The organism is Microvirga arabica, from assembly GCF_016811235.1.
Taxonomy (GTDB): Bacteria; Pseudomonadota; Alphaproteobacteria; order Rhizobiales; family Beijerinckiaceae; genus Microvirga; species Microvirga arabica.
Genome location: NZ_JAFBID010000020.1, coordinates 1 through 55,870, shown reverse-complemented (window position 1 = coordinate 55,870; position 55,870 = coordinate 1). Strand labels below are relative to the sequence as shown.

Annotated in this window: 56 protein-coding genes, 1 tRNA gene and 1 pseudogene (1 of these 58 cut by a window edge); 36 read left to right on the top strand and 22 right to left on the bottom strand. The window is 62.9% G+C overall.

The window, feature by feature from the left end; all coding sequences use genetic code 11:
• Both JQC81_RS12675 and JQC81_RS12670 read right to left on the bottom strand, forming a co-directional pair.
• Nucleotides 1-7 carry the 5' portion of a bifunctional transcriptional activator/DNA repair enzyme AdaA gene (locus JQC81_RS12675; RefSeq protein WP_203272171.1) on the bottom strand. 1,055 nt of this gene lie to the left of the window's left edge, so only the first 7 of its 1,062 coding nucleotides appear in the window; it begins with the start codon at nt 5-7; its stop codon lies beyond the left edge, outside the window.
• A 70-nt stretch (nt 8-77) separates the two neighbouring features.
• On the bottom strand, nt 78-698 hold the full coding sequence (locus JQC81_RS12670) for a TIGR02466 family protein (protein ID WP_203272170.1): 621 nt from the start codon (nt 696-698) through the stop codon (nt 78-80).
• A 127-nt stretch (nt 699-825) separates the two neighbouring features.
• Here JQC81_RS12670 and JQC81_RS12665 point away from each other — a divergent pair, with 127 nt between their 5' ends.
• On the top strand, nt 826-2,046 hold the full coding sequence (locus JQC81_RS12665; RefSeq protein ID WP_203272169.1) for an adenylate/guanylate cyclase domain-containing protein: 1,221 nt from the start codon (nt 826-828) through the stop codon (nt 2,044-2,046).
• A gap of 71 nt (nt 2,047-2,117) precedes the next feature.
• Here JQC81_RS12665 and JQC81_RS12660 read toward each other — a convergent pair whose 3' ends face one another.
• From JQC81_RS12660 to JQC81_RS12645, 5 genes are all read right to left on the bottom strand, one after another.
• Nucleotides 2,118-2,786, bottom strand: a complete 669-nt coding sequence (locus tag JQC81_RS12660; RefSeq protein ID WP_203272168.1) for a PRC-barrel domain-containing protein — start codon at nt 2,784-2,786, stop codon at nt 2,118-2,120.
• Between the two features lie 141 nt (nt 2,787-2,927).
• Nucleotides 2,928-3,914, bottom strand: coding sequence for a glutathione S-transferase family protein (locus tag JQC81_RS12655; RefSeq protein ID WP_203272167.1), 987 nt, complete (start codon nt 3,912-3,914; stop codon nt 2,928-2,930).
• Nucleotides 3,915-4,097: 183 nt separating this feature from the next.
• The gene (locus JQC81_RS34330; RefSeq protein ID WP_376772401.1) at nt 4,098-4,298 is read right to left on the bottom strand and encodes a LuxR C-terminal-related transcriptional regulator; all 201 of its coding nucleotides are present in this window, start codon (nt 4,296-4,298) and stop codon (nt 4,098-4,100) included.
• A 446-nt stretch (nt 4,299-4,744) separates the two neighbouring features.
• Nucleotides 4,745-5,476, bottom strand: a complete 732-nt coding sequence (locus JQC81_RS12650; protein ID WP_203272166.1) for a Crp/Fnr family transcriptional regulator — start codon at nt 5,474-5,476, stop codon at nt 4,745-4,747.
• A 223-nt stretch (nt 5,477-5,699) separates the two neighbouring features.
• A tRNA-Ile gene (locus JQC81_RS12645) sits at nt 5,700-5,775 on the bottom strand.
• Nucleotides 5,776-6,028: 253 nt separating this feature from the next.
• Here JQC81_RS12645 and JQC81_RS12640 point away from each other — a divergent pair.
• Nucleotides 6,029-7,096: a patatin-like phospholipase family protein gene (locus tag JQC81_RS12640; protein WP_203272165.1), complete on the top strand. Its 1,068-nt coding sequence runs from the start codon at nt 6,029-6,031 to the stop codon at nt 7,094-7,096.
• A 107-nt stretch (nt 7,097-7,203) separates the two neighbouring features.
• Here JQC81_RS12640 and JQC81_RS12635 read toward each other — a convergent pair whose 3' ends face one another.
• From JQC81_RS12635 to JQC81_RS12605, 7 genes are all read right to left on the bottom strand, one after another.
• Complete coding sequence (locus JQC81_RS12635; RefSeq protein WP_246520389.1) at nt 7,204-8,907, bottom strand: ABC transporter substrate-binding protein; 1,704 nt, start codon at nt 8,905-8,907, stop codon at nt 7,204-7,206.
• Nucleotides 8,908-9,057: 150 nt separating this feature from the next.
• A complete protein-coding gene (locus tag JQC81_RS12630; protein ID WP_203272163.1) occupies nt 9,058-9,339 on the bottom strand; it encodes a DUF2160 domain-containing protein in 282 nt (93 codons plus the stop codon).
• Nucleotides 9,332-9,685 carry a hypothetical protein gene (locus tag JQC81_RS12625; RefSeq protein WP_203272162.1) on the bottom strand — a complete coding sequence of 118 codons (354 nt, stop codon included), beginning with the start codon at nt 9,683-9,685 and terminating at the stop codon, nt 9,332-9,334. Before JQC81_RS12625 ends, JQC81_RS12630 begins: the two co-directional genes overlap by 8 nt.
• Complete coding sequence (locus JQC81_RS12620; RefSeq protein ID WP_203272202.1) at nt 9,685-10,461, bottom strand: carbohydrate ABC transporter permease; 777 nt, start codon at nt 10,459-10,461, stop codon at nt 9,685-9,687. Before JQC81_RS12620 ends, JQC81_RS12625 begins: the two co-directional genes overlap by 1 nt.
• A gap of 104 nt (nt 10,462-10,565) precedes the next feature.
• Entirely contained in the window at nt 10,566-11,462 is an 897-nt protein-coding gene (locus JQC81_RS12615) for a carbohydrate ABC transporter permease (RefSeq protein ID WP_203272161.1), read from the bottom strand.
• Complete coding sequence (locus JQC81_RS12610; protein WP_203272160.1) at nt 11,459-12,559, bottom strand: ABC transporter ATP-binding protein; 1,101 nt, start codon at nt 12,557-12,559, stop codon at nt 11,459-11,461. The genes JQC81_RS12615 and JQC81_RS12610 overlap by 4 nt, the downstream gene beginning before the upstream one ends.
• A gap of 9 nt (nt 12,560-12,568) precedes the next feature.
• Nucleotides 12,569-13,657 carry an ABC transporter ATP-binding protein gene (locus JQC81_RS12605; RefSeq protein ID WP_203272159.1) on the bottom strand — a complete coding sequence of 363 codons (1,089 nt, stop codon included), beginning with the start codon at nt 13,655-13,657 and terminating at the stop codon, nt 12,569-12,571.
• A 484-nt stretch (nt 13,658-14,141) separates the two neighbouring features.
• On the opposite strand from JQC81_RS12605, the gene JQC81_RS12600 reads away from it, so the two are divergent.
• The gene (locus tag JQC81_RS12600) at nt 14,142-14,930 is read left to right on the top strand and encodes an SDR family NAD(P)-dependent oxidoreductase (RefSeq protein WP_203272158.1); all 789 of its coding nucleotides are present in this window, start codon (nt 14,142-14,144) and stop codon (nt 14,928-14,930) included.
• Between the two features lie 114 nt (nt 14,931-15,044).
• Complete coding sequence (locus JQC81_RS12595) at nt 15,045-16,433, top strand: FAD-binding oxidoreductase (protein WP_203272157.1); 1,389 nt, start codon at nt 15,045-15,047, stop codon at nt 16,431-16,433.
• Here the strand turns inward: JQC81_RS12595 and JQC81_RS12590 are convergent.
• Nucleotides 16,430-17,014, bottom strand: coding sequence for a peroxidase-related enzyme (locus JQC81_RS12590; protein ID WP_203272156.1), 585 nt, complete (start codon nt 17,012-17,014; stop codon nt 16,430-16,432). The genes JQC81_RS12595 and JQC81_RS12590 overlap by 4 nt on opposite strands.
• Nucleotides 17,015-17,131: 117 nt before the next feature.
• Between JQC81_RS12590 and JQC81_RS12585 the strand changes: the two genes are divergently transcribed.
• Nucleotides 17,132-17,932: an enoyl-CoA hydratase gene (locus tag JQC81_RS12585; RefSeq protein WP_203272155.1), complete on the top strand. Its 801-nt coding sequence runs from the start codon at nt 17,132-17,134 to the stop codon at nt 17,930-17,932.
• A 4-nt stretch (nt 17,933-17,936) separates the two neighbouring features.
• Here the strand turns inward: JQC81_RS12585 and JQC81_RS12580 are convergent, their stop codons facing one another.
• The 3 genes from JQC81_RS12580 to JQC81_RS12570 all read right to left on the bottom strand — a co-directional run bounded on the left by JQC81_RS12580 (nt 17,937) and on the right by JQC81_RS12570 (nt 21,247).
• Nucleotides 17,937-19,577 (bottom strand): acyl-CoA synthetase, encoded by a 1,641-nt coding sequence (locus tag JQC81_RS12580; RefSeq protein WP_203272154.1) that lies wholly within the window; start codon nt 19,575-19,577, stop codon nt 17,937-17,939.
• Between the two features lie 77 nt (nt 19,578-19,654).
• Entirely contained in the window at nt 19,655-20,320 is a 666-nt protein-coding gene (gene eda / locus JQC81_RS12575; RefSeq protein ID WP_203272153.1) for a bifunctional 4-hydroxy-2-oxoglutarate aldolase/2-dehydro-3-deoxy-phosphogluconate aldolase, read from the bottom strand.
• Between the two features lie 24 nt (nt 20,321-20,344).
• Nucleotides 20,345-21,247, bottom strand: coding sequence for a sugar kinase (locus JQC81_RS12570; RefSeq protein ID WP_203272152.1), 903 nt, complete (start codon nt 21,245-21,247; stop codon nt 20,345-20,347).
• Between the two features lie 379 nt (nt 21,248-21,626).
• Here JQC81_RS12570 and JQC81_RS12565 point away from each other — a divergent pair, with 379 nt between their 5' ends.
• On the top strand, nt 21,627-22,103 hold the full coding sequence (locus JQC81_RS12565; protein WP_203272151.1) for an HU family DNA-binding protein: 477 nt from the start codon (nt 21,627-21,629) through the stop codon (nt 22,101-22,103).
• Nucleotides 22,104-22,302: 199 nt separating this feature from the next.
• Nucleotides 22,303-23,052 carry an extensin-like domain-containing protein gene (locus JQC81_RS12560; protein ID WP_203272150.1) on the top strand — a complete coding sequence of 250 codons (750 nt, stop codon included), beginning with the start codon at nt 22,303-22,305 and terminating at the stop codon, nt 23,050-23,052.
• A gap of 30 nt (nt 23,053-23,082) precedes the next feature.
• On the opposite strand, the gene JQC81_RS12555 is transcribed toward JQC81_RS12560, so the two are convergent.
• Complete coding sequence (locus tag JQC81_RS12555) at nt 23,083-23,322, bottom strand: hypothetical protein (RefSeq protein WP_183447719.1); 240 nt, start codon at nt 23,320-23,322, stop codon at nt 23,083-23,085.
• A gap of 292 nt (nt 23,323-23,614) precedes the next feature.
• On the opposite strand from JQC81_RS12555, the gene JQC81_RS12550 reads away from it, so the two are divergent.
• Nucleotides 23,615-24,433 carry a DUF1194 domain-containing protein gene (locus JQC81_RS12550; RefSeq protein WP_203272149.1) on the top strand — a complete coding sequence of 273 codons (819 nt, stop codon included), beginning with the start codon at nt 23,615-23,617 and terminating at the stop codon, nt 24,431-24,433.
• A 196-nt stretch (nt 24,434-24,629) separates the two neighbouring features.
• On the opposite strand, the gene JQC81_RS12545 is transcribed toward JQC81_RS12550, so the two are convergent.
• Entirely contained in the window at nt 24,630-25,775 is a 1,146-nt protein-coding gene (locus tag JQC81_RS12545) for an extracellular catalytic domain type 1 short-chain-length polyhydroxyalkanoate depolymerase (RefSeq protein ID WP_246520384.1), read from the bottom strand.
• Nucleotides 25,776-26,052: 277 nt separating this feature from the next.
• Between JQC81_RS12545 and JQC81_RS12540 the strand changes: the two genes are divergently transcribed.
• From JQC81_RS12540 to JQC81_RS12530, 3 genes are read left to right on the top strand one after another with little or no spacing between them, the layout of a single operon-like run.
• Nucleotides 26,053-26,289, top strand: coding sequence for a hypothetical protein (locus JQC81_RS12540; RefSeq protein ID WP_203272147.1), 237 nt, complete (start codon nt 26,053-26,055; stop codon nt 26,287-26,289).
• 2 nt (nt 26,290-26,291) lie between these two features.
• Nucleotides 26,292-26,588, top strand: a complete 297-nt coding sequence (locus tag JQC81_RS12535) for a hypothetical protein (protein ID WP_203272146.1) — start codon at nt 26,292-26,294, stop codon at nt 26,586-26,588.
• Between the two features lie 4 nt (nt 26,589-26,592).
• Nucleotides 26,593-27,084 carry a phage holin family protein gene (locus JQC81_RS12530; RefSeq protein WP_203272145.1) on the top strand — a complete coding sequence of 164 codons (492 nt, stop codon included), beginning with the start codon at nt 26,593-26,595 and terminating at the stop codon, nt 27,082-27,084.
• A gap of 69 nt (nt 27,085-27,153) precedes the next feature.
• Here JQC81_RS12530 and JQC81_RS12525 read toward each other — a convergent pair whose 3' ends face one another.
• Together JQC81_RS12525 and JQC81_RS12520 are read right to left on the bottom strand one after the other, a co-directional pair.
• Nucleotides 27,154-29,013, bottom strand: a complete 1,860-nt coding sequence (locus tag JQC81_RS12525) for a DEAD/DEAH box helicase (RefSeq protein ID WP_203272201.1) — start codon at nt 29,011-29,013, stop codon at nt 27,154-27,156.
• Nucleotides 29,014-29,067: 54 nt separating this feature from the next.
• On the bottom strand, nt 29,068-29,385 hold the full coding sequence (locus JQC81_RS12520) for a hypothetical protein (RefSeq protein WP_196261955.1): 318 nt from the start codon (nt 29,383-29,385) through the stop codon (nt 29,068-29,070).
• A 163-nt stretch (nt 29,386-29,548) separates the two neighbouring features.
• On the opposite strand from JQC81_RS12520, the gene JQC81_RS12515 reads away from it, so the two are divergent.
• From JQC81_RS12515 to JQC81_RS12395, 25 genes and pseudogenes are all read left to right on the top strand, one after another.
• Nucleotides 29,549-30,424 (top strand): hypothetical protein, encoded by an 876-nt coding sequence (locus tag JQC81_RS12515; RefSeq protein WP_203272144.1) that lies wholly within the window; start codon nt 29,549-29,551, stop codon nt 30,422-30,424.
• A 77-nt stretch (nt 30,425-30,501) separates the two neighbouring features.
• On the top strand, nt 30,502-31,752 hold the full coding sequence (locus JQC81_RS12510; protein WP_203272143.1) for an extracellular solute-binding protein: 1,251 nt from the start codon (nt 30,502-30,504) through the stop codon (nt 31,750-31,752).
• A gap of 62 nt (nt 31,753-31,814) precedes the next feature.
• Nucleotides 31,815-32,747 (top strand): carbohydrate ABC transporter permease, encoded by a 933-nt coding sequence (locus JQC81_RS12505; protein ID WP_203272142.1) that lies wholly within the window; start codon nt 31,815-31,817, stop codon nt 32,745-32,747.
• On the top strand, nt 32,744-33,598 hold the full coding sequence (locus tag JQC81_RS12500) for a carbohydrate ABC transporter permease (protein ID WP_203272141.1): 855 nt from the start codon (nt 32,744-32,746) through the stop codon (nt 33,596-33,598). The genes JQC81_RS12505 and JQC81_RS12500 overlap by 4 nt, the downstream gene beginning before the upstream one ends.
• Nucleotide 33,599: 1 nt before the next feature.
• On the top strand, nt 33,600-34,268 hold the full coding sequence (locus JQC81_RS12495; protein ID WP_203272140.1) for an N-acetylmannosamine-6-phosphate 2-epimerase: 669 nt from the start codon (nt 33,600-33,602) through the stop codon (nt 34,266-34,268).
• A 94-nt stretch (nt 34,269-34,362) separates the two neighbouring features.
• Nucleotides 34,363-35,307 carry a protein-methionine-sulfoxide reductase catalytic subunit MsrP gene (gene msrP, locus JQC81_RS12490; protein WP_312887506.1) on the top strand — a complete coding sequence of 315 codons (945 nt, stop codon included), beginning with the start codon at nt 34,363-34,365 and terminating at the stop codon, nt 35,305-35,307.
• Nucleotides 35,307-35,948, top strand: a complete 642-nt coding sequence (gene msrQ / locus JQC81_RS12485; RefSeq protein WP_203272138.1) for a protein-methionine-sulfoxide reductase heme-binding subunit MsrQ — start codon at nt 35,307-35,309, stop codon at nt 35,946-35,948. Before msrP ends, msrQ begins: the two co-directional genes overlap by 1 nt.
• A gap of 51 nt (nt 35,949-35,999) precedes the next feature.
• Nucleotides 36,000-36,824 (top strand): molybdate ABC transporter substrate-binding protein, encoded by an 825-nt coding sequence (gene modA, locus JQC81_RS12480; protein ID WP_376772400.1) that lies wholly within the window; start codon nt 36,000-36,002, stop codon nt 36,822-36,824.
• The gene (gene modB, locus JQC81_RS12475; RefSeq protein ID WP_203272137.1) at nt 36,824-37,516 is read left to right on the top strand and encodes a molybdate ABC transporter permease subunit; all 693 of its coding nucleotides are present in this window, start codon (nt 36,824-36,826) and stop codon (nt 37,514-37,516) included. Before modA ends, modB begins: the two co-directional genes overlap by 1 nt.
• Nucleotides 37,516-38,637: a molybdenum ABC transporter ATP-binding protein gene (gene modC / locus JQC81_RS12470; protein ID WP_203272136.1), complete on the top strand. Its 1,122-nt coding sequence runs from the start codon at nt 37,516-37,518 to the stop codon at nt 38,635-38,637. Before modB ends, modC begins: the two co-directional genes overlap by 1 nt.
• A 67-nt stretch (nt 38,638-38,704) precedes the next feature.
• Nucleotides 38,705-39,970, top strand: a complete 1,266-nt coding sequence (locus tag JQC81_RS12465; RefSeq protein ID WP_203272135.1) for an aminopeptidase — start codon at nt 38,705-38,707, stop codon at nt 39,968-39,970.
• 168 nt (nt 39,971-40,138) lie between these two features.
• Nucleotides 40,139-42,013 (top strand): ABC transporter ATP-binding protein, encoded by a 1,875-nt coding sequence (locus tag JQC81_RS12460; RefSeq protein WP_203272134.1) that lies wholly within the window; start codon nt 40,139-40,141, stop codon nt 42,011-42,013.
• Nucleotides 42,014-42,041: 28 nt separating this feature from the next.
• Nucleotides 42,042-43,568, top strand: coding sequence for an ABC transporter substrate-binding protein (locus tag JQC81_RS12455; protein WP_203272133.1), 1,527 nt, complete (start codon nt 42,042-42,044; stop codon nt 43,566-43,568).
• A gap of 75 nt (nt 43,569-43,643) precedes the next feature.
• The gene (locus JQC81_RS12450; protein WP_203272132.1) at nt 43,644-44,567 is read left to right on the top strand and encodes an ABC transporter permease; all 924 of its coding nucleotides are present in this window, start codon (nt 43,644-43,646) and stop codon (nt 44,565-44,567) included.
• A 5-nt stretch (nt 44,568-44,572) separates the two neighbouring features.
• The gene (locus tag JQC81_RS12445; protein WP_203272131.1) at nt 44,573-45,430 is read left to right on the top strand and encodes an ABC transporter permease; all 858 of its coding nucleotides are present in this window, start codon (nt 44,573-44,575) and stop codon (nt 45,428-45,430) included.
• The gene (locus JQC81_RS12440) at nt 45,427-47,175 is read left to right on the top strand and encodes a M14 family zinc carboxypeptidase (RefSeq protein WP_203272130.1); all 1,749 of its coding nucleotides are present in this window, start codon (nt 45,427-45,429) and stop codon (nt 47,173-47,175) included. Before JQC81_RS12445 ends, JQC81_RS12440 begins: the two co-directional genes overlap by 4 nt.
• Before the next feature lie 237 nt (nt 47,176-47,412).
• A complete protein-coding gene (locus JQC81_RS12435) occupies nt 47,413-48,183 on the top strand; it encodes a glycoside hydrolase family 113 (protein ID WP_203272129.1) in 771 nt (256 codons plus the stop codon).
• Entirely contained in the window at nt 48,171-48,959 is a 789-nt protein-coding gene (locus JQC81_RS12430) for a glycoside hydrolase family 113 (protein WP_203272128.1), read from the top strand. The genes JQC81_RS12435 and JQC81_RS12430 overlap by 13 nt, the downstream gene beginning before the upstream one ends.
• Nucleotides 48,956-49,252, top strand: a complete 297-nt coding sequence (locus JQC81_RS34120; RefSeq protein ID WP_203272127.1) for a calcium-binding protein — start codon at nt 48,956-48,958, stop codon at nt 49,250-49,252. Before JQC81_RS12430 ends, JQC81_RS34120 begins: the two co-directional genes overlap by 4 nt.
• Nucleotides 49,253-49,264: 12 nt before the next feature.
• Nucleotides 49,265-49,474, top strand: a pseudogene (locus tag JQC81_RS34325) (calcium-binding protein); the annotation flags it as partial.
• A 12-nt stretch (nt 49,475-49,486) separates the two neighbouring features.
• Nucleotides 49,487-49,729, top strand: coding sequence for a hypothetical protein (locus JQC81_RS12415; RefSeq protein ID WP_203272126.1), 243 nt, complete (start codon nt 49,487-49,489; stop codon nt 49,727-49,729).
• A 161-nt stretch (nt 49,730-49,890) separates the two neighbouring features.
• The gene (locus tag JQC81_RS12410; RefSeq protein WP_203272125.1) at nt 49,891-51,234 is read left to right on the top strand and encodes an erythromycin esterase family protein; all 1,344 of its coding nucleotides are present in this window, start codon (nt 49,891-49,893) and stop codon (nt 51,232-51,234) included.
• A 985-nt stretch (nt 51,235-52,219) separates the two neighbouring features.
• Nucleotides 52,220-53,872, top strand: a complete 1,653-nt coding sequence (gene ettA / locus JQC81_RS12405) for an energy-dependent translational throttle protein EttA (RefSeq protein ID WP_203272124.1) — start codon at nt 52,220-52,222, stop codon at nt 53,870-53,872.
• Between the two features lie 48 nt (nt 53,873-53,920).
• Nucleotides 53,921-54,607: an SDR family oxidoreductase gene (locus JQC81_RS12400; RefSeq protein WP_203272123.1), complete on the top strand. Its 687-nt coding sequence runs from the start codon at nt 53,921-53,923 to the stop codon at nt 54,605-54,607.
• A 77-nt stretch (nt 54,608-54,684) separates the two neighbouring features.
• A partial coding sequence (locus JQC81_RS12395; RefSeq protein WP_203272122.1) for an AMP nucleosidase occupies nt 54,685-55,870 on the top strand: 1,186 nt, incomplete at its 3' end.

The window sequence follows — 55,870 nt, the reverse complement described above, 5'->3', positions numbered from 1 at the left end:
GTTGCATGACGATGTTTTAGCGCAGGAGCCGGACCCGTGTCGCCGGAAACGAGGCGTCTATTTCTCGACTGCCGACCTTATTGCCAGGCATAGTTGAAGCTGATGCTGATGCGCTCGGACTCCGCCTCATTGAGGGGTACCTCATGGCGCAGCCAGCTTTCCCACAGCAGCACCGTGCCTGGAACCGGCTTCATATAGGCGAACTGCCGATTCTCGGTCTTGGCCTTGGCCTTGCGCGGTGGGGCCGCCATCATGAAGCCGAGACGCGGGTCCTCGAGCTTGAGGGCGCTCGCTCCCTCGGGAATCGTCACGTAATAGGTGCCGCTGATCACCGAATGCGGGTGGATGTGCGAGGTGTGGATGCCGCCGGGGGGCAGGATGTTGATCCACAGGCTGTCCATGACGAGCTTGCGGCCCTGGAGGTCGTATTCAAGCTCCTTGGCGAAGGCCGCCACGTGCTTGTCGATCTCCTTCAGGAGGTCGCCGAAAACCGGGACCCGCCAGGGCAGGTCGTTGAGGGATGCATAGGACGTGTAGCCCGGATAGCCGTGCTTGGCGCACCAGCGCTGGCCGGCCTCGTCGTCCTCGGCAATGGACAGGGAGGCTGCCTCAAGCTCGGCGTTGCGCTGCTCGGCCTTGGAGCCGGTGAGCTCGGCGCGGTAGACTTTGGTGACGAAAAGCGTATCGATGCTGGCCATGGCTCGGCTCTATTACGGGGGCTGCCGTCTGTCAAAATGCTTGCCCGATTGAGGCGCATATCAGCTTTTCCCAGCGATTACCTCCCCGCGCCTTGAAGGTTCCGGGGGAACAACACACCTTGGCCTTATGACGCTTCCTCCCGCCACAGCCTTCTCGGACGATCTCCTGACTATGGCCAAGAGCCTCGACACGGAGAGCCTGTCGCGGGTCGTTGCTCTGCGCGACTGGCTCGTGACCGTCGCGGCCCGCATGGAAGATGCGAACGAGGTCCTCTCCGGCTTCCTCAACCGGCTGATCGATCTGGGCCTGCCGGTCGACCGGGCCGTCTCGGCCATCGAGGCGCTCCACACGGAATATGCCGGCATCGGCCGGTTCTGGACCCGGGAGGAGGGCACGGTCGTGCGATACCTGCCCCACGGGGATCGTCGCGAAGCCGTCTACCAGGCAAGCCCCTTCGCCTATGTGAACCGCACCGGCGAATGGCTCATCCTGGACTTGGACGAGACCGCCGACGATCTCTTCGCCGTCATTCCGGAGCTGAAGGAGGCGGGCTATCGGCAATATGTGACGGTCCCGGTCCTGTTCACCAACGGAGCCGAGAATGCGGTCTCGTTTGCCACCCGGACGCCGGGCGGGTTCGGTCCGCGAGAGCTGACGATCCTGCGCTTGGTCATGCCGTCCTTTGCTCTCGTCACCGAGCTGCGCGCAACCAGCAATCGCCTCGACCAGGTACTGCGCATCTATGTGGGCGACGATCCTCACAAGGCGATCCTCTCCGGCGCCATTCAGCGCGGGCAGGTCACGCGCATCCGCTCGGCCATTCTGTTCGCCGATATGCGAGACTACACACATATCTCGTCGACGCTGAGTCCCGAGAGCGCGGTCGAGCTGCTGAACACCTATTTCGACTGCCTCGTGCCGCCCATCGAAGACGAGGGCGGCGAGGTGCTGAAATATCTGGGCGATGGTGTGCTGGCGATCGTGCGCGACAAGGGTGACGACACGGGCGGCGCGGCGCAATCGGCGCTCACGGCCGCCACCAATGCCCTTCGCCGCATCGAGGCGGCGAACAGCGAGGGGCGCTTCCCCGTGCCGATCAGCGTGGGTTTCGCCCTCCATCACGGCGATGCAGCCTATGGCAATGTGGGCTCCGGCCAGCGCCTCGATTTCACGGTGATCGGACGCGACGTGAATCTCGCCAGCCGCATCGCCGAACTGAACAAGCGCCTGGGCGAGCCGCTGCTCATGTCGAAGCCGTTCGTGGAGCACCTGTGGGGCAATCCTGCGCCGCTCGGAGCCCATGCGGTGGAAGGCTTTGCAGAAGCCATCGAGGTCTACCGGCCGTAAGCGAGCCTCGCTCTCTTCCCGAAAACGAAGAAGGAGCCTCAAGGGCTCCTTCAACACGTCGGTAACAATCTTTACTGATTGGCGTAGCGGAATTCCGGAGCGTTCTCGAGCTGCTCCTTCGTGGCATTCGGCAGGATGGCCCGTTCCGGATAGTCGCGCATCCGATCGCCCGCGGTGACCTGATAGCCGGTGCCGACTGTGCCCGTCGTCTCGGGCTGCTGCATGGTGTTGCTGGTCATTGCGGTATTCGTGCCGGCCGTGTTGGCCGAGCCCGCCGCGCCCATCGTGGTGGAACCAGTCGTCCCGGCTGCGCCAGGCGTGCCTGTCGTTCCCGCGACGCGGTCTTGACTCTGCTGCTGCCACTGGATGACATTGTACGGCACAGCAACGCTGCGCTCGCCCATGCCGAGGAAGCCGCCGACGCCGATGACCACGGCTTCGACCTGTCCCTGGCGGTTTACGAGAACTTCGCTGATGTCGCCGATCCGCTCGTCGTTCTGGTTGTAGACGTTGACCCCTTCCAGCCGCGATGCACGCCACAGATCGGAGCGGTTCTGCGTGATGTACTGAACCTCGCTGCCCTGCATGGCAGTTCCAGCGCCCTGGTTCATGGGCGCTTGCATGGTGGTGCCGCTGGCAGGTGCCTGGCCTTGCGGCTGGGCCGGCGCTTGAGCCTGTGCGAAGGCCGGAGCGGCCAGGAGCGTGCTCGCAATCAGACCGAGACCGATACGGTTCATCATATTTTCTTTCCTCTCGATTAAAGCCCTGACGGGCCTGCTAGTCGAACGGAAGGGACGGCTCTAGGTTGCGCTCTGCTCCTCTTAACGTGATCCTGCTCTGCTGCACCGGAGAGCGCTCAGCATATCCGTCCGGGAAGCGCATCAGCTTCCGGACAGTTGCTCGCGGCCGTGCGGTGCATCGAGATCCAGGAACGGTCCGGCGGGCACGATGCCGGTGGGATTGATGGTCTTGTGGCTCTCGTAATAATGCCCTTTGATATGCGCCATGTTGACCATCTCGGCGATGCCGTCCGTCTGGTAGAGGTCACGCAGGTAGCCGGAGAGATGCGGATAGTCCGCAATCCGGCGCAGGTTGCATTTGAAATGCCCCACATAGACGGCATCGAAGCGCACCAGCGTGGTGAACAGCCGGATGTCGGCCTCGGTGAGCCTGTCGCCGCAGAGATAGCGGCGTGAGGACAGCCGCTCGTCGAGGTTATCGAGCGCCTCGAAGAGCGGGCGCACGGCCTCCTCATAGGCCTGCTGCGTCGTCGCGAAGCCAGCCTTGTAAACGCCGTTGTTGACGTGATCGTAGATGCGTGCGTTCAGCGCGTCGATCTCGGGTCGGAGATCTTCAGGATAGTAGTCGCCGGGTTTGGCTCCGATGCTGTCGAAGGCCGCGTTCATCATGCGGATGATCTCGGCGGATTCGTTGTTGACGATGGTGCCCTTCGCCCTGTCCCAGAGCACCGGCACCGTCACACGCCCTGAGTAGTCGGATTTGGCGGCCGTGTAGACCTGATGCAGGTAGCGGGCTCCATGGATGGGATCCGGAACGACGCCGGGACCCTCCTCGAACGTCCAGCCGTGTTCAAGCATGCGCCAATGCACGACAGAGACGCCGATCATTGCCTCCAGGCCTTTAAGCTTTCGAATGATCAGGGTGCGGTGCGCCCAGGGGCAGGCGAGCGATACATAGAGGTGATAGCGCCCGCTCTCGGCCGCGAAGCCGCCTTCGCCCGTTGGGCCGGGAGACCCGTCCGCCGTGACCCAGTTGCGGAAGACGGCATTCGTCCGCACGAAGCGGCCGCCCGTGCTCGTGGTGTCATACCACCGGTCCTGCCAGACCCCGTCGACAAGCAGCCCCATCTCTTCCTCCACCGCTCATGAGATCAGACAGATGGTCGGATTCCGGCTGGATCAAGAGCCTGCTGGCAACATACGGTAGACGGGTAGCTACCATTGGGCCAGGCACAAGCGTCTCAAAGTATCAGAGATGGTGGTGGGCCCGGCAGATAGGCCAACTAACTTGATCCGAAAGGATGATTGCGCTCAAAGATCGACGTTATCTATGGCGCTTAAGCCGGACTCTTGAGTACGGGCCTTCCTCAGAATGGATTTGATGTACTCCTTCACCATCGGTTCGGCTAGGCCGAGTTCCGATGCAATCGTGCCAGATTGCGCTCCTTCTTTCAGTCGCCAAAACACAGCGGTCTCAGTCGTGGAAAACCTGCAAGTGTCAGGAAGAGGCATTCTGATGATTTTTGCTGTCATGATGTGCGCTCAAGAAGGGCGGCGAGTTCTCGGACGTAGTTCTCCCGACGTTGATGGTGCCTAGATCTAAGCATGGCTAAGGCACGATCTTTGGCGCTCGTATTTGGCAAGGTAGCGACGAAGTTGTGTCGCTCCCGCTCATACTGATCGTCAATCTCCTTCAGAATAGACCGGAGTGACTTCACAAGAGGATGATCCTCTACAGTTGCAGCAAAGCCTCTAGCCTTGTCGCTCGAAGCTGCGCTATTTGCATTCTGAGAAGTCATTCCCCGCTCCCATGGAACGCCACTTTCATCATCTGATCCCATGAAGAACTTTCCTTATGGCGTCTGTCGGGAATGCGACAAAGCGAACATATTCGAAAGTGTTTGGCATTAAATGCCGCATGAAGCTGCTAAAACAGCCAAGTTCTGCCTTGTTAAACATCAGGCTGACGAGTTGGGATGAGGCAGCAAACGATTAAATACTTTTCTTATGCTCACGTGACACTCACACGCTGCTTCTTCGAGACCATGACGATCCAAGATCGCGATGGCCCCTCGGCGTTGGTTGATCAGGCCTTGGGCTTGGAGCCTGCCGAGAACCGCGCTCAATGTGGATCGCTGGACGGAAAGCAGTTCGGCCAAGAACTCGTGGGTGAGGGGAACAACCTCTTGGTTCACCCGATCCTGCATGTTCAGGATCCAGCCACAGCACCGCTCTTCGACACTATGGGCGGCATTGCACGAGAGAATCTGGAACGTTCGGGCAAGCAGCGCCTCGCCATATCGCATGATGATCTGACGAATGCCGGGTCGTGTATTCCGAATCTGGTTGATTTGCTCAAAGGGAATGCGTGATGCCGTTCCTGGCACATGCACGATGTAGCGCCCGAAGGACTCGCGGGTCACAAGCGCACTGAGTAAGCCGAACATGCCCTCACAGCCGAAGTTTGCCACTTCGACAGTGCGGCCATCCTCTAGAACATTGACCAGAGAGACGATGGCATCATGAGGGAAATAGGTGTGGCGGATGAAGTCGCCTGTTTCATAGATCACCGTCCCTCTTCGTAAGGCGACAATCTCCAAGTGAGGTTCGAGGTAGGCAAAGTCGTCTGGATCAAGTGCGGCCAGAAGCCGATTGGACCTGTGATTCTTCGCCTTCCGTGCCTGACTCATGTAAGAAGACCATAGCCGTCTACTGAACTCGGTCCATTAGTGAATAGGATTTCGAGCGCAAGCGGCAACTTACCTCCTACTTAAGAGATAACGTTCCGCCCTCACGAATCTGTGAGTGCAATCAGCCATGGTTCACAATGCCCGATCAAACGAGGTGCTAACTGTCGCTAATCAGTGTCGCTAATGACGCTAAACACTCACCTAAGTCATTGACTCTAATAGGTGGTGGGCCTGGCAGGACTCGAACCTGCAACCAGACCGTTATGAGCGGCCGGCTCTAACCATTGAGCTACAGGCCCTTCCGGAGAAGGAGGGTCGCCTTCTACCAGGAGGAAATGCTTCCTCCTTGGCCGGTGCCGGAGCATGCCCGGCACCCTCTCATGTTCCTGTAATACATCGCGCGCCCCGTCAAGCCGGTTCTGTCATGGCCATCCGGTCCTGGCTGTCGCACAGCCTGTCGCCTGCATTTAGATCCCTAGGGAGCGGCAGCGGTCCAGGATTGCCCTCTGGAATGCTCCTCGTGTTAGGTTTGCAGACGATTGGGAGCCTGCGATGACCGGACGAGCCGAAAAGACCAGCCACCTTGTCCGTGGGCTGCGGAGCCCCAATGCCGAAAAAACGGTTTCGCTGGCCCTGCAGGGCGGCGGGGCTCACGGCGCCTTTACCTGGGGCGTTCTCGACTATCTGCTGGAGGACGGTCGCCTCGCCATCGAGGCGATCACCGGCGCCAGCGCCGGGTCCATGAACGCGGTAGTCCTGTTCGAGGGCTGGATCGATGGCGGTCGGGACGGCGCCCGCGAGCAACTTCGTACGTTCTGGCAGCGCGTGAGCCTGGACGGCAGCCTGTCGCCGGCTCAGCGCTCGCTTTTCGATCGCATGCTGAGCTTCTGGAGCGTCGGCGGGGCCACGACCCATCTGTGGCTCGATGCCTGGTCGCGGGTGGCGAGTCCTTACGATCTGAACCCGCTCGACATCAATCCTTTGCGGGATGCTCTCAGCGAGCTGATCGATTTCGACCGGGTGCGCGCCTGCACGGATGCAAAGCTCTTCATCGCGGCGACCAATGTTTGGTCCGGAAAGATCCGGATTTTCACCGGTCCCGAACTGACCGTCGATCATGTTCTCGCCTCGGCCTGCCTGCCCATGATCTTCAAGGCCGTCGAGATCGACGGCGAGCCCTACTGGGATGGAGGCTATTCCGGCAATCCTGCGCTGTTTCCGCTTTACTACGAGACGCATTCTGACGATATCGTTCTCGTCCAGATCAACCCGATCGAACGCCGCTCGACGCCGCAGAGTGCCCGTGAAATCCAGAACCGTCTTACGGAGATCACGTTCAACGCCAATCTGCTGCAGCAATTGCGGGCCGTCGATTTCGTCACGCGTCTGATCGACGAGGGCAAGCTCTCGACACAGGACTACAAGCGGGTGCTGATGCACCGGATTCACGGCGGCGAGAAGCTTGATGAATTCACCGCAGCCTCGCGCCTGAGCGCCAAGTGGGAGTTCTTCGAGACGCTTAAGGATCTGGGTCGGGAAGCCGCTCGGAACTGGCTTGAGGAGAATTACCAGCACGTTGGTCGGAAAAGCACTCTCGATCTGCCTAGCGCTTATTCCTGATCGGGTGCGGATCGCGCCTGACGACAATCGGCGAGAGGGGGGCGAGAGCGCAGTCTGGCGCCCCACTCAGGAAAGGCTCCACCCTTGCGGGTGGAGCCTTCTGTTGATCAGCTGCGCTTCGGCGGGTTGGCCGGCCAGCTCTTGATGAGCGTGTCGTAATCCACCGTCTCGCCCTTCGGCTTCTCGTTCGCCAGCTTGCGCTGAGGCGCGATAGTGCCGGCGGCTTCGGCCTTCTTGAACCATTCCTCTGCTGAGGTTTTCGGGTTCATCTTCGGGCCGCACTCGCCCTGCACGTTGGCGCGCTCGAGACGGGTGAGCACGTCGTCCTGTGCGGCGGCGAGAGAGTCCATCGCCTGCTGCGGTGTCTTGGCCCCGGAGGCCGCATCGCCGATATTCTGCCACCAGAGCTGCGCGAGCTTCGGGTAGTCCGGGATGTTGTTGCCGGTGGGCGTCCACTGCACGCGGGCAGGCGAGCGGTAGAACTCCACGAGACCGCCGAGCTGTGGTGCGCGATCCGTCATCGACTGATGCCAGATGTCGCTCTCACGGATGAAGGTGAGACCCACATGGCTCTTCTTCAGCGAGACCGTCTTGGAGGTCACGAACTGCGCGTAGAGCCAGGCGGCCTTGCGGCGCTCGACAGGCGTGGACTTGAGCAGCGTCCACGATCCTGCGTCCTGGTAGCCGAGCTTCATGCCCTCTTTCCAGTATGCGCCCTTGGGTGAAGGAGCCATGCGCCATTTCGGCGTGTTGTCCGCGTTCACCACCGGAAGACCCGGCTTCACCATGTCGGCCGTGAAGGCCGTGTACCAGAACATCTGTTGGGCGATGTTGCCCTGCGCCGGCACCGGACCGGACTCGGAGAAGGTCATGCCCGCGGCCTGCGGAGGGGCATATTTCTTCAGCCAGTCGAGATACTTCGTGATCGAGTAGACGGCTGCAGGCCCGTTGGTGTCGCCGCCGCGCTCGATGGACGAGCCGACCGGGCGGCAGCCTTCCATGCGGATGCCCCATTCATCGACGGGCAGTCCGTTCGGAATGCCCTTGTCGCCGTTGCCGGCCATGGAGAGCCACGCATCGGTGAAGCGCCAGCCGAGCGAGGGGTCCTTCTTGCCGTAATCCATGTGGCCGTAGACCTTGACGCCGTCGACTTCCTTCACGTCGTTGGTGAAGAACTCCGCGATGTCCTCATAGGCCGACCAGTTCACCGGCACGCCGAGATCGTAGCCGTACTTGGCCTTGAACTTCTCCTTGATGTCCGGACGCTGGAACCAGTCGTAGCGGAACCAGTACACGTTCGCGAATTGCTGGTCCGGCAGCTGGTACATCTTGCCGTCCGGAGCCGTGGTGAAGGACTTGCCGATGAAGTCGTTGATGTCCAGCGTCGGCGAGGTGACGTCCTTGCCTTCGCCCGCCATCCAGTCGTCGAGCGCCACCGCCTGCTTGTAGCGGAAGTGGGTGCCGATGAGGTCGGAGTCATTGACCCAGGCGTCGTAGATGTTGCGGCCCGACTGCATCTGTGTCTGGATCTTCTCCACCACGTCGCCTTCCTGGATCAGGTCGTGGGTGAGCTTGATGCCGGTGATTTCCGAGAATGCCTTGGCAAGCGTGCGCGCCTCGTATTCATGGGTCGTGATGGTCTCCGAGACCACGTTGATCTCCATGCCGGCGAAGGGCTTGGCCGCATTCACGAACCATTCCATCTCCTTCAGCTGCTCGTCCTTCGAGAGCGTGGAAGGCTGGAATTCGCTGTCGATCCAGCGACGGGCTTCTTCCATGCCGGCGAGAGCGGCGCCGGTGCCGAGTGCCATGGCGAGGGCGCTTGTCGAGACGAAGAGTTTCAGGCGCCGGTGTGATTGGGTGAGTTTCATTCTTGTCCTCCCAGATAACCCCATAGCCAGCTTGCCTGCCGGTCTTGTCCCTTCCGTTCGGATGAACCGAAGGTCTTGAATTGTCGCTCCTTATACGTAGCGGAACACTGCCGCCGCATAGAGAAGCGAAAGCGCAGACGCCCACCACAGGTCAGGCCCGACAAGTCCGAGCCAGGCGAGGTGGATGAAGGCGGAGCCGAGAAGCGAGATGAAGAGCCTGTCGCCGCGCGTGGTGGGGATGCGCAGGATGCCGACCCGCTCCGTCTCGGGTCGATAGATCGCCAGCCCTGTCATGATCAGCAGCAGGCTCGCGATGGCCGCAAAGAAGAGGCCGGTCTGCCACGTCCAGGCCATCCAGGCGAGATCAGCCATGGGCGCCTCCTTTGGACCTGTCGGAAGCACTCACCACCGGGCCAGCGGAGATTACGGACAGGTACTTCACGATCCCTTGCAAATGGTGGCAGGCATGGTCCACGACCATGCCAATGTCATCGGAGTGGAAGGCCTCCCTTTCCTTACGGAGATCGGCAATGTCATCGCTCAAAGAGCCGACTTGCGGCTCTGGCTGACGCGAGAAGTCGTAAGCCTCCTCATAAAATACATCCCAGTAGCCTTCCTGCTCAACATCGATCTGACTGATGCCTCTCATTTCAAGCACATCGCAAATCGTGTTCATCCATCGCCGTATTTCGCTGACGGCAATCTTCTGATGCGTCATCACACCCTCCCCAGGGCAAAGCCCTTGGCGATGTAGTTGCGGACGAACCAGATCACGAGCGCGCCCGGCACGATGGTCAGCACGCCGGCAGCCGCCAGGAGACCCCAGTCCATGCCGGCGGCCGAGACCGTGCGCGTCATGGTGGCGGCGATGGGCTTGGTGTCCACCGAGGTCAGGGTGCGCGCCAGCAGCAGCTCGACCCAGGAGAACATGAAGCAGAAGAAGGCCGCCACGCCGACGCCCGAGGCAATCAGCGGCATGAAGATCTTGATGAAGAAGCGCGGGAAGGAATAGCCGTCGATGGCGGCGGTCTCGTCGATCTCCCGCGGCACGCCCGACATGAAGCCTTCGAGAATCCAGACGGCGAGCGGCACGTTGAACAGGCAATGGGCGAGGGCCACGGCCCAGGGCGTGTCGAAGAGGCCAATGGCCGAGTAGAGGTTGAAGAAGGGAAGCGCGAACACCGCCGGCGGCGCCATCCGGTTGGTGAGCAGCCAGAAGAACAGGTGCTTGTCGCCAAGAAACCTGTAGCGGGAGAAGGCGTAAGCCGCCGGCAGCGCGAAGGCAATCGACAGCACCGTATTGATGAGCACATAGGTGAGCGAGTTGATGTAGCCCGAGTACCAGCTCTCGTCCGTGAAGATCTTGATGTAGTTGTCGAAGGTGATCTCGCGCGGCCAGAGGGTGAGGCCTGAGGTGATCTCCATGTTGGTCTTCAGGCTCATGTTCAGGAGCCAGTAAATCGGCAGCATGAGAAAGAGGAGGTAAAGGGTCATCACCACCACCCGCCCGGTCACCCTTGGGCCTGACAGGGCGCGGTTTGCAGCCTGAGGAGCCGCAATAGACTTTGTGTCCGAACGGCCGACGGCAATGGTTCCGCTCATGCTTCAATTCTCTCGCGCTCGGCATCCACATTGGTCATGACGGTGTAGAAGACCCAGCAGATAGCGAGGATGATCAGGTTGTAGACCAGCGACATGGCCGCGGCCTTGCCGAGGTCGAACTGTCCCAAGGCCAGCTTCACCAGATCGATGGACAGGAAGGTAGTGGCGTTGCCCGGACCGCCGCCGGTGAGCACGAAGGGCTCGGTGTAGATCATGAAGGAATCCATGAAGCGCAGCAGCACGGCGATCAGCAGAACGCGCCGCATCTTCGGCAGCTGGATCGTGCTGAACACGGCCCAGCGCGAAGCTCCATCAATGCGGGCGGCTTGGTAATAGGCATCCGGAATGGATTTCAGACCGGCATAGCAGAGGAGGGCGACGAGGCTCGTCCAGTGCCACACGTCCATGACGATGATCGTCACCCAGGCGTCGATGGGGTCGCCCGTATAGTTGTAGTCGATGCCGAGGCGGTTGACGACCCAGCCGAGGAGGCCGATGTCGCCGCGGGCGAAGACCTGCCAGATGGTGCCGACCACGTTCCACGGAATCAGCAGCGGGATCGCCATCAACACGAGGCAGAGCGCCACCGTCCAGCCCTCGCGCGGCATGGACAAAGCCACCGCGATGCCGAGCGGCACTTCGATCAGCAGGATGATGGCGGAGAACAGCAGCGTGCGCATGAGCGAGGACAAGAACTGCTCGCCGAGCTGGCTCGACGGATCGAGCAGCTCCTGGAACCAGCCGATGCCGTTCCAGAAGAACTGGTTGTTGCCGAACGTGTCTTGGACCGAATAGTTCACCACCGTCATCAGCGGCAGGATCGCCGAGAAAGCCACGATCGCGAAGACGGGCAGGACGAAGAACCAGGCCCTGTTGTTGAGGGGCTTCGTCATGCCGCGTGCCCTCCGGTGGCTTCGCCCGCAACCAAGTGGCCGTTGGCATAGATATGCACGTGGTTCGGATCGAGCACGAGCGAAGCCTCATTCCCTTCGATGGAGATGCCGTCCGGAATGCTTGCGGCAAGAGGGCGGCCGCTCATCTCCACGCGGGCGATGCGTGCGCGCCCGATATCGTCGATGCGCCGTATCTGAACGGGCAGGCCCGCCCCCTTCGGCTGGAGCCGCACGAATTCCGGCCGGATGCCGAGCTCGATGCGCTCGCCGTCGGAGAGGGTGCGGTAGGTGCGCCTAAGGGAGATCAGGCTGGTGCCGACGAAAGCGGTGGCGCCCTCGACCCTGCAGGGCAGGATGTTCATGCCGGGCGAACCGATGAAGTGGCCCACGAAAGTATGGGCTGGGCGCTCGAACAGCTCGTCCGGAGTGCCGGTCTGCACCACGGCGCCGTCATGCATGACCACGACCTTGTCGGCAAAGGTGAGCGCCTCGGTCTGGTCGTGCGTCACGTAGATCATGGTGATGTCCAGCGCCCGGTGGATTTCCTTCAGGGTGGAGCGCAACTGCCACTTCAGGTGCGGATCGATCACAGTGAGCGGCTCGTCGAACAGGATCGCCGCTACGTCGGGCCGCACGAGGCCGCGGCCGAGGGAGATCTTCTGTTTCATGTCGGCCGTGAGATTGCTCGCCTTGCGGTCGAGCACGCGGGTGAGGTCGAGGAGACTGGCGATCTCCTCCACCCGCCGGGCCGTTCTCTCGCGGGACACGTTCCTGTTCTTGAGCGGGAAGGCGAGGTTCTCGCGAACAGTCATCGTGTCGTAGACGACGGGGAACTGGAACACCTGCGCGATGTTGCGGGCTTCCGTCGACAGGTCCGTCACGTCGAGGTCGTCGAAGAGCACGCGTCCGCGGGTCGGGCGCACGAGACCGGAGATGATGTTGAGCAGGGTTGTCTTGCCGCAACCCGAAGGACCCAGGAGGGCATAGGCGCCGCCCTGGCTCCAGACGTGGTTGATCTCCTTGAGGGCGTAATCCTCCGCCGTGCGGGGATTGGCCTTGTAGGCGTGGGCGAGATGATCGAGCGTGATGCGGGCCATGGGTCTTTCTCACGCTGCTTTCTGTGTAGGGTCTGCAGCGGCTAGGCGGCCATCCGCATCGAAGAGGAAGAGGCGGCGGGGATCGAGATAGGCGGTCACGGAAGATTTCGGCTCCAAGCGCCTCACGCCAGGCACCAGGGCCACGAAGCGGTGGTCGCCCGAGTCGAGATGCACGTAGCTCTCCGAGCCCGTGATCTCGGCCACGGACACGGTCGCGGGAATCGTGATCTCATGGGTTCCCGTCGGCTCAAGGGTGAGATGATGGGCCCGGAAGCCGACCGTGTACTCACCGTCGGGAACGCTGGCGAGTGGCCCGATGGCAGGAACCTGCCCGCCGGTGCTGAAGGCTGCAGTGCCATCGGTCTTGCGGGCTTTCAGGGTATTGAGCGGCGGATCGGAAAAGACCCGGGCCGTGACGAGATCATGCGGCTGGCGATAAACCTGCGGGGTTGGTCCGAACTGAGTCACCCGTCCCTGGAACAGGGTGACCGTGTTGCCGCCGAGCAGCAGGGCCTCCGAGGGCTCGGTCGTGGCATAGACGAAGATGGCGCCCGAGGCCGCAAAGACCCGCGGCAGTTCCTCGCGCAGTTCCTCGCGTAGCTTGTAATCGAGATTGGCCAGCGGCTCGTCGAGAAGGACGAGGTCGGCACGTTTCACCAGCGCCCGCGCGATGGCGGTCCGCTGCTGCTGCCCGCCGGAGAGATTGAGCGGCTTGCGGTCAAGATATGGCTCGAGCTTCAACAGCTTGGCGGCATCGCGCACGCGTGCATCGACCTCGCTCCTGTCGACGCCGGAGACACGCAAGGGCGAGGCGATGTTCTCATAGACGCTGAGCGACGGATAATTGATGAACTGCTGGTAGACCATCGCGACGCTGCGCCGTTGCACGGGCCAGCCTGTTACATCCTTGCCCTCGATCAGAACACGGCCGCTCGTCGGCGCATCGAGCCCGGCCATGAGGCGCATGAGCGAGGTCTTGCCGGCCAATGTCGCCCCAAGAAGCACGTTGAGCGAGCCGCGCTCCAGGGTGAGGTTGACATCCTGGATATGGGTGGAGGCTCCGACCTTCTTCGAGACGCCATCAAGAACGAGTGTCATCGGCACTTCCCTGGAGGTCGAGCTGCAAAGGAGAAGAAGAGAATGAAAGGGTTGATGCCGATCCGCTTTGACAAGGCCGTGGAGGTGCGGGCATTCCGTATCCGGCAAAGTTTATCCCGGCGACACGTTTGGTCGCGTCATGGGCTTTGCCGTGCCCGTATGCGCCATCCCTCACCGCGACGCACAGCGTCGCCGTTGTCTGCGGAACCAAGAGCGCTTCTCCCGACTGCCGACCCTCCGGGTCTGATCTGTCGTTGTTGTTATGGTGAAGGTATCTTGCCCTCTGGCCGAAAGCAACCGGGTGGTACTGGGTCCGGAACTGGTCTTTGAGTGGACTGAGAGTACTCTATCAAACGACGCCTGCTGCAAGTCACGGCAAGCCATTGAACTCTCGCGTCCTTCGGGAGTTCAAGCCTATGCGCCGGGTTCACTCGTCTCGAGCGGTGGCCGGTTGAAGGCCGTTACACCTGCGAAAGAGAGCGCCATGCCGGATACATCCAGACCACTCGCCATCGTCACCGGAGCCTCAACCGGCATCGGGTATGAGCTTGCCAAGCTCTGCGCCGAGAACGGCTATGATCTGCTGATTGCGGCCGATCAGGCTGCCATTCGCGACGCTGCGAAGGATTTCGAATCTCTCGGCGCCGCTGTCGATGCGCTTGAGGTTGACCTTGCCACCATCGAGGGCGTCGACAAGCTCTATGCGGCTGTGAAAGGCCGCCCGGTCGGCGCGCTCCTGGCCAATGCGGGGCACGGGCTCGGGCATGCGTTCCTGGATCAGGACTTTGCCCAGGCGCGCCATGTGATTGACACCAACATCACCGGTACGATCTATCTGATTCATAAGGTCGGGCGTGACATGCGGGAACGCGGTGAGGGGCGCATCCTCATCACCGGTTCCATTGCCGGCTTCATGCCGGGCTCGTTCCAGGCGGTCTACAACGGCACCAAGGCCTTCATCGATTCCTTCTCGTTCGCGTTGCGCAACGAGTTGAAGGATGCTGGCGTGACGGTGACCTGCCTCATGCCCGGCGCCACCGACACCGAGTTCTTTGAGCGCGCCGACATGCTGGATACGCAGGTCGGGCAGGACAAGAAGGACGATCCGGCCGATGTGGCCAAGGTCGGCTTCGATGCCATGATGCGCGGCGATGGCGACGTGGTGAGCGGGTGGAAGAACAAGTTCACCACCGTTCTGGCCTCCGTGACTCCGGCAGGCATGCTGGCACAGCAGCACCGCAAGATGGCCGAGCCCGGATCCGGGAAGAAGTGAACGTAATCCTGCTGCGTTCACGCTGTCTCTCGTGCATGCCGCGTTGACGATCCCGTCGTGATCGGTCAGGAGCGGTGAACCATGCCGTGAATGGGCGGCCACGAGGGTTTTGCCATGACGATGCCGACGGATCTGCTGCAGCGCCTGACTGGCCTTGTCGGGCCTACGGGTGTCGTCACGGATGGTTCCGATCTCGAACCCTATGCGGTGGACTGGCGCAAGCTCTTCCCAGGCAAGCCGGCCTGCGTCGTGCGCCCGTCCTCGACCGAGCAGGTCGCCGGGATCGTGCAGGTCTGCCGCGAAGCGGGGGTGGCCATCGTGCCCCAGGGCGGCAATACGGGGCTCGCCGGCGGCGCAGTGCCGGATGCGTCCGGCACCCAGGTCGTCCTGTCACTCAACCGCATGGGAGCCATCCGCCATGTCGATCCCGTCGGCCTGACCATCGAGGCGGAGGCCGGGTGCATCCTGAAAGTCGCGCAGGACGCCGCTGCGGCCGACGGCCGGCTCCTGCCGATCAGCCTGGCGGCGGAAGGCTCAGCCACCATCGGCGGGGTCGTGGCGGCCAATGCGGGCGGCGTGAACGTGCTGCGCTACGGGATGACCCGCAGCCTCGTGCTCGGCCTCGAAGTGGTGCTGCCGGACGGCACCGTCGCCAACGGCCTGCGCCGCCTGCGCAAGGACAATGCGGGCTATGACTGGAAGCAGCTCTTCATCGGCAGCGAGGGCACGCTCGGGATCGTGACGGCGGCCGTCCTGAGGCTCCTGCCTCGGCCGAAGCATTCTGTCACCGCGCTGATCTCGGTGGCCGATCCCCCCGCCGCCCTGCGGCTCCTGGCCCTGTCCCAGGACGAACTCGGCGACCAGATCTCCGCCTTCGAGCTGATCTCCGCCACCTCCATGCAGCTTGTCGCCAAGCATGCCGGCCTGAAGACTCCCATCGCGGAAGGGGAATGGTTCGTGCTGATCGAGGCGGCCGCCAGCCTCGCAGGCCTGCGCGAAGCCGCCGATACCATGCTGGGTGCAGCTTTCGAGCAGGAGATCGCCCTCGACGGGGTCATTGCCGAGTCAGTCGCGCAGGCGGCCCAGCTCTGGGCCCTGCGCGAGCATGTGACAGAATCGGAGGCGCGTGAGGGCAGGAGCGTGAAGCACGATGTCTCGGTGCCGCTCACGGAGGTCCCGCGGTTCCTGTCCGAGGCCGGGAACGCGTTGGCCGCCGGAGCGCCGGGAACGCGCGTGAACGCCTTCGGGCATCTGGGCGATGGCAACATCCACTACAATATCCTCGTTGGACCGGATCACGATGCAGGCGTGGTGAATCGCATCGTGCATGACGTGGTGGCGGCCTTCGGCGGCAGCATCTCGGCGGAACACGGCATCGGCCAGTACCGCGTCGGCGAGCTCGCCCGCTACCGCGCCTCCACCGAGATGAACCTTGCCCGCGCTATCAAACGGGCGCTCGATCCCGACAACCGGCTCAATCCGGGCAAGGTGCTCCTGCCCTAAGCCTGCCTCTCGGTCCGACCCAGCATGTAGAACTCGTCGTTCGGGCGCATGTTGCTGATATTGGCGAGGCGGTTCGACATGGCGAAGAAGGCGGCAATCGCCGCGATGTCCCACACGTCTTCCTCGCTGAAGTCGTGGGCGCTCAGGGCTGCAATGTCCGCGTCACCCACGGTGTGGGCTTCGAGAGCGACCTTCATGGCAAAATCCAGCATGGCTCTCTGGCGGGGCGTGATGTCGGCCTTGCGGTAGTTCACCGCGACCTGATCGGCGATCAGCGGGTTCTTGGCCCGGATGCGCAGGATGGCCCCATGGGCGATCACGCAATATTGGCACTGGTTGGCGTTGCTGGTTGCCACCACGATCATCTCGCGCTCGGCCTTGGTGAGATTGCCGGGCTTGTCCATGAGCGCATCGTGATAGGCGAAGAAAGCGCGGAACTCGTCGGGCCGGCGTGCCAGCACCAGGAAGACGTTCGGCACAAAGCCGGACTTCTCCTGAACGGCCAAGATGCGCGAGCGGATATCTTCCGGCAGGTCGGCGATCTCAGGGATGGAAAAGCGGCTGATGTCAGGCTTGCTCACGGGACACCTCTTCTCGATGGGCCTCTCCGGAGGGCGCTTTCCAGAGGCTTCTTGCCAGATCGAGCTTATTCGGGTTGGATTCGGTAAACAACGTGTCCTGATCTAAGGAGAGCATCCATGAGCGCCCAGCAGGCCTTGTCCGATGAGAACATCCTGCTGCGGGAGGAGCAGGGTGGGGTCGTCACGCTCACCCTCAACCGTCCGGCCCAGTTCAATGCCCTGTCCGAGGAGATGCTGGAGGCTCTCCAAGAGGCGCTCGACGATCTGAAGCAGGACGAGGCCGTTCGCTGCGTTGTCATCGCGGCATCTGGCAAGGCCTTCTGCGCTGGCCACGACCTCAAGCAGATGCGCGCCAATCCGCGTCAGGATTACTACGATGCCCTGTTCGCCCAATGCGGTCGGGTGATGCAGGACATCGTGAATCTGCCCGTCCCGGTGATCGCGCGGGTGCATGGCATGGCGACCGCCGCAGGCTGCCAGCTGGTGGCCTCCTGCGATCTCGCCGTTGCCGCCGAGAGCGCCACCTTCGCGGTCTCCGGCATCAATGTAGGCTTGTTCTGCTCCACGCCTGCGGTGGCGCTTTCGCGCAACGTCTCGCCGAAGCACGCCTTCGACATGCTGGTGACGGGCCGCTTCATCTCATCCGCTGAGGCCTTGTCCTTCGGGCTCGTGAGCCGCGTCGCGCCGAACGCATCTCTCGACGAAGCTGTAGAAGCGCTGACGGCGAGCATCTGCGCCAAGAGCCCGGTGGCGATCCGCACCGGAAAGGCCATGTTCGGCCGTCAGCGCTCCATGAGCTTGGAGGACGCCTATTCCTACGCAGGCAACATCATGGCCTGCAACATGATGGCCGAGGACGCCGCGGAGGGCATCGATGCCTTCATCGAGAAGCGCAAGCCGGTGTGGAAGGGGCGCTAACTCCTCAGCCTGCGGCTTTATAAGCCCGCGCCATCTCCCGGAGCTGGAACTTCTGGATCTTGCCCGTCGAGGTCTTGGGCAGCTCCGTGAAGATCACTGTGCGCGGACATTTGTAAGACGCAAGGTTCTGGCGGCACCAGGTGATGATGTCATCAGGCGTCACTGATAGGTCTGGCTTCAGCTCGACGAAGGCGCAGGGCGTCTCGCCCCATTTCTCGTCTGGCATCGCCACCACAGCGGCCGCCTGAATGGCCGGGTGCTTATAGAGCGCATCCTCCACCTCGATGGAGGAGATGTTCTCGCCGCCCGAGATGATGATGTCCTTCGAGCGGTCCTTCAGCTGCACATAGCCGTCCGGGTATTTCACCCCGAGATCGCCGGAATGGAACCAGCCGCCCTCGAAGGCCTTGGCGGTGCCGGACGGGTTCTTGAGATAGCCCTTCATCACCACGTTGCCGCGGAACATGACCTCGCCCAGGGTCTGGCCGTCCGCCGGAACAGACTGCAGGGTTTCGGGATCGAGCACGTCGAGGGACTCGAGTACCGGGTAGCGCACGCCCTGGCGCGCCTTCTTCGCCGCGTATTCGCCAGCGTCGAGTTCATCCCATTCCTGGTGCCACTCGTTGACGACGGCAGGACCGTAGACTTCCGTCAGGCCATAGACATGGGTGACGTCGAAGCCTGCACTCTTCATGGCGGCGAGCACCGCTTCCGGCGGTGGAGCCGCCGCGGTCATGAACTTCACCGTATGCGGCACCGGCCGCTTCTCGGCCTCAGGTGCATTGAGCAGCGTCGACATAACGATGGGCGCGCCGCACAGATGCGTGACCTTGTGATCGGCGAGCGCATCGTAGACGGGCTTGGCCCGCACCGCACGCAGGCACACATGGGTGCCGGCCACGATAGAGAGCGACCAGGGAAAGCACCAGCCGTTGCAGTGGAACATGGGCAGGGTCCACAGATACACCGGGTGCTGGCCCATGGCTCCCGTGATGATGTTGCCCATGGCGAGCAGGTAGGCGCCGCGATGGTGATAGACGACACCCTTCGGATCGCCCGTGGTGCCGGACGTGTAGTTGAGCGTGATCGCGTCCCACTCGTCCTGTGGTGGGCTCCAGGCGAAATCCGGATCGCCTTCCGCAACAAGCGCCTCATACTCCATGCCACCGAGGCGCTCGCCTGAGCCGGTGAATTCCGGATCGTCGTAGTCGATCACCAGAGGCTTGTTCGTGCTCAGTTCAAGAGCGGCTTTGACGGTGCTCGAGAACTCCCTGTCCGTGATCAGAACCTTGGCTTCGCTGTGCTCCAGGGAGAAGGCGATAATCTTCGCATCGAGGCGGGTATTGAGGGTGTTGAGCACCGCGCCGGCCATCGGCACGCCGTAGTGGCATTCGAGCATGGCCGGTGTGTTCGGCAGCATCACTGACACCGTATCGCCTCGCCCGATGCCGCGCCGGGCCAGGGCCGAGGCGAGGCGCCGTGTGCGCGCATAGAGGTCGCGATAGTTGCGCCGCAACGGGCCATGGATGACGGCGACCCGATCCGGATGCACGCCAGCCGCGCGCTCCAGGAAGCTGAGGGGCGTCAGCGGCTGATAGTTCGCCGGGTTCTTGTCGAGATGGGTGTCGTAGATGCTCGGAGCCACGTCTGGTCCTCCCCTTGGTGGCAAGTATCGCCACGGGGGAGGGGCCTGACAATCCTACCAAATGTGAGGAGCTGCGTTCACCCCTCTGCCGAGGCAACGGCTCTCTGCGCTTTCGCCGTGATCTCATCCCAGGCCCCGGCGCGGATGTCCGAGACCGGGCTGATCCATGAGCCGCCGATGGCCACCACATTGGGAAGGGCGAGCCAATCCTTGGCGTTCTTCTCGTCGATGCCGCCCGTGGGGCAGAAACGCGCCTGCGGGAATGGTCCTGCGAGAGCCTTCAGAGCAGGAATGCCGCCCGCTGTAACGGCGGGGAAGAACTTGACGGTCTGGAAGCCATGAGCGAGCGCCATCATCAACTCGGACGCCGTCGCGATGCCGGGGATGAACGGCATCTCGCTGCGAGATGCCGCATCGAGCAGGTCCGGCGTGGCGCCGGGGCTCAGGGCATAACGGGCGCCGAGCGCCTGTGCCCGCTCCAGGTCCTTCGGCGTCAGGACCGTGCCGATGCCCACGATTGCGTCCGGCACGTCCCGGATGATGGCGGCCGCCGCATCGGCCGCCGCCGGTGTGCGCAGAGTGATCTCGAGAAGGCGCAGACCGCCTGCCACGAGGGCGCGGGCGAGAGGAACTGCATCCTCCACGCGCTCCAGCGTGATGACCGGAACGACCGGGCCGGAGCGGAGCAGATCGGCAAGCTGCCGGTCGCGGGATTCAGCCAGAGGTGACAGATCTTGGTTCATCCGAGAAACTCCTTGAGCGATGTGTTACGGCTTTGGCATGGCGTCGCGAGGAATGATCGCGCCGCGATAGCGAACCACTTGGCCGGCGAGGCGATGCCCTGCCTGGGCTGCCGCCTCTGGGCCTTGTCCCAGAAGGCGCGCGTGCAGATAGGCGGCCGCGAAGCTGTCACCGGCGGCAGTCGTATCGACCACGTCGTCCGCAGGTTTGCCCGGAACGACAATCTCCTCGCCCTTCAGCATGACTCGGCAGGTCAGGTCCGAATATTTGAGCACGATCTCCGCTCGGTCCGCGAAGGCCAGCACTTCATCAACTCCGGCATTGCCAAACAGAAGTTCAAGATCCTCCGTGGAGGCGAGGATGATATCGGCGCATTCGAAAGCTTGCTGGAAGGCCTTCCTCGCAATCGCTTGATCGGGCCAGCCGCGCGGGCGGAAATTGGTGTCGAAGGCCACGCGTTTGCCGGCCGAGCGTATGTCGCGCAAGGCTTCGAACAAACGCCCGCGCCCTTCATCCCCGTAGAGGGCCAGCGAGATGCCCGAGAAGTAGACGAGATCGTCGCCGGTGAGGGAGTCGATGATCGTGCGGGCTTCAGTGGCTTGGAAGAGCAGGCGGGCGGCTGCGGTCTCGCGCCAATAGGAGAACCGGCGCTCGCCTTTGGGATCCGTCTGAATGATGTAGAGGCCGGGTAGGCGGCCAGGCAGGCGCAGCACGCGGCCAGTGCCCACGCCCTCCGCCTTCCAGGCTGCGATCAGCTCGTCGCTCCAGCTGTCGTCCCCCAGGGCGGTGATGTAATCCACCTGCGAGCCGAGGCGGGCGAGATAGACGGCGGTGTTGAGGGTATCCCCGCCGAAGCTGCGGGACAGCCTGCCGTCGGCCTCCTCCCGAAGCTCGATCATGCATTCCCCAATGCAGGCGACCCGTGTCATGCTTTCACCGTGGCGTTGTTCTATCCCGCTAGGGAATATGATGGGACGAGGCTCTTTGTCGATCCGAATATTGCGATCATTCGCTTGGTTCATCGCCAAAAGGGGCTCATCGCTGTCCCGCGCCGCCGCAGACACACCAAGAACTCGCGTCTAACAATCTCAAGCTGATTCCCTGAAAGCGCGGGACCTCGCTGGCGCCCGTGCATCGAAGCGGAGCCTGTGAAGGCAAGGCAGCATTCAGGCAGTCTTTGATGAGATATGGGCAAGTATCCCTTGTCTATTGTGCGTAAATTGAACTTTGCCACTTTAATTCCTGGCTGAACGCGCTAATGAGGAAATGCTGTCTTATGCATTCACCGTCGAAAACAAGGAGTTCCTGATGGCCAAGACTGCAACCAAGGTTTCCAAGAAGGCCCCGGCCAAGAAGGCTGCGGCGCCGAAGGCTGCAGCAAAGGCAACGTCGAAGACCGCGAAGGCGCCCGCCAAGGCTGCCGGCAAGGCGGCTGCGACCAAGGCTGCGAGCAAGACCTCGAAGGCTGCCGTGAAGAAGACCGCGAAGGCTTCTACCTCGTCGGCTTCCCCGATCCTGACGCTGCGCAACATTGCCGATCGTCTCTCCGAGATGCACGAGGTGCCCAAGCGCCAGGCCAACGAGATGATGACCCAGGTGGTCGAGATGATCGCCAAGAGCCTGAAGAAGGGCGACAAGATCCGCCTGAGCGGCCTCGGCATCCTGCAGGTGCGCAAGCGCGCCGCCCGCATGGGCCGCAACCCGCAGACCGGCGAGCCCGTGAAGATCAAGGCTTCGAAGAAGATCGCCTTCCGCGCGGCCAAGGACCTCAAGGACTCGATCTAAGGGGTCGCTGCGTTTGGAGGGGAACCTCTTCGACCGCAAGAGACACCGGATCTCTACGCAAGCAAGGCAGGAAACTGCCTTGCTTTTTTGTTGCCTCGCGCCGGAGCCGCATGACCATCCTGTCTCAATGCATCGCTGACGGATGCTCCGCATAAGACGTTCAGCTAGATCCCGAACGATACAGCCCTAGAACAGGAGGGTGCATGACAATCAGCCTCAGCCGCCGCGTCGCTCCAGCATCACACGGGTCGTCCTTGCCCGGCTGATCCTTGCTCTTGCGCTCGGGCTTGCTGTCGCGTCGGGGTTGATCCGGGCCGGCTTTCTCGACATCCCGAACAGGTTCAATCCTTTCACGCCGTTGAGGGTTGCGGACGATGTCAGTTGGCTGACCCGATGGAAGCTCTCCCGCCTTGAAGGCAATCGCGGCCAGTGCCTCGCTGTGCTCGACGGGTCGCCGGTTGCGCACAGGGCCGTGCCGGACCGTGCCTCAGAGGATGGCTGCGGGCTGTCGAATGCCGTCGAGGTATCGCGGTCTTCGGTTGGGTTGAGCGGGAGCTTCACGGCCACATGCCCGCTGACGGTGGCCTGGGCCCTGTTCGAACGGCATGTGCTGCTTCCCGCGGCACGGGACCATCTTGGACAGGAGGTCGTGAGAGTCGTGCATTTCGGCACTTATGCCTGCCGGAACATCAATCACCGGGCTGGCGGGCGGCGCAGCGAACATGCCACCGCCAATGCCATCGACATTGCAGGCTTCGTCCTTGCCGACGGGCGGCAGATCACGGTGAGGAGCTATTGGTCGGGAGGCGATGAGCGCCGTGAGGCTTTCCTGCGGGCCCTAAGAGATGGGGCTTGTCGCTTCTTCGATGTGGTGCTCAGCCCCGATTATAACGAGGCTCACCACGATCACTTCCACTTCGATATGGGATCCTACCGGGCGTGCCGGTAGCAGATCCCGCATCGGTCAGGAGCAGACCGATCAGTTCATCGCGTAGCTGGGGGCCTCGCCCATCTGAGCCGCCTTGGCCGCCAGAAGGAGCGCTTCGCCGAGTTCGCGGGCATGCTCGGGGGTCATGGCCACCGGCATCTGACGCCGGATGCCCTGCTCGTATTCCTCAGGCGTGGTGGCAAGCTCGATCACCATCATCGCGTCCCGACCGTCGAGCGTGCCGACGGAAAAGCTGGTGAGAGCGCCGATCAGGTCCATGTCCGGTTTCATTTTTAAAGCCCCTTGCGTAACGTCATTAAACTTTACCGAATGGCCCAATCCTTGTCTGCTCTGCATATAGAGAGCGGATTTTGTTACGTTTGTTTCTTTTGACTTGTCTCTTTGATATCTTTGCTGTTTCAGTCGCGAAAAATCGCCAGACATACTCTAAAATCTGCTTTCTTCCGATCCGCCGGTCGCAAGAATTGTGACGAGCCCTTCGTATCAAATGCGCGATTGGCGCGTTGACCAAGCGCAGCCTTGGCCGCCGTCGGTGGACCGGTAGCCGGGAGCGGAGGTGGTCATGGCGAACAGGCTCTTGAGTACTCTCGCGTTCTTTCTTCTGGCCGGTGAGGTTCTTGCGGCCGGGCCGATCGCTCCCGACGCGGAACTCGATGTTGCGCTCGTCATCGCGGTCGATGTCTCGTCATCCATGGAGGGTGAAGAGCAGGGCCTGCAGCGCGAGGGTTTCGTGGAAGCGTTCCGGTCGTCCCTCGTGCATGAGGCCATCGCAAATGGTCTGCATGGCCGCATCGCCGTCACTTATGTGGAATGGTCAGGCGTGAAGGATCAGCGCGTGCTTGTGCCGTGGACCATCATCGACAGCCCGGAGAAGGCGACTTCATTTGCCAATCATCTCGCCTACCAGCCCATTCGCCAGGCGGGGATGACATCGATCTCCGGCATCATCGATCACAGCCGCAAGCTGTTCGAGCAACTGGGCGGAGTTCCGATCCGCCGTGTGGTCGACGTGTCCGGGGATGGTCCCAACAACGACGGCCGCCGCGTTACCTACGCGCGGGACGAGGCTGTTGCGGATGGCATCGTCATCAATGGATTGCCGATCATGTTCAGGCGGGCGTCCGGCAGCACGGAACTGCAGGATCTCGATCTCTACTTCAAGGAATGCGTCATCGGCGGCACCGGCTCATTCGTTCTGCCCCTGCACGATCCCGAGCAGTTTGCCATGGTCATCCGCACGAAGATCATGCGCGAGATTGCAGGAGTCGATAATGCCGTTCCCCGCATCATTCCCGCGCAGACCGGCATGCCGAGCATGAACTGCGTGACGGGCGAGAAGCGAAAACAGGAGGACCTGCTGAGTCAGGAGAGAAAGCCATGACGGCGTGAAAAGGGCCAGGCAGCAACAGATGCCCGGCCCTCGCTAGAGCATCGGACCCAAAAGTGGACTTGCACTTTTGGGATCCATCCGATGCTCCATTCCTAAAGAGTGCATCGTGTGGACCGGACCCAGGGGGCCGCGCCAGCGAAAACCGGGTCCACTTTTCCGCACGATGCGCTGACGAACCCTTGCAGGCCTACTTCATCAGTCCTGCCGCCCTGAGGGCTTTCGTGATCACCGACCCCACATCCATGTGCGGCGCCCCAGGTTTCGGTGCCTCCTGGCGCTGATTGCGCGTGGCGCCTCGTGCTGCCCACTCATCTGCGGGAGGCCGCTTGCCGGTGAACATCGTCGGCAGGTCGTGCTGAACGGGCTCAGGAGCGGTGCGGATGCGCGAGGCGTCATCCGCCTGCTCCGTCAGCCCCCAGAACTGTGCGATGCGGTAGCTCGATGAGATGCCCACATCGAGAAGGAAGGGGCCGGCCGCACCATAGCTGTTCTCATCGTCACCAACGGCCAGTGGTGTGCCATGGGCCATGCCGGTGATGACATATTCCTCGATCACGTCGTCGCCGGACGCGTTGGTCCAGACACGGCGCGGATAGCCATCGACGGTTTCGCTGAAGCTGGGACTCGGCTTGAGGCCATGGACATCCGTCCATTGCTTGACGATCTCGCCTGCATTCATCGGCTTCACGGTGGCATCGGCGCTGCCATGCCAGACGGAGACCTTGGGCCATGATCCCCGATGGGACGAGGCGTTGCGCACCAAGCCACCCCATTCCTGCGCCGACCGGACCTGGCCCTGGAACATGCATTCGAAGGCCTCGGGCACGCTGGTGGCGCAGCGATAGGGCAGGCCCGCGATGATGGCGCCAGCGGCAAAGACTTCCGGATAGGTGGCCAGCATGGTGGCCGTCATGGCCCCGCCGGCGGAGAGCCCGGTGACGAAGACGCGGCTGCGGTCCACATGATGCTGCTGGATCGCATGCTCCACCATCTGCCGGATCGAGCCTGCCTCGCCCTGCCCACGTTCGGTGTCTCCGGTCTGGAACCAGTTGAAGCAGCGTTTCGGATTGTTGGCCTCCCGTTGCTCCGCATAAAGCAGGATGAACCCGTAGCGATCGGCAAGGGTCGACCAGCCGGAGCCATGGTCATAACCGGCCGCCGTTTGGGTGCAGCCATGCAGAACGACTACGAGAGCCGGCGATGCTGAAACCTCCTCCGGCACATAGGTCAGCATGCGCAAATTGCCCGGATTAGCACCAAACCCCGAGACCTCGGTCAGACGGTTCGGCACTGCCGGGCTCTCACTTGAAGCTGCCGCCCCGGTGGCTGCCATGACGGTTTCCCAATGGCGCTTCTGTTGGGCTATCTGCCGGATCATTTGCCCTAAGCGTTGCATAATATTTGGCCCTTCCGGGTAAGTGGTTGTTCTAAACAGAACGCCTCATATGGGGGCTTTGTTGCAGTGCACAATACGCGGATTGCTGCGCAGCAAAGCATTTGGCTCCTGCCAAGCCTGGCTGTTTCTTGACCGAAATCAATGCAGAGGCACCATGAATGGCTAAGCTTCCTCCCATCGCGCCTGAGCGAGATGCCTGATGGAGGAGCGACAGATGCCCGAATTCACCAAGTTCGTTGAAGACCTGAAGCGCACCCGCGACGAGATCCGGCTTCAGATCCACCTTGCCTCCAAGGAGCTGCAGGAGGAATGGGCTGAGATCGAGAGCCGCTGGAGCGTCTTCGAGAGCAAGGCGGAGCTAGACAAGAGCGCCAAGGACGTGAACGACGCGGTGAAGATCCTCGGCGCCGAGCTGAAGGAAGCGCTCACCAGGGTTCGGAAGGCGCTCTGATCATGGTCGGAGCTACCAGCCTCCGTGAGGAGCTTCACATCTTGCGGGCGGAGCTTGGACGCAAAGAGCCAGGGAAGCAGCCAGCATCCGCCGATCCGCTATCAGTGAAGACCGGCAGCGAGGCTGCGCCGCAAGCCGAAGCCGTGGCGGATCTGAGGGAGCAGCTTGGCGAATTGGGAAAAGCGCTCTCCGAGCATACGGGCGGCATTGAGGAATTCGTCAAGGAGCGCCCGCTCGCGTCGGTGCTCGCTACTTTCACACTTGGGATCGTGGTCGGACGTCTGATGGGAAGGGCCTGACATCATGATGGACAATCTCGTCCGTAATCTTCGCGTACTGTGGCGCGCTGAGTCGATCATCGCGGATATTCGCTTCCGGCAGATGATGACCCGCTCCTCCTTGAGAGGCATCGCGGCTCTCCTTGGAGCCTTTGCATTCCTCATGGGAAATCTGGCCCTGTTCTTCGCCTTGGAGCAAGCCTGGGGGACTATTTGGGCTGCGGCCTTGATCGGACTCGCCAATCTCCTGCTGGCGATCATCCTTCTGGTCGTGGCGGAGCGGTCGAAACCCGGCCGCGAGATGGAGCTGGCCCTCGAGGTGCGCAACATGGCCCTGCAGTCCCTTGAGACGGACGCTCAGGCGATCCAGCAGCAGCTCAGCGATTTCCGGAATGAGGTGCGCGGCGTCCGCGAGGCGGTCGTCGGCTTCGTTCGTCACCCGCTCGACTCCGTGCTGCCCGGCATGCTCGTGCCGCTGGCCGGCGCTGTCATCAAGGGGTTGACGAAGCCGGAATAGGCTTTTTCCGGTTCCACATCTCAAATGATGAGGCCGGGACATGTTCATGTCCCGGCCTGTTGCTTTTGATCAGGGGCGCTTGTCGGATGAGCGCTTCTTGTCCTTCGGACGCTTGAAATCTTTCGGTCCCTTGTCGGCTGGCGGTCCCTTGCGAGCAGGATGGGCACTTCGCTCCTTGGGACCATGACTCTTCGGGCCGTTGCCTTTCGGCCCGCTCCAGGGCTTGGCGTCGCGCGGCTTGCCGGGGCCTGCCTTGCCGAATCCTGGCTTGCCGGGACCTGCATCGGCAGGCTCAATCTGAATGTCCTCGTCATTGGTCTTGCGGACCGCAGAGGCAAACTTCGAGGCCTGGGATTTCACGATCTCGAACTTCGTTTCCCGGTCGAAGATCTTGATCGAGCCGATCTCCTTCTTCGTCACGTGCCCGAGGCGGCAGATGATCGGCAGCAGCCAACGAGGATCAGCGTTGTTGCGGCGCCCGACGCTCATGCGGAACCATACCATGTCCTCGGACGAGCGCTCGAAGCCGCCCTCGGATGCGCCACGATCCTTGAAGCCGCGGGTGCGCTCCTCGCTCCGCTCGCGCTTGTCCTTGCGCTGGCGCGGCTCGCGGTCGGTGCCCGCATCGACGATCTCTTCCGGCGCCGGCAGGCGGGCGCGGTGGAACTTGACCAGGGCGTTGGCGATTTCCTCGGCCGAACGCTCAGCGAGAAGCGCGCGCGCCATGCCCATGTCTTCGTCCGTCGCCTCTTCGGCGAAGATCGGATCCTGCATCAGGCGCTCGCGGTCCCGCAGGCGGATTTCGTCCGCCGAGGGAGCGCCGGCCCAGGTCACGTCGACGCCGGCCATGTCGATGAGCCGCTCGGCCTTGCGGCGGCGGGTATAAGGCACGAGCATCACGCACACGCCCTTGCGGCCCGCGCGGCCCGTGCGGCCGCTGCGGTGCAGAAGCGTCTCATGGTCGTTCGGCAGGTCGAAGTGGATCACGAGGCCCAGATCCGGCAGGTCGATGCCGCGGGCCGCCACGTCGGTGGCGACGCACACGCGGGCGCGGCCGTCACGAAGCGACTGCAGGGCGTTGCTGCGCTCGTTCTGGGTCAGCTCGCCCGAGATCGCCACGGCCGCGAAGCCGCGCTCGATCAGGCTCGCATGGAGATGACGCACTGCCTCGCGGGTATGGCAGAACACCATGGCGCCACGGCTCTCGTAGAAGCGCAGAACGTTGACCACCGCATGCTCGACCTCGTTAGGCGCGATCCTGAGGGCGCGATACTCGATGTCGCCATGAGGCTCGTTCTCGACCAGGGTGTCGATCCGGTGCGCCTCGCGCTGGTAGCGCCGGGCCAGGGCGACGATGTTCTTCGGCAGGGTGGCCGAGAACAGGAGCGTGCGGCGCTCGTCCGGCGTAGCGTCGAGGATGAACTCCAGATCCTCGCGGAATCCGAGATCGAGCATCTCGTCGGCCTCGTCGAGCACCACGACGCGCATCTTGGAGGTGTCGAGGCGCCCACGCTCGAGGTGGTCGCGCAGACGGCCCGGGGTGCCGACCACGATGTGGCAGCCATCGGCGAGCGCCCGCTGCTCACGGCGCACATCCATGCCGCCGACGCAGGAGGCGACCCGCGCACCGGCCGGGCCGTAGAGCCAGATCAGCTCCCGGTTGACCTGGAGGGCGAGCTCGCGGGTGGGGGCGATGATCAGGGCCAGGGGCTCGCGCGGCGCCTCGAAGCGCTCGGCGTCGCCCAGCAGGGTGGACGCCATGGCGAGGCCGTAGGCAACCGTCTTGCCCGAACCCGTCTGTGCGGAAACGAGAAGATCCCGATCGACAGCCTCCGGCTGCAGCACGGCGGCCTGGACGGGGGTCGGGTCGTTGTAGCCTTTGTCGGCCAGGGCGCGGTCGAGGCTGGGATTGGACTTGGGGAAAGGCATGAGAATGGGCTGAACCGTTTCAAGAGGAGCCCTCAAGGGCTCCGGTAAGGATGATCAGCCGGAGGCAGCGGCGTCGTCTATTTCGTCGATGGACACCAGGAACACGACATCGATATCGAGGTCGTCATCATCGTCTTCGCCGTCTTCGTCGACCTCGTCCTCTTCGTCCAGGGCCTCATAGAAGGCATCGATTTCGTCTTCCGATGCGGGCCGTGTCGTCAAGGCAGCTGAGCCGTCCCAGAGGGAGCGGCTCTCGCTCTTAAACGACTTCAGGTCATCTTTAAAGCTCTCGCTGAGAAAGAGTTCGCGAGCCTGCTCCTCATCGGCGTTCGTTACGGCAACCGCCTTGCCGGCTATCTCAAGGGTGACCATGGCTCGTCCTTTGCCGCTGCAATGGGATCCGAGGGACTAACGCTCAAGCCCGGAATTCGATCAAACCGAACCTGGTTAAGCCTTTCCGGGTCTTCAGGAAGGGTGTGAACAGCCCTTAAGACCAGTATGGACATGAGGCAACCAATATGAGACCAGTTAAGCTGTGAACGTGACTGGCTCCACTGTCTGCTTCCGGTCCCTCGACCGGCTTTCCCTGACCGGCTCCCGCGTCAATGAGGACGGGGCCGGCCTGCACGGCCGCTTTGCCTGGATCGTCGATGGAGCCACAGGTCTCTCCGACGACCGCTTGACCTCCGGAGGCAGCGATGCGGCCTGGCTGGCCTCCCTCATCGACGAGCGGTTGGCTGCCCTGTCCTCACAGGAAGACGCTGATGCGCTGCTGGGCAGCCTGGAGGCCGGCATCATGGCGGCATTCGAGGATGAGACCGCGCATGTGCCGGAGGTCAGCGACTACCATGCCCCCTCCGCGTGCCTCGGCCTGATCGAGGTGACGCCCGGGGAGGGCGGTTACTTCGGGATCCAGGGGCGCCTCCTGGGCGACGTGGTCGTTCTCGTGCCGTCGGAGCACGGGGTCGCCCGCTGGAGCGACGAGCGGGCGAAGCCTTTCGAGCGCCGGACGCTGGCGGCTCTGGGCGCGCAGGGCCATGAGCCGGGGCAGATCCCTGAAGCGGTCAGGCGCCAAATCCTGGAAAACCGCACCCGTCTGAACCAACAGGACGGTTATTGGGTGGTGAACCCGCGTCGGCCCTGGGCCGGTCAGGAGCTGCGGTTCACCGCACAGGTGAAGCCGGGCGCACCCATCGTGCTCGCCACTGACGGCTTCATGCGGCTCGTGGATGTGTTCGCCGCATACTCGGACGAGGATCTCTACGACCGGCTCGCCGCGGGGAAAGGGCCGGACCTGATGCAGGAATTACGGGATAGGGAGCGGGGCGACCTCATGGCAGGCGCCTATCCTCGTGTTAAAACCCACGACGACGCGACCTTTCTCGTCATTGCAGCCGAGCGATCGCGCTGAACGAGTTCCGCAAGGTCTGTTCGACGAGCAGGCCCTGCGGTGGGAGGACAAGGACTTCAACAATGAGGGAAACGACGATGAAACTGACCCGACGCATTCTGATGGGCGCTGCCGCCGGCAGCCTCCTGCTCTCAGGCACCGTCGCCATGGCCCAGCAGACCGAGCTGACCTTCTGGAGCTGGCGCCAGGAAGACCGCGCCTTCTACCAGGACACCATCAAGAAGTTTCAGGAGAAGAACCCGGGCATCACGGTCAAGTTCGAGACCTATGCGCCTGAGAACTACCAGACGATCCTCTCCACGGCGCTCGCCGCCGGCCGCGGCCCGGACGTGATCCAGGTGCGCGCCTACGGCAACCTGGAGACGATTGCGACCCCCGGCTACCTGCTCGCTCTCGACCAGCAGAACGTGCCGGAGCTGGCGAACTTCCCTGAAGCATCGCTCGCCGCCGAGACCCTGCGCGCCGACGGCAAGGTCTATGCCGTTCCCTTCGCCATGCAGGCCCAGCTCGTGGTCTACAACAAGAAGATCTTCAAGGATAACGGCGTGAACCCGCCCAAGACCTGGGATGAGCTGATGACGCTCGCCCAGGCGCTGAAGGCCAAGAACATCACGCCGTTCGCCAACGGAACGGCCACCGCCTGGCAGAACGAGACCATCGTCGGCGGCCTGCTCTCGTCCATGCTCGGCAAAGAGTTCGAGGCCGACATCGTGTCCGGCAAGGCGAACTTCACCGATCCGCGCTTCGTCACCGCGCTGACGAAGCTCAAGGATGTCAGCCAGTACTTCTCGCCGAACTTCACCGGCGTCGATTACCCGTCCTCGCAGCAGCTCTTCGTGGCAGGCCGCGCGGCCATGTTCGCGGGCGGCTCCTACGAGGTGGCGAACTTCAAGAACCAGAACCCGACCCTCGACCTCGGGGTGTTCCCGGCTCCCGTCGCGAAGACGGGCGACCAGCACCTGATCGCCACCTATTATGATGGCGGTTATGCGGTGAACGCCAAGACCGAGAAGAAAGACGCGGCGCTCAAGTTCGTGCGCTACCTTGCCACGCCCGAATACGGCACGGCCTTCACCAATACGCTCAAGAACCTGTCCCCGATCAAGGGCATCAAGATCGAGGACCCGATCACCCAGGAGGTGGCGAAGCTCGCCGAGAACTCCATGTCGTACCTGATGCTCGTGCGTTTCCGCTATCAGGAGCCGAGCGGCTCGGTGCTGCTGCAGTCGAACGTTCAGAAGATGCTCGCCGGCCAGCAGACCCCGGAGCAGGCCGCGGCCGAGATCAACAAGGGCATCGCGACCTACTACAAGCCGTTCCAGAAGTAAGTCTGTGACACAGGGGCGGCGGGCTCTCGGGCTCGCCGCCTTTTTTGAAAGCTGTCGTTTCCATGCTCGTCTCGCGCAAACAGGCTCCGTCGCTGAAGCGGCAATTGTGGGTGGCGTTCCTCGTCGTTCCGCCCATCGTGTTCATGTCGCTGTTCGTGGTCTACCCGATCCTGTCGGCCTTCGCCTATGCCTTCTACGACTGGCAGGGGCTGGCGCGTGGCGAGTTCGTGGGTCTCAAAAACTTCAAGGAAGTGCTGTTCGGCGCCACCATGGCGCCCGTGGTGTGGAACGCCTTCCTGCACAACGTCTATGCTCTGATCGCGCTCATGATCATCCAGAACGGCGGCGGGTTCCTCCTCGCCTGGCTGCTCTACAAGGAGCCCTTCGGCTTCCGCTTCCACCGGATTGCCGTGTTCGTGCCGGTGGTGCTCTCGACCATCATCGTGGGTTTTCTCTGGAAGCTCTTCCTCAATCCGAACTTCGGCATCATCAACCAGGCGCTCTACTCATTGGGCCTCGATTCATGGGCCAAGCCCTGGCTCGGCGATTCCTCGACGGCACTCGGCGCGCTGATTCTGGCCAATGCCTGGCACTTCGTCGGCTTCCCGACCCTGGTTTATCTCGCCGGCATGCAGCGCATCCCGCCTGAGATCATCGAGGCGGCGCGGCTCGACGGCACCAATGAATGGCAGCTGTTGAAGAACATCGTGTGGCCGCTGGTGGCGCCGAGCACGACCATCCTGTTCACGCTGCTCTTCATCGGCGCGTTCAACTGGTTCGAGATTCCCTATGTGATGGTAGGCCTCGATGGTTCGCCCTTCGGCACCACGGACGTGCTGGGCCTCGTCTTCTACCGCACGGCCTTCGGCAATCAGAGCGCCAGCATCCAGAACTTCGGCATGGGTTCGGCGCTTGCCACGCTCCTGTTCCTGTTCATCGTCGTCTTCGCGTCCATGCTGACCCTGTGGCTGCGCCGTCGGGAGATCCAGTTTTGAACGCCCTCACATCTCAGGCGCCCTCGTCGCGCCAGCCGATCTCCTTCGCGCTGCTCGCGCAGGTCATCCTGATCGCCAACTCCTTCATCATGCTCTATCCGGTCGTGGTGATGGTGCTCTCCGCCTTCAAGACAACGGGCGAGATCTTCGAGCATCCCTTCGCGCTGCCCGATTTCACGCAAGTGGGCAACTTCGCCAAGGTTCTCGGCGAAACCGCGATGCCGACCTATTTCGTGAATTCGATCCTGGTGACGGGCACGTCGGTTCTCCTGATCCTCGTGCTCGGCACCATGGCGGGTTACGCGGTGGCGCGCTACGAGTCGCGCACCAACACCTTCATCCTGCTGTTCTTCCTGGCAGGCCTCATGCTGCCCCTGAAGCTCGCGGTGATCCCGCTCTTCATCCTGCTGCGGGATCTCGGCCTCCTCGACAGCCGCTGGAGCCTCATCGTCACCTACACGGCCATCGGCCTGCCGTCGGCCGTGTTCATCATGGCGGGCTTCCTGCGCACGCTGCCCTCGGAACTCGAGGATGCGGCCCGCATCGACGGCGCCTCCGAGCCGCGCATCATGTGGTCCGTGATGCTGCCACTGGCGCGTCCTCCGATGGCCATTGCGGCGATCCAGAATGCGGTGCCGATCTGGAACGACTTCTTCTTCCCGCTGGTCTTCATCCAGACGGATGCGCGGAAAACCCTGCCGCAGGGGCTCACCACCTTCATGGGTGAATACACCACCGACTGGGGCATGCTGTTCGCCGGCCTCACCATCGCGGCCGCGCCCATCACGCTCCTCTACATCGCCCTGTCGCGCCAGTTCATCCAGGGCATGACGGCTGGCGCGGTGAAGTAGCATGCTGATCCCGAAGGGCGCGCTCGTCGTCTCCTGCCAAGCCCGCGCCGATAATCCGCTTCATGGGCCGGTCCACATGGCCGCCATGGCGCGCGCAGCGGAGCAGGGCGGCGCGAGAGGCATCCGCGCTAACGGCGCGGACGACATCGCGGCGATCCGCGCCGTGTCTGCACTCCCGATCATCGGCATCGCCAAGGTCTGGACCGATCGCTTTCCGGTCTACATCACGCCGGGCTTCGCTCAGGCTGCCGAGATCGCCGGTGCCGGTGCCGACATCATCGGCCTCGATGCCACGCCGCGCCCGCGTGACGGAGAACCGGTGGAGATTCTGATCGGACGCATCCGCAGCGAACTCGGCCGGGAGGTCTTCGCCGACATCGCCACGCTGGAGGAGGGGCGGGCCGCCCATGCCGCCGGCACCACCTATGTTGCGACGACGCTCGCCGGCTACACGGAGGGGACAGCCTCCCGCAAAGCCGGCGGCCCCGATCTGGATCTCCTGTCCGCCCTCGTGGCCGAGCTGCCGCTTCCTATCGTTGCGGAAGGGCGCTTCGACACGCCCGACCTCGTCGCGGAGGCGTTCAGGCGCGGCGCTCACGCAGTTGTTGTGGGCACGGCCGTAACAAATCCGCGCGAGATCACGAAGAAGTTTGTACAGGCCGCACCCTGAGGGCCGTCGCAGTTAGCTTGTAACGGAAACGTGAGAGCACCTCTGGCGTTCTCGGGTGTACCCATCCACAATGGGTTCCAAACGAGGTGATGTCGTGCTGATCCGCCGCCCTTCCGATATCCTGCCCTCCGAGATCACGCCTCGGGAGGTCTATCTTAACCGTCGCCAATGGATGACGGGCGCGGCCGGGCTTGCACTCGCGGCGGCCCTGCCGGGCGGCCTGGAAGCCGCGCCGCTGCAGGCAGGCAAGAGCCCGTTTTCCACTGACGAGAAGCTGACGAGCCGCGAGGACGTCACGAGCTACAACAACTTCTATGAGTTCGGCACCGGCAAGGACGATCCGGCCGCCAAGGCCAAGTCCCTCAAGACCTCGCCCTGGACCGTCAAGGTCGACGGCATGGTCGGAAAGCCCGCCGAGTTCGCGGTCGAGGACCTGATCAAATCCTCGGCGCTCGAGGAGCGCATCTACCGCATGCGCTGCGTCGAGGGCTGGTCCATGGTCATTCCGTGGGTCGGCTTCCCGCTGGCCGACCTCATCAAGCGCGTGGAGCCCTTAGGAAGCGCGAAATACGTGGCGTTCGAGACGGCCTATCGGCCCGAGGAGATGCCGGGAATGGACACGCTCTTCCCGGTGCTCGAATGGCCCTATGTGGAGGGCCTGCGCCTGGACGAGGCCATGAACCCGCTCACCATCCTGGCGGTCGGGCTCTACGGCGAGACGCTGCCGAACCAGAACGGCGCACCCATCCGTCTCGTCGTGCCGTGGAAATACGGCTTCAAGGGCATCAAGTCGATCACCCGCATCAGCTTCGTCGACAAGCAGCCGCCGACCTCCTGGAACAAGCAGGCACCGAGCGAGTACGGCTTCTACGCCAACGTGAACCCGAGCGTGGACCATCCGCGCTGGAGCCAGGCGACCGAGCGGCGCATTGGCGAGGGCGGTCTGTTCGTGAAACGCCGGCCGACGCTGATGTTCAACGGCTATGCCGAGCAGGTGGCGAGCCTCTATACCGGCATGGACCTGCGGAAGCTCTATTGATGGCGGGAAGAGCCTCTGCGCCCGGCGCCAAGGGGTTCGCCCTGCCGCAGGTGCCGAAGATCCTCGTCTACATCATCGGCTTCGTTCCGGCCGTGTGGCTGTTCTATGCCGGCATCATGGATCAGCTCGGCGCCGATCCCATGCGCTATCTGGAACAGGCGCTCGGCCTCTGGGCGTTGCGCTTCCTCGTCGCGACGCTCGCGATCACGCCGCTGCGGCAGCTCTTCAACATCAACCTGCTGCGCTACCGCCGGGCCATCGGGCTGCTGGCGTTCTATTATGCCGCTCTTCACCTTATCACCTATCTCGTGCTCGACCAGGGCTTGGATGGAGCAGCCATCGCGGCCGACATCGTCAAGCGACCCTACATCACCATCGGCATGGCAACCTTCGTCATCCTCGTGCCGCTCGCCGTGACCTCCAACAACGCCGCCATCCGGCGCATGGGCGGGCAGGCCTGGGCCAAGCTGCACAAGCTGGTCTATGTGGCGGCCATCGGCGCGGTGCTCCATTACATCCTTGTGGTGAAGTCCTGGCCGCTTGAGCCCCTGATCTATGCCGCCATCGTGGCCGTGCTCCTGAGCTACCGATTGTTCCGTTCTCTGGTGAAGAAGCCGTCTCCCCGGCGGCGCACTGCTTGAAGAGCCAGCCTACTCGGCTAGGATGCTCCGGGTAAAAGCAAGGCTTCTCCTTTGAACGGCAGGATCATCCATCGAGCGGGCTTCGTCGTCGGCGCATTCGCCAGGGTGCTCCTGATCGGGCTGGTCTGGGCGAGCCTCGTGGTGCCCAGTGAAGCCTCGGCCGAGAACCGGGACGTGATTGTCTTTGCCGCGGCCAGCCTGAAGAACGCGCTCGACGATGCCGCTGCCGCCTGGATGCGCGACAGCGGCAGGCGAGCCGTGGTGTCTTATGCCGCCAGCAATGCGCTGGCCAAGCAGATCGAAGCGGGAGCCCCGGCCGACATCTTCTTCTCCGCCGATCTCGACTGGATGGATTATGCCGCTTCCAAGGGGCTGATCCGGCCTGAAAGCCGCGTCAGTCTCCTCGGCAATTCCCTTGTGCTCATCGCGCCGAAGGACTCCGCGGTGCAGGTCGAGCTCAAGCCGGGCCTCGACCTCGCGGCCGCTCTTGGCAGCAACCGCCTGGCCATGGGGCATGTGAATGCGGTGCCGGCCGGCAAATACGGCAAGGCGGCTCTCGAGCATCTCGGCGCATGGGCGGGCGTGAGGGACAAGGTCGCTCAGACCGAGAACGTGCGCGCAGCGCTTCTGCTCGCCTCCCGTGGCGAGGCGCCCCTGGGGATCGTGTACAAGACCGACGCCGTATCCGACGCGAACGTCACCATCGTCGGAACGTTTCCGGAAGGCAGCCACCCAGCCATCGTCTATCCGGCCGCGCTCACGAAGGATGCGACCAATCCCGATGCCGCGCAGTTTCTGGCTTTTCTCCGCTCGGACAAAGCCAAACCCTTCTTCGAAAAACAGGGCTTCACCCTGTTGAATAAAGCGGGCTCGTGATGGAGGGACTTTCTCCTGAAGAATGGACCGCCGTTCGCCTGAGCCTGAAGGTCGCCTTCGTGGCGATGGCGGCAAGCCTCATTCCCGGCATTGCCATCGCGTTCCTGCTGGAGCGCGGGCGCTTCTGGGGGCGGCAGGCGCTCGACGTGCTTGTGCATCTGCCGCTGGTTCTGCCGCCTGTCGTGGTCGGCTGGTTCCTGCTCATCGGCTTCGGGCGGCGCGGCCCCATCGGGGCCTTTCTCGCCGAGCAATTCGGCATCGTGTTCTCGTTTCGCTGGACGGGCGCGGCGCTCGCCTGCGCCATCATGGGCTTTCCCCTGCTCGTGCGCGCCATCCGGTTGTCCATCGCATCTGTCGACCGCAAACTTGAAGATGCGGCAGGCACGCTCGGCGCGCATCCTGCCTGGGTGTTCGGCGTGGTGACGCTGCCGCTCATCTTGCCCGGCATCATCGCCGGCATGGTGTTGTCCTTCGCCAAGGCGATGGGCGAATTTGGCGCGACGATCACCTTCGTGTCCAGCATCCCCGGCGAGACGCAGACCATTCCATCGGCGATCTATGCCTATACCCAGGTGCCGGGAGGCGAGGGCGGTGCGATGCGGCTGACGCTTGTATCGATTGTCATCTCCATCGGTGCACTCTGGCTCTCCGAGTGGCTGGCGCGGCGCGCGCGTCGCAGGGTCCACGCCTGATGATCCTCGACGTCGACATCCGTCACCAGCAGGGTGCGTTCGCGCTGCACGCACGTTTTCAGTCCGATGGAAAGCTCACTGCGCTGTTCGGTCCGTCAGGCTCCGGCAAAACAACCATCGTGAATGCCGTCAGTGGCCTCGTGCAGCCGGATCATGCTCGCATCGCTGTGCAGGGGCGAGTGCTTGTCGATACGAAGAAGAGCATCGACGTGCCGAAGCACCGGCGGCGTATCGGCTATGTATTCCAGGAGGGACGGCTCTTTCCGCATCTCAGCGTGCGGCACAACCTGCTCTTCGGCCGCTGGTTCACACAGAGGAACGAGCGGAAGGCGGGCTTCGATCACGTGGTGGAGCTTCTCGGCATCGGCCATCTGCTCGACCGCCGCCCGTCGACATTGTCCGGCGGCGAGAAGCAGCGCGTGGCCATCGGCCGTGCGCTGCTCGCCGATCCCCAGCTCCTGCTGATGGATGAGCCGCTCGCCTCCCTCGACGACGCGCGAAAAAGCGAGATCTATCCTTACATCGAGCGTCTGCGTGACCAGGGCGGCGTTCCCATCGTGCTCGTCAGCCATTCCGTGGCCGAGATCGCGCGCTTGGCCACATCGGTTGTCGTTCTCTCCGAGGGGCGGGTCGTGGCATCGGGACCGGCCGCCGAAGTGCTGCGGCACACGAATTTCTTCGAACAGGGCGGCCTCACCGAGGCCGGGGCACTGATCGAAGCCCGCGTGTTGCGGCATGACGAGCGCTACGAGCTCACGGAGCTGCAGGCCAGAGCCGGTACTTTAAGCGTCCCGCGCCTGCCGCATCCCGTCGGCACGAGCCTGCGCGTGCGCCTGCGCGCCCGCGACATCATCCTGTCGCTGAGGGCACCCGAGGGCCTGAGCGCCCTCAATGTGCTGCCGGGATTCATTTCCTCCATCGACGAAGCCGGGCGAGCGAGCGTGGACGTGCAGCTCGATTGCGGCGGGGATCCCGTCGTGGCCCGCGTGACCCGCAGGTCCGTCGAGGAGCTTGGCCTCAAGTCCGGCCTTGCCGTTCACGCCATCATCAAGAGCATCGCATTCGATCCCGAGGCCCTCGGCGTTGCGGGACAGAAGAATATCCGAAACCTGCGCCCTTGAGGTTGCATGAACGGCCGGGCCGTGTAGCCTCTCCAACCATCTTTTTCAGTCTTGAGAGACTAGGATCATGAACGAACAAGTGCGGAATCTGCCCGATGCGGCCTCCCATGCCCAGCTTCTCGACCGTCTGGCGGAGGTCGCCGTTCGGGTCGGGCTCGGGCTGAAGCCAGGGCAGGAGCTGGTGCTGACCGCGCCACTCGATGCCGTGGCCCTGGTGCGGCGTATCACCGAGCATGCCTATAAGGCCGGGGCGTCCCTCGTCACCACGATCTTTTCCGACGAGGAGAGCACACTGATGCGCTTCCGCCACGGGCGGGACGAGAGCTTCGATACGGCCCCGGCCTGGCTCTACGAGGGCATGGCCGAGGCCTACAAGAAGGGTGCGGCCAGGCTTGCCATCGTGGGCGAGGATCCGTCGCTCCTTGCCAAGGAGGATCCGGAGAAGGTCTCCCGCGCCAACCGGGCCCGCTCCAAGGCCTATATGCCGGCCCTCAACATGATCGCGGGTTTCGACATCAACTGGACCATCGTGTCCGCCGCCACACCGGCCTGGGCTAAGACCGTGTTCCCGAACGATCCGGACGAGGTCGCCCTGGCCAAGCTTTGGCAGGCGATCTTCTCCGCGTCCCGCGTCGACACGCCGGATCCGATAGCCGCCTGGGAACAGCACAACGCCGCCCTGCAGACCCGCACGCGCATGCTGAACGAGAAGAACTATGCCGCGCTCCATTTCCGCGGCCCCGGCACCGACCTGCGCGTCGGCCTGGCCGACGGGCATGAATGGAACGGTGGCTCGACGACAGCGAAGAACGGTCTCGTCTGCAACGCCAACATCCCCACTGAGGAGGTGTTCACCACCCCGCACAAGGACCGCGTCGACGGCACCGTGACGAGCACCAAGCCGCTTTCCTACAACGGCACCCTGATCCAAGACATTCAGGTGCGGTTCGAGGGCGGGCGCATCGTCGAGAGCAAGGCGCGCACGGGCGAGGCCGTGCTGAACAAGGTGCTGGATACCGATGAGGGCGCACGCCGTCTCGGCGAGGTCGCCCTCGTGCCCTATTCCTCGCCGATCTCGCAGAGCGGGCTTCTGTTCTTCAACACCCTGTTCGACGAGAACGCCTCAAGCCACATCGCGCTCGGCCAGGCCTATAGCAAGTGCATCCGCGGCGGCGGCGGCATGAACGAGGAGGAGTTGGCGTCCCACGGCTCCAACAAGAGCCTGATCCATATCGACTGGATGATCGGCTCCGACCGGGTGGATGTGGATGGTATCACACAGGACGGCAGGGCCGAGCCGCTCATGCGCGGCGGCGAGTGGGTGACATCGTAACAAATGACTCGCACTTCGCGCCGTGCTGGATCTATGATCCAGGCAATTGCCTGCTCTGACGCAAACGGTGCTTGACGTATCGGTATCGTGGCTGTGATGGATACAGGTATCAAAGAGGTACCGGCCTGATAGGTTTTCAGGCCGGTGCTGTCTCAAGAGCGTGGATGGATGTCGGACACACCCAATCGTCAATCTGAAGCCCTCCTGTCGGTCCGCTCCCTGTCGGTGGAGTTCGGCACGGGGAATGGACCCTTCAAAGCCGTCAAGGATGTCAGCTTCGACGTGCAGCCGGGCAAGACCCTGGCGGTTGTCGGTGAATCGGGATCGGGCAAGTCCGTCACGTCTCTCGCGATCATGCGTCTGACGGACTACACGGGCGGGCGCATCACCAGCGGGCAGGTGCTGTTCCGCCCCGACGGAGCTGAGGCCATCGACCTCGTCCGGGCCTCCGACACCAAACTTCGGGAGATCCGTGGCAACGACATTGCCATGATCTTCCAGGAGCCGATGACCTCGCTCAATCCGGTCTTCACCATCGGCAACCAGATTTCCGAGACGCTGATCCTGCACCAGGGCCTGAACGGGCGCGAGGCCCGGCTGCGGGCCAGGGACCTGCTGCAGAAGGTGCGCCTGCCCGATGCGGACAGGCTCCTCGACCGCTATCCGCACCAACTCTCCGGCGGCATGCGCCAGCGCGTGATGATCGCCATGGCGCTCGCCTGCAATCCCAGGCTCCTGATCGCCGATGAGCCGACGACGGCCCTCGACGTGACGATCCAGGCGCAGATCCTCAACATCATCCGCGACCTGCAGCAGGAAATGGGCACCGCGGTCATCTTCATCACGCACGATATGGGCGTGGTGGCCGAGATGGCCGACGACGTGGTGGTGATGTGGAAGGGCGAGAAGGTGGAGCAGGCGCCGGTGCGCGACATCTTCGCCGCGCCGCAGCATCCCTATACCCGCGCGCTGCTCTCCGCCGTGCCGCGCTTAGGGAGCCTCACGGGCCAGCCGCTGCCGAAGCGCACGCCCGTGATGGTGATGGATGGCGACGTGGCCAAGCCCGTGGGCGGCACGCACGAGCAGAACACGGCCGATTACACTAAGCCCGTTCTCCAGGTGGAGAAGCTCACCACACGCTTCGACGTGGGCAAGACTTTCTTCGGCCGCGTGACGCACCGCGTCCATGCGGTCGAGGAGGTGAGTTTCGACATCTATCCCGGCGAGACGCTGGCTCTGGTGGGCGAGTCCGGCTCCGGCAAATCCACCATCGGCCGCACGCTGCAGCAGCTCGTCGAGCCCACGGGCGGCACGGTGCGCTTCGACGGGCGCGACATGGGGGCCATGAGCCAGGCCGAGCGCCGCCGCCTGCGCCAGGAGATTCAGTACATCTTCCAGGATCCCTTCGCATCTCTCGATCCGCGCCACACGGTGGGCTACAGCATCGCCGAGCCCATCATCGTCCACGGCCTGATCAAGGATTCGAAAGCGCGCGAGCGCCGCGTGCACGAGCTGCTCGATCAAGTCGGCCTGCAGCCGCAGCATGCCAAGCGCTATCCGCACGAATTCTCCGGCGGCCAGCGCCAGCGCATCTGCATCGCCAGGGCCCTCGCCAGCGATCCCAAGCTCGTCATTGCGGACGAATCCGTGTCCGCTCTCGACGTGTCGATCCAGGCGCAGATCGTCAATCTGCTCATGGAATTGCAGGAGCGGCGGCGCCTGTCCTATCTCTTCATCACCCACGACATGGCGGTGGTGGAAAAGATCAGCCATCGCGTCGCGGTGATGTATCTCGGCCAGATCGTCGAGCTCGGGCCGCGGCAGGCGATCTTCGAGAACCCGCAGCATTCCTACACCCGCAAGCTGCTGGCAGCGGTGCCCATCGCCGATCCGCAGCGCGAGCGGGCGAAGGTGCGGATCGAGGGCGAAATCCCGAGCCCGGTGCGTCCGGTCGGGCAGGAGCCCGCCATCCACCGCATGCGCGAGGTCGAGCCGGGGCACTGGGTTGCCATCGAGGCGGACACGCTTCGTGGCGCAGCGTAAAAAAGACTATCCAGAGGGAGATAACACGATGAAGTTTTCAAAAGCACTGAAAGCGCTCGGTCTGACGGCCGCTGTCGCATTGGCGCCGCTGATGGCGTCGGGCGCTCAAGCTGCCGGAACGATCACGGTCGCGACGAGTATCGATCCCGGCAGCTGGGACCCGATCGACACCTTCCTGGTGTCATGGTCGGCTGCGGGCAACAACCTCTTCGACGGCCTGACCGCACGCGGTCCGGACATGAAGCTGCAGCCGGGCTTGGCGACATCCTGGGAGTTTCTCGACGACGGCAGCCGCATCCGCTTCAAGCTGCGTCAGAATGTGAAGTTCCACAACGGCGAGCCGTTCAATGCAGGCGCCGTGAAGTTCACCTTCGACCGCCTGCTCGGCGACGAGGGTAAGAAGGGACCGCAGCAGTCGAACTACACCTCTATCTCAAAGGTGGAGATCGTCGATGACTACACGGTCGATTTCATGATGAAACAACCTGACCCGGTCTTGCTGACGAAGCTCGCCGGCTATGGCGGCGTGATCGTGCCGCCGAAATACATTCAGGAAAAAGGTGACGCCCATTTCAACATGAATCCGGTCGGCACTGGCCCGTTCAAGTTCGTCGAGTATTCGCCGAAGGTCAGCCTGACTCTCGAGGCCTCCCCTGAGCATTGGAATGGTGCGCCGAAGCTGGATAGGGTGGTCCTCCGCTTCATCTCGGAAGCGAACACGCAGGTGGCCGAGCTTCAGTCCGGCCGTCTCGACATCGCGACCCTTATTCCGTTCGGCCTCACGCCGACGGTCGAGAAGAGCCCGAATCTCAACCTCGTCAGCATTCCCGGTCCGACCGTCGTTTCGCTTCGCCTCAATACGAAGGAAGGGATCACCAAGGACGTGAATGTTCGCAAGGCGCTGATCATGGGCATTGATCGCGATGCGATCATCAAGGCGGTTCTGCTCGGCCATGGCAAGCCGATCGCGAGTTTCCAGTCCGAGCTGTCCTTCGGCAACGACCCCGCCCTGAAGCCGCTGCCCTTCGATCTCGCCAAAGCGAAGCAGATGCTGCAGCAGGCGAAGGTTCCCGCCGGTGCGCCGGTGCGGATCGACTTCCGCGGCAATGATGCGACCTTCCGCGAGGTGGCGCAGGCCGCGGCCGGCTACTTCCAGGCGCTGGGCCTCAAGCCCGCTCTGCAGCCGCACGAGCCTCCGGTTCTGCTCAACGATATCATCCCGAACGGTAAGACCGGCGAGGCCTGGCATCAGGCCTGGGGCGGCTGGACTTTCGACTACGACAACAATGCCTACCTGATGTATCACTCGGGCGAGAAGTGGAACCCGTACGACAACGATCCTAAGCTGAATGCTCTTCTTGAGAAGCAGCGCACGATCTTTGACGTGAAGGAGCGCGAGAAGGTGCTGCAGGAGGTCGCACGCTACGTGGCCGATCAGGCACTCGAAATCCCGCTTTACAATCAGAACACCGTGATAGGCGTGAACAAGCGGGTGAAGAACTTCGTTCCGCCGGCGGATCTGCGCTTCCGCTTCACCGATGTGACGGTCGAGTAAAGCCCGATCAACTCTCACTATCGAGAAGGCGCCACCAAGGTGGCGCCTTTTTCCAAGATGCAAGAAGGATCCTCCGTGGCGGGATTTATTCTCAAGAGAATGCTGCAGGCCGTTTTCGTGGTCTTCGCGGTAACCCTGATCGTCTCCTTTGCGATCAGATTGTCGGGCGACCCCGCCGTGATTCTGATGGGCGGCGGCGGCAACATCACGGAGCAGGATCTACAGAACATCCGACAGGCGCTGGGCCTCGAGCGACCGTTCTATGTTCAGTATCTCAGCTTTCTCAAAGGAATTCTGAGGGGAGATTTCGGCAAGAGCTTCATGGGCGGTACGCCGGTGTCCCTGCTGATCGCCAACGCTCTGCCCGCGACCCTCCTGCTGGCCTTCACCTCTCTGATTGCGTCGATCATTCTGTCGGTGCCGCTCGGCATCTACGCGGCCGTGCATCGCGGCCGCTGGCCGGATCAGCTGATCCGCATCCTGTCGCTGGTCGGCCTGTCGTTCCCGAATTTTTGGCTCGCCATCATGCTGGTGCTGCTGTTCTCCATCGTGCTCGGGCTGTTGCCGCCGAGCGGCATGGAAGGACCTGAGAGCTTCGTCATGCCGGCGCTCACCATGGCGGTCATTCTCACCGCCACCAATGTGCGCCTCGTGCGTACCTCCATGCTGGAGACCCTGTCCCAGCAATACATCATGGTGGCGCGCTCCAAAGGTCTGCGCGACCGGGTGGTGCTCTACAAGCATGCCCTGCGCAATTCGGCCATTCCGCTCGTCACCTATATCGGCCTGCAGTTCGGCGGCCTCATCGGCGGCATCGTGATCGTCGAGCGGGTATTCAACTGGCCCGGCATGGGCACGCTCGCGTTCGATGCCATCTCCAACCGCGACTATCCGGTGCTCCAGGGCACCATCACGGTGCTGGCGCTGTTCATCGTTCTTATCAACCTCCTGGTCGATATCGCCTATGGGCTGATCGACCCGCGCATCCGGACGGAGTGACGCCCATGGCTGCCGCTCAGGCTGTCTCCTCGTCGCGCTCGTGGTTCAAGTCGCTCGAGCTCGTCCTCGGCCTCCTCTTCGCGGGCGGAATCGCCCTGCTCGTGCTGCTCTCCCCCGTGCTGTTTCCGGACGGTGGCGAGGGCATGGACCTCATGGCCCGGCTTATCCCGCCGTTCCAGAGCTGGGCCCACATCCTCGGCACTGATCCCCTTGGCCGCGACGTGCTGGCTCGGGTCGCCGTGGGCGGCAAGATCTCCCTCATGGTCGGCTTTCTATCGGTGCTCGGCGCCGTCACCATCGGCACGCTCGTCGGCCTGGTGGCGGGCTATTATCGCGGCATCGCCGAGATGCTCCTGATGCGCTTCGCCGACATTCAGCTCGCGCTGCCCTTCATCCTGGTTGCGATCATGTTTCTGGCCATCCTGGGTGCGGGCATCGACAAGGTGATCCTCGTGATGATCGCCACCCAATGGGTGCAATATGCCCGCCTCGTGCGCGGCTCCGTGCTGGCCCTGCGGGAGCGGGAGTTCATCCTCTCCGCCCGCGCCATCGGCGTCGGCAACGGGCGCATCATCTTCACGCACGTGCTCCCCAACGTGCTCGGCCCCATCGTCATCCTCATGACCCTGCAGGTGGCCAACAACATCCTGTTGGAGAGCAGCCTGACCTTCCTCGGCCTCGGCGTCGATCCGCTCATCCCGAGCTGGGGCGGCATGCTGGCCGACGGGCGCACCTATCTGCAGACGGCCTGGTGGGTCAGCGTGTTTCCCGGGCTCGCTATCATGTTCACCGTGCTCGGCCTCAACCTCCTGGGCGACTGGCTGCGCGATCTTCTCGACCCGACAGGACAGACCTCGAAATGACGATTTTGCTCGACGAGCGGGTTCCGCGCACTCTCGACGGTCTCATGCGCGAATGGGCCAGCGATGACCATCGCGGCATGATCCTCGAGGCCTGGCTGTTCGAGGACGAGGCCGCGCGTCGCCGCGCCGAACAGATCTTTGCGGCATCCGGCATCCATGCCCGCCTGCGCAGCGCCTACAAGCCGCTCGTGCATGCCTTCCTGGAAGAGTTCGACATGGCGGGGGTGACGCGGGCGAGCGTGCGCTACCCCGTGCACGAGAAAGCCGACCGCCTGCGCTTCCTCTCCGAGGCCTATCCCCTGGCGGCCCTGCTCGGGACCATCGAGACACGCTTCGAGCCCGGCGAGGCCGATCTGACCTATGAGATCACGCTGGACTATGCCGATGGAAGCGTCGCGAAGCATGAGGTCTTCGCGCCCAACCGCCTGCGCACCAACCATCTCGATCAGGTCGACCTCACGCCGACCGGCTGGCTCAAAGTGACCGGGCGTTCCGACGGGGGCGCCGATCTGGACGAGCCGGTCGAAACAGAAATCGAGCAGGTGTTCCATAAGGTGATGGCGGCCGTCATGGCCCATGACTGGCCCGCCACCGAGCCTTATGTGGAGACGCTCGCCATCGATGTCGCCATTCCGGGCATCGAGCGTGAGCTCGCTTACGGCGACGAGGTCATGAGCACCCGCGAGGCGCTGCACGAGGATTTCTATTTCTCGATCCTCGAGTTCTTCAAGCACCGCTCCGGCCGCGCGCTTGAAGACCGCGGCTTGCAGCCGGGCCAGATCGTGCCGGACATCCGCGCAGGCGAGGGCGATGCGGACGTTCGCGTGACCCTGCGCTCCTTCGGGGTGCCGTCCGATCCGGCGCGGCCGGAGCAGGATATCGAGACGGCGGATGCCGCGCCGTCCCTGGCCCAGATCCACCGCGAGCTTGCATCGCTTCCGGGCGAAACCTTCGAGGGCGTCTCCCGCGAGGGGCGGCCGGTTCGCGGCCTCTATCGTGCCGGCTCGCGTCCGGCCGTTCTCGTGACGAGCGGGCAGCATGCCAACGAGACCTCGGCTCCCGTCGGAACCTTGCGGGCCGTGCGCCGGCTTCTCGCCAACCCGGAGGCGAACATCGCCTTTATCCCGGTCGAGAACCCGGACGGCTATGCGCTGCATGGCCGCCTCTGCGAAGGCAGCCCGCGCCACATGCACCACGCCGCGCGCTACACGTCGCTCGGCAACGATCTGGAATACGGCGGCAGCGAGCCTCTGTATGAGATCGGCGCCCGCAACCAGGCTCTCGCCCTGTCGGGCGCGCAGCTTCACCTCAATCTGCACGGCTACCCGGCCCATGAGTGGACGAGGCCCTTCACGGGCTACCTGCCGCGCGGTTTTGAGCTCTGGACGATCCCCAAAGGCTTCTTCCTGATCATGAGGCACCATCCCGCCTGGGGCGTGACGGCGAGGACGCTGGTCGAAGCCGTCACGACGGGACTGTCGGCCGTTCCCGGCCTGGCCGAGTTCAACCGGCGTCAGATCGAGATCTGCTCGATTCATTCCGGCGGCACGCCCTACGAGATCATCAACGACATCCCTTGCCTGATCACGGCCGACGAGCGTCACCCGAGCCCGCTGACGCTGATCACGGAGTTCCCGGACGAGACGATCTATGGTGAGGCCTATCGGTTTGCGCACACGGTGCAGATGGCCACCGTCATTGCCGCCGAAGAGGCTTATGCGTCGATCATGACCGGCATGGCTTGAGTACGTGTCGGCCGGTTGGGGAGAGGCGGGGCCAATCGTGATGATGTAACCTCAGGATCTCGTTCTCTTCATCAATCGACTGCACACCCCAGAGGTTCAAACCCTAAAGATAGAAAGGAACCCTTAACACGGTTCCCGGTTTCGCGCTTGCGAGTAAAGCTTAATAACGTTATATTATGATGATAATCTAACCCGCGCATCGACGCGGATAAGCTTTTTCGTAGAGGCCTTACCACCATGCCTAAGTTGTTCGATTTTCAGGCGGAAAGCCTTCCCTCCTGGTGGGACGGCAATTACCCAAATCAGGGTGCCAATCTCGACCTCATCGCCGGTGATGGCGCCTCCCAGGTCGTGCTTGTCCCAACCGTCGTTATGGACTCCCTGACCTCTACCCGCGTCTATCGCGACAATGGTGATGTTGGCGGGCATAATACGGATGGTGCTCCGCGAACCGAGAGCGATGCATCCATCAGGGTGGCGATCAAGGCGGCGCAAGCCCGTGGTCTCGAGGTGATCTTTAAGCTGCATGTGAACATGCAGAACGATGACTGGAATGCCCTCATCGGCCCTCCCGCAGGATCTACGCCCGCTCAAGCCAAGGAGTGGGCGGACGCTTGGTTCGCTTCGTATAAGGAAGCCGTTTTGCACTATGCCCGGCTTGCGAAGGCGGAAGGCGTCACGGCCTTTGCCATCGGTAACGAATGCGAAAGCATGACCCAGCCGCAATACACAGCGTATTGGCGCGACATCATCACCGCTGTCCGCAACGAGGTCGGCTCCGACATCAAGCTCACCTACGCGGCAACCTGGACGGAGGCTCTTCACGTCGAGCTCTGGGATCAGCTCGACTACATGGGCGCCAATCCCTACATCGCCTTTACCAGGGACAATCCGAACCCGACCGTGCAGCAGCTTGTCGACGGCTGGACCAAGCCGTCCAACGTATCCAGCACGAGTACGCCCTCATTGCCAAATTCGGCCAGAACATCTCGGCGATGGATGCTCTGAAGCAGGTCGCCCAACAATTCGGCAAGAAGCTGATCTTCACGGAAACCGGCTTCCGCAGCATGAACCTCAACAATACCTCGCCTTGGGAATGGGGCGAGGACAATTTCATCGATGAGCCTGAACAGCTCAACATGTTCAAGGCCTTCTACAAGATCATCACTGATCGCCTCGATGAAGGCTGGATGGGAGGCTACTGGCTCTGGAACTACGACGCCAACCAGCCCAATCCCGCTCCTGATGTCGGCTACAACACCGATGGTAAGCTCTCCGATGCCTTGGTCGAGCAGTACTTCAAGAACCCGCAACCGGTGGCCGGTCTCAAGCTCGATGGCACCACCTCCGCCGACAGGCTCGTGGGCGGGTTCAACGACGACACGCTTACTGGCGGCGCAGGAAACGACACCCTAACGGGCAATAATGGCGGTGATCCCTTCGTCTATACCGGCGGCGATGGCGCCGACACCATCACCGATTTCCGGTCTTTGCAGGGTGACAGGATTCGCCTGATCAATGTGGGAGCGGCAGGCTATGCCGATCTCCAGATCGTGCAGATCACGGGCGGCTACATCGTCCGCTTCCCGGACGGCGGCAGCCTCACTATCCTGACGACCGACAATAACCTGAACGCGAACTGGTTCACCTTCACGGCTGGGGCTGGTCCGTCGATCAAGCCCACAGATGGTGACGACACCATCACCGGAACCAGCAAAGCCAACATCATCAACGCTCTGGCGGGCGACGACACCGTTCTCGGCCTTGCGGCAGCGACCGGGTGAACGGCGGCCTCGGTAATGACACCATCGATGGGGGCACGGGCGCCGACGTTCTCTATGGGGATCGGGGAGACGATTATCTCGACGGCGGCAGCGGAGCCGATCGGATCTACGGCGGCAATGACAGCGATGTCATCTCCGGCGGTGCCGAGAACGATCACCTCCGGGGCGACAGCGGCGACGGTATGCTCAATGGCGATGCCGGCAACGATCTTCTTCGCGGCGGCGCTGGCTACGATGTCGCCAACGGCGGCGATTGTCATGACAAGCTCTATGGCGAGGCCGACAACGACTAGCTCAGCGGCGGCGAAGGCAACGATCTCGTCAATGGCGGTGACGGAAACGACAACGTTGATGGCGATGAAGGTGACGACAAGCTCTATGGCGGCAACGGTGACGATATTGTCGAGGGCTGGTTCGGCAACGATCAGATTTGGGGCGGGGGCAGAAACGACGCCATAATCGCGGGCGGCGGAACCGACAAGCTCTGGGGCGGCAAGGGTGCCGACGATTTCATCTTCGGCAGCGGCATGGGCAAGGACGTTATTTACGACTTCAAGCTCAAGCAGGGCGACCAGCTGATCATCCAGGACAACATGAACGGCACCGGCATCGGCAGTGGCAGCACCGACGCGGAGGTCATGCAGAACTTCAGGAAACTGGTGAAGCAGGTCGGTCGCGATACCGTCATGAACTTCGGCGATGGTGACGTCCTGACCCTGAAGAACTTCAAGGCTTCTACCCTGGAACGCGGCGACATCTGGTTCTGGTAAGAACCAAGCGTTTCCAAAGTCAAAGCACGGCCGGTGGGGGTTCCTCCGGCCGTTTTCATTTCACAGATGCTGGATCCGTCCTGCGGAACAAGCCGAGTCCTGCCGCCGTTCTTCGGCTGAGCCGGGATATGGTGCACCCGGCCTTGCGGGAGTTGAACGCCATGGCGCGGTTGTCCTGGAAGCAGAACGAGAACGACGCCTCGATTAGGGAAGCCGTCGACCTTGTGCGGGAGCACGGCGAGACCCTGCCGCCGATCGCCGACGAGCAGGCGTTCGGCGCCATGTTCGACCGCTTCGCCGACGCCAAGGTGGTGTTGTTGGGTGAGGCGAGCCACGGGACATCGGAGTTCTACCGGGCGCGGGCTGCCATCACGAAGCGCCTAATCGAGCAGCACGGTTTCACCGTCGTGGCCGTCGAGGCGGACTGGCCGGATGCAGCGCGGATCGATGCTTATGTGCGCCACCGCCCGATGCCTGACGGCGACAATGAGGCCTTCGAGCGCTTTCCCACCTGGATGTGGCGCAACGAGGAGGTGGCCGATTTCGTCAACTGGATGCGCGAGCACAACAGGGAACGCGCCGAGGACGAGCGGGCCGAGTTCCGTGGCCTTGACGTCTACAGCCTGAATGGGTCCATCCGCTCCGTTCTCGATTATCTCGACAAGGTCGATCCGGAAGCCGCCAAGGAGGCGAGGGGACGCTATGGCTGCCTCAGCCCCTGGCAGTCGGATCCGGCCCGCTACGGCCGTGCCGTGCTCACCGGGCAGAAGAAGCCCTGCGACGAGGCCTTGCTGCGCCAGCTTCAGACGATCCTCGATAAGCGGATGGAGTACCTTGAGGCCGATGGCGGCGAGGCCTTCTTCGATGCGGTGCAGAACGCCAAGATCGTCCACGCGGCCGAGCACTACTACCGGATCATGTATGAGGGCGCGACCGAGTCCTGGAACCTGCGCGACCGTCACATGTTCGAGACGCTCCAGAGCCTGTTGGCCCGACGCGACAACGCCAAGGCCGTGGTCTGGGCGCACAACTCCCACATCGGCAACGCCGCCGCCACGGCCATGGGATGGCAGGGCGAGTTCAACATCGGCGAGCTCTGCCGCAAGACCTACCGCAACGAGGCCGTGCTCATCGGCTTCGGAACGGATCGCGGCACTGTGGCGGCGGCCGATGATTGGGACGAGCCCATGCAGGTCAAAAGCGTCCGCCCGGCACGGCCGGACAGCCACGAGCGGATTTTTCGCGACACGGGCCTTGGCTGTTTCCTCACCGATTGGCGCGAGAACGGCCAGGCCGATTTGACCGAGGTTCTCTCCCGGCCTCGGCTGGAGCGGGCCATCGGTGTGGTCTACCGGCCGGACACGGAGCTCTACAGCCATTACTTCGAAGCGGTCCTGGCCGAGCAGTTCGACGCCTTCGTCTGGTTCGACGAGACCAGGGCCTTGAAGCCGCTCAGCCATGCCCACGGCAAAGGCATGCCGGACACCTATCCGTTCGGGCTTTGATGCGGATAAGTTTCACCTTCTCGGGAGAGGGTGCACGCTATTCTTGTCGAGCGATAACACCATCGACGGTCCTGTGTCGGCCATCCCGATCCGGTGAGGCTCCACGTTCCATTCCATCGGGATTACCGGCCTCAGACCGGTGATGACGAGCGGGTGTCATCCCCGGCGGTCCGCAGGACTGGGAAGGGAATCCCCGATCAGGCGCTGAGGGTGTGACTGGATTCCTTTCCCCTCCGCTGCGCTCCGGCCGGGAATGACACCCTCCCCGTCATCCCCGGACTTGATCCGGGGATCCAAGTTTTCCCTTTCCGCTTCTCCAGCCTCATCCTGAGGAGGTCGCGTCAGCGACCGTCTCGAAGGAGGCACCAGCGGGCACTGGACGATCCTTCGAGACGCAGACTGCGTCTGCTCCTCAGGATGAGAGCAGAGGAAGACGCAAGGGTGAAGACGTGGATGGCCGGCACAAGGCCGGCCATGACGGGTGAAGGTGAGCGCATGTTCTTGCTTTGTTCTTGACTGTTGCTGCAAGCTCGGCTATATTGTTGTGTAGACCTGCCTCTGTTGAGGGGCGCGCTCGCGAGGCGTCGCAGTGTGGAGGCAGGCACGGTCCTGTACATGTGCCGCTACGCAGGTACATGCACAGGAGGCCCAGGCTGTGGGCCGGTGGTCGGAATCGGTCTCAGGCCCCCGTCGAGGAGACGGATCCCGCCTGAGGCGGTCACCGGGCCGGCACCGCTTGTCCTCCTAAAGAAGCCGTGCGCGAAGAGACACCTCGGCTCTTCCATTCTCACCACCACACATCGAGCCGGGCTGCCCGTCGCGCCACCCTCGATCCTACCCACAGGCTCGCAGCTCACGCTGCGGGCCACAAGGTGCTGGCTTCTTGCACTTCTGCTGGCGACACTCGCCCGCCTTGCCCCGGAAGTCCGCCCCTGCTAACTGACGGCCAATTCCATTCACATCTCGATCAAGCAGGGCTTTTTCCGTGTCCCGTCAATTCATCTACCACATGCGTGGCCTCACCAAGACCTATTCGGGCGGCAAGAAGGTCCTGGATAACATCCATCTCTCCTTCTACCCGGACGCCAAGATCGGCGTGCTCGGCGTCAACGGCGCCGGTAAGTCGACCCTGCTGCGCATCATGGCCGGCACCGATACGGACTGGACCGGCGAGGGCTGGGTGGCGGAAGGCGCCCGCGTTGGCTACCTGCCGCAAGAGCCGCAGCTCGATCCGTCCAAGAACGTGCGCGAGAACGTCATGGAGGGCGTGGCCGCCAAGAAGGCGATCCTCGACCGCTACAACGAGCTCGCCATGAACTATTCCGAAGAGACCATGGACGAGATGACCCGTCTCCAGGACGAGATCGAGGCCAAGGGCCTGTGGGATCTCGACTCCCAGGTCGATCAGGCCATGGACGCCCTGCGCTGCCCGCCGGATGACTGGGCGGTGGACAAGCTCTCGGGCGGCGAGCGCCGCCGCGTGGCCCTGTGCAAGCTGCTCCTGGAGCAGCCGGAACTGCTGCTCCTCGACGAGCCTACCAACCATCTCGACGCCGAGACCACCGCTTGGCTCGAGGGCCATCTGCGCAGCTATCCGGGCGCGATCCTGATCGTCACCCACGACCGCTACTTCCTCGACAACGTCACGGGCTGGATCCTTGAGCTCGACCGCGGCCGGGGCATTCCCTACGAGGGCAACTACTCGTCCTGGCTCGAGCAGAAGCAGAAGCGCCTTGAGCAGGAGGGTCGCGAGGACGCGGCTCACCAGCGCACCATCGAGCGCGAGCGCGAGTGGGTGTCGGCCTCGCCGAAGGCCCGTCAGGCCAAGTCGAAGGCCCGTATCCAGCGCTATGAGGAACTCGTGGCCAAGGCCAACGAGAAGGGCCCGACGACCGCACAGATCATCATTCCGATCGCCGAGCGCCTGGGCAACAACGTCATCGAGTTCGACAATCTCAAAAAAGCTTTTGGCGACAAGCTCCTCATCGACGGCCTGTCGTTCAAGCTGCCGCCGGGCGGCATCGTGGGCGTCATCGGTCCGAACGGCGCCGGCAAGACCACCCTGTTCCGCATGATCACCGGCCAGGAGCAGCCGGACGAGGGCTCGATCAAGATCGGCGAGAGCGTCAAGCTCGGCTACGTTGACCAGAGCCGCGACTCGCTCGATGCCAACAAGACTCTCTACGAGGAGATCTCCGGCGGCAACGAGGTGCTCTATCTCGGCAAGCGCGAGATCAACGCGCGCGCCTATTGCGGCGCGTTCAACTTCAAGGGCTCCGACCAGCAGAAGAAGGTGGGCGTGCTCTCGGGCGGCGAGCGCAATCGCGTGCACCTCGCCAAGATCCTGAAATCGGGCTCGAACGTCCTGCTCCTCGACGAGCCCACCAACGACCTCGACGTGGACACCCTGCGGGCGCTCGAAGAGGCGCTGGAGGATTACGCGGGCTGCGCCGTGATCATCTCGCACGATCGCTGGTTCCTCGACCGCATCGCCACCCACATCCTGGCCTTCGAGGGCGACAGCCACGTGGAATGGTTCGAGGGCAACTTCGCCGATTACGAGGAGGACAAGAAGCGCCGCCTCGGCACGGATTCCACGATCCCGCACCGGATCAAGTACAAGAAGTTCTCGCGGTAAGAAGTCAAACGCCCCTCCAAGAGGGGCGTTTTGTTTAGAGGGGCGTGCATGAAAACCTATGTGATCACCGGCATCGGCCGAGGCATTGGGTGCGAACTTGCCAGGCAGTTCCTCCTCCGCGGCGAGCGGGTCGTCGGAACGGTGCGCGATGATGCATCTGTTCCGGAGGAGCTTCACAATGCGAAGACGCAAGGCCGTTTCAGCACATTGATCTTCGACGTTCGTGATCAGGCCTCAATTGAAGCAGCCGTCCGGCAGTTGGATGAGCCTGTGGATGTTCTCATCAGCAATGCGGGCGTGATAGGTCCAAAACAGCAATCCACCCTGGATATGGATTTCAAGGGCTTTCTCGATACTCTCGACATCAATACCCTTGGACCATTGCGGGTCGCACAGGCGTTTCTCCCGTTCCTACGGAGGGCAAAGAACGCGAAGATCGTGACGGTCTCCAGCCGGATGGGCTCCCTCTCCTATGCCAAGTCTGACCGCATTGCCTATCGCGCCTCGAAGGCCGCCGTGAACAAGGTAATGCAGGGCCTTGCGACGGATCTCCATGCTGACGGGATCATTGCAGTATCGGTGCATCCCGGCTGGGTCCAAACGGATATGGGTGGCTCTGAGGCCGACATCACGGTCCAGGAAAGCGCCGCTGGTCTCGTAAAGCTTATCGACGGGCTTACGCTTGAGGATACGGGAGAGTTTTTCGACTGGACAGGAGCCCGGATTCCATTCTGATCGATCAACCCGGTTGGGTTCTTCGACGAAACAGTGTATGACCCTTGAGGCACGAGACATAAGAAAGAAGACGTTCCGTGCCAGTCGACAACATTTCCAGCTTTGAATCCGTTGCTACGCCTGAGGAAGCCGTCGAGCGCCTCATCGAGCTCCATGACACCGCCATCGAGGCGCAGCGCCATGCTCTGGAGCATTTCTTCGCCACCGGCACGGCCCCCACGCCCCTCGAGCGCTCCCGCTTCCGCTATCCGGAGTTGCGCCTGGACTACCGGGCCTCATCGGTGCCACCGATCAAGCAGCGCGCCTATGCGAAGTTCCAGGGGCCGGGCGTCTACGCCACGACGATCACGCAACCGACCTTCTACCGCAACTACCTGCTGGAGCAGCTGAACTTCCTCGTGCGCGACTATGGCGCCACCATCGAGGTCGGGGTCAGCGACCAGGAGATCCCGTATCCTTATGTGTTCGAGCGCGGCGACGAACTGGGCCGGGGGGCGCATTCCGCCTCCGAACTCGCCCAGCACTTCCCGACCCCGCTTCTCGCCAAGGTCGGTGACGAGATCGCCGACGGCACCTGGATGTTTCATGAGAACGAGGCGCGGCCGCTGGCGCTGTTCGATGCGGCCCGGGTGGATTATTCCCTGCGTCGCCTCGTACACTACACCGGCAGCGATTGGCGTTGCGTGCAGCCCTGGATCCTGCTCACCAACTATCACCGCTACGTGGACCAGTTCATCCGCTGGGCCGTGAAGGAGCTGGCCGACGAGAACGGGCCCTACACGAGGCTCGACCTGCCCGGCGGCGTCAGCATCGAGCGGGGACTGGACGATGCGAAGGTCGAAGATCTGATCGGTTCATCCCCGTGGCACCGGTTCCAGATGCCGGCCTACCACCTCATGCGCAAGGACGGGCAGGGCGTGACGCTCGTCAATATCGGCGTCGGCCCGTCGAACGCGAAGAACATCACGGACCACCTTGCCGTGCTGCGCCCCCATTGCTGGCTCATGGTCGGCCATTGCGGCGGCCTGCGCCAGTCGCAGTCCATCGGCGACTACGTGCTGGCCCACGGCTATCTCCGGCGCGACCACATCCTCGACGGCGCCGTGCCGCCGGAAATCCCGATTCCGGCGCTCGCCGAAATCCAGGTCGCCCTCCAGGAGGCGGCAGTTCAGGTTACCGGCGAGCGCGGCGAGGAGCTGAAGCGGCGCCTGCGCACCGGCACGGTTGTGACCTATGACGACCGGAACTGGGAACTGCGCTGGA

What these genes read in the sequence shown, in the direction of transcription:
- JQC81_RS12670 (WP_203272170.1), bottom strand. Translation starts at nt 698, where the DNA reads ATGGCCAGCATCGATACGCTTTTCGTCACCAAAGTCTACCGCGCCGAG.
- JQC81_RS12665 (WP_203272169.1), top strand. Translation starts at nt 826, where the DNA reads ATGACGCTTCCTCCCGCCACAGCCTTCTCGGACGATCTCCTGACTATG.
- JQC81_RS12660 (WP_203272168.1), bottom strand. Translation starts at nt 2,786, where the DNA reads ATGATGAACCGTATCGGTCTCGGTCTGATTGCGAGCACGCTCCTGGCC.
- JQC81_RS12655 (WP_203272167.1), bottom strand. Translation starts at nt 3,914, where the DNA reads ATGGGGCTGCTTGTCGACGGGGTCTGGCAGGACCGGTGGTATGACACC.
- JQC81_RS34330 (WP_376772401.1), bottom strand. Translation starts at nt 4,298, where the DNA reads ATGCCTCTTCCTGACACTTGCAGGTTTTCCACGACTGAGACCGCTGTG.
- JQC81_RS12650 (WP_203272166.1), bottom strand. Translation starts at nt 5,476, where the DNA reads ATGAGTCAGGCACGGAAGGCGAAGAATCACAGGTCCAATCGGCTTCTG.
- JQC81_RS12640 (WP_203272165.1), top strand. Translation starts at nt 6,029, where the DNA reads ATGACCGGACGAGCCGAAAAGACCAGCCACCTTGTCCGTGGGCTGCGG.
- JQC81_RS12635 (WP_246520389.1), bottom strand. Translation starts at nt 8,907, where the DNA reads ATGGCACTCGGCACCGGCGCCGCTCTCGCCGGCATGGAAGAAGCCCGT.
- JQC81_RS12630 (WP_203272163.1), bottom strand. Translation starts at nt 9,339, where the DNA reads ATGGCTGATCTCGCCTGGATGGCCTGGACGTGGCAGACCGGCCTCTTC.
- JQC81_RS12625 (WP_203272162.1), bottom strand. Translation starts at nt 9,685, where the DNA reads ATGACGCATCAGAAGATTGCCGTCAGCGAAATACGGCGATGGATGAAC.
- JQC81_RS12620 (WP_203272202.1), bottom strand. Translation starts at nt 10,461, where the DNA reads ATGACCCTTTACCTCCTCTTTCTCATGCTGCCGATTTACTGGCTCCTG.
- JQC81_RS12615 (WP_203272161.1), bottom strand. Translation starts at nt 11,462, where the DNA reads ATGACGAAGCCCCTCAACAACAGGGCCTGGTTCTTCGTCCTGCCCGTC.
- JQC81_RS12610 (WP_203272160.1), bottom strand. Translation starts at nt 12,559, where the DNA reads ATGGCCCGCATCACGCTCGATCATCTCGCCCACGCCTACAAGGCCAAT.
- JQC81_RS12605 (WP_203272159.1), bottom strand. Translation starts at nt 13,657, where the DNA reads ATGACACTCGTTCTTGATGGCGTCTCGAAGAAGGTCGGAGCCTCCACC.
- JQC81_RS12600 (WP_203272158.1), top strand. Translation starts at nt 14,142, where the DNA reads ATGCCGGATACATCCAGACCACTCGCCATCGTCACCGGAGCCTCAACC.
- JQC81_RS12595 (WP_203272157.1), top strand. Translation starts at nt 15,045, where the DNA reads ATGACGATGCCGACGGATCTGCTGCAGCGCCTGACTGGCCTTGTCGGG.
- JQC81_RS12585 (WP_203272155.1), top strand. Translation starts at nt 17,132, where the DNA reads ATGAGCGCCCAGCAGGCCTTGTCCGATGAGAACATCCTGCTGCGGGAG.
- eda (WP_203272153.1), bottom strand. Translation starts at nt 20,320, where the DNA reads ATGAACCAAGATCTGTCACCTCTGGCTGAATCCCGCGACCGGCAGCTT.
- JQC81_RS12570 (WP_203272152.1), bottom strand. Translation starts at nt 21,247, where the DNA reads ATGACACGGGTCGCCTGCATTGGGGAATGCATGATCGAGCTTCGGGAG.
- JQC81_RS12565 (WP_203272151.1), top strand. Translation starts at nt 21,627, where the DNA reads ATGGCCAAGACTGCAACCAAGGTTTCCAAGAAGGCCCCGGCCAAGAAG.
- JQC81_RS12555 (WP_183447719.1), bottom strand. Translation starts at nt 23,322, where the DNA reads ATGAAACCGGACATGGACCTGATCGGCGCTCTCACCAGCTTTTCCGTC.
- JQC81_RS12550 (WP_203272149.1), top strand. Translation starts at nt 23,615, where the DNA reads ATGGCGAACAGGCTCTTGAGTACTCTCGCGTTCTTTCTTCTGGCCGGT.
- JQC81_RS12545 (WP_246520384.1), bottom strand. Translation starts at nt 25,775, where the DNA reads ATGGCAGCCACCGGGGCGGCAGCTTCAAGTGAGAGCCCGGCAGTGCCG.
- JQC81_RS12540 (WP_203272147.1), top strand. Translation starts at nt 26,053, where the DNA reads ATGCCCGAATTCACCAAGTTCGTTGAAGACCTGAAGCGCACCCGCGAC.
- JQC81_RS12535 (WP_203272146.1), top strand. Translation starts at nt 26,292, where the DNA reads ATGGTCGGAGCTACCAGCCTCCGTGAGGAGCTTCACATCTTGCGGGCG.
- JQC81_RS12530 (WP_203272145.1), top strand. Translation starts at nt 26,593, where the DNA reads ATGATGGACAATCTCGTCCGTAATCTTCGCGTACTGTGGCGCGCTGAG.
- JQC81_RS12525 (WP_203272201.1), bottom strand. Translation starts at nt 29,013, where the DNA reads ATGCCTTTCCCCAAGTCCAATCCCAGCCTCGACCGCGCCCTGGCCGAC.
- JQC81_RS12520 (WP_196261955.1), bottom strand. Translation starts at nt 29,385, where the DNA reads ATGGTCACCCTTGAGATAGCCGGCAAGGCGGTTGCCGTAACGAACGCC.
- JQC81_RS12510 (WP_203272143.1), top strand. Translation starts at nt 30,502, where the DNA reads ATGAAACTGACCCGACGCATTCTGATGGGCGCTGCCGCCGGCAGCCTC.
- JQC81_RS12505 (WP_203272142.1), top strand. Translation starts at nt 31,815, where the DNA reads ATGCTCGTCTCGCGCAAACAGGCTCCGTCGCTGAAGCGGCAATTGTGG.
- JQC81_RS12495 (WP_203272140.1), top strand. Translation starts at nt 33,600, where the DNA reads ATGCTGATCCCGAAGGGCGCGCTCGTCGTCTCCTGCCAAGCCCGCGCC.
- msrQ (WP_203272138.1), top strand. Translation starts at nt 35,307, where the DNA reads ATGGCGGGAAGAGCCTCTGCGCCCGGCGCCAAGGGGTTCGCCCTGCCG.
- modB (WP_203272137.1), top strand. Translation starts at nt 36,824, where the DNA reads ATGGAGGGACTTTCTCCTGAAGAATGGACCGCCGTTCGCCTGAGCCTG.
- modC (WP_203272136.1), top strand. Translation starts at nt 37,516, where the DNA reads ATGATCCTCGACGTCGACATCCGTCACCAGCAGGGTGCGTTCGCGCTG.
- JQC81_RS12465 (WP_203272135.1), top strand. Translation starts at nt 38,705, where the DNA reads ATGAACGAACAAGTGCGGAATCTGCCCGATGCGGCCTCCCATGCCCAG.
- JQC81_RS12460 (WP_203272134.1), top strand. Translation starts at nt 40,139, where the DNA reads ATGTCGGACACACCCAATCGTCAATCTGAAGCCCTCCTGTCGGTCCGC.
- JQC81_RS12455 (WP_203272133.1), top strand. Translation starts at nt 42,042, where the DNA reads ATGAAGTTTTCAAAAGCACTGAAAGCGCTCGGTCTGACGGCCGCTGTC.
- JQC81_RS12445 (WP_203272131.1), top strand. Translation starts at nt 44,573, where the DNA reads ATGGCTGCCGCTCAGGCTGTCTCCTCGTCGCGCTCGTGGTTCAAGTCG.
- JQC81_RS12440 (WP_203272130.1), top strand. Translation starts at nt 45,427, where the DNA reads ATGACGATTTTGCTCGACGAGCGGGTTCCGCGCACTCTCGACGGTCTC.
- JQC81_RS12435 (WP_203272129.1), top strand. Translation starts at nt 47,413, where the DNA reads ATGCCTAAGTTGTTCGATTTTCAGGCGGAAAGCCTTCCCTCCTGGTGG.
- JQC81_RS12430 (WP_203272128.1), top strand. Translation starts at nt 48,171, where the DNA reads ATGGATGCTCTGAAGCAGGTCGCCCAACAATTCGGCAAGAAGCTGATC.
- JQC81_RS12415 (WP_203272126.1), top strand. Translation starts at nt 49,487, where the DNA reads ATGGGCAAGGACGTTATTTACGACTTCAAGCTCAAGCAGGGCGACCAG.
- JQC81_RS12410 (WP_203272125.1), top strand. Translation starts at nt 49,891, where the DNA reads ATGGCGCGGTTGTCCTGGAAGCAGAACGAGAACGACGCCTCGATTAGG.
- JQC81_RS12400 (WP_203272123.1), top strand. Translation starts at nt 53,921, where the DNA reads ATGAAAACCTATGTGATCACCGGCATCGGCCGAGGCATTGGGTGCGAA.